At 38.1% G+C, this 57,671-nt stretch carries 42 protein-coding genes (2 of these 42 cut by a window edge); 20 read left to right on the top strand and 22 right to left on the bottom strand.

The window, feature by feature from the left end; translation table 11 throughout:
• From G6N06_RS00495 to G6N06_RS00440, 12 genes are all read left to right on the top strand, one after another.
• Positions 1-91: the end of an acyltransferase gene (locus tag G6N06_RS00495; protein WP_163514096.1), read on the top strand. 545 nt of this gene lie to the left of the window's left edge; the window shows 91 of its 636 coding nt (coding positions 546-636); the start codon falls outside the window, past its left edge; its stop codon occupies positions 89-91.
• A 5-nt stretch (positions 92-96) separates the two neighbouring features.
• Positions 97-1,239 carry a glycosyltransferase family 4 protein gene (locus G6N06_RS00490; protein ID WP_163514095.1) on the top strand — a complete coding sequence of 381 codons (1,143 nt, stop codon included), beginning with the start codon at positions 97-99 and terminating at the stop codon, positions 1,237-1,239.
• Positions 1,240-1,291: 52 nt separating this feature from the next.
• Entirely contained in the window at positions 1,292-2,542 is a 1,251-nt protein-coding gene (locus tag G6N06_RS00485) for a hypothetical protein (RefSeq protein WP_163514094.1), read from the top strand.
• Positions 2,511-3,650 carry a glycosyltransferase family 4 protein gene (locus G6N06_RS00480; protein WP_163514093.1) on the top strand — a complete coding sequence of 380 codons (1,140 nt, stop codon included), beginning with the start codon at positions 2,511-2,513 and terminating at the stop codon, positions 3,648-3,650. Before G6N06_RS00485 ends, G6N06_RS00480 begins: the two co-directional genes overlap by 32 nt.
• Positions 3,651-3,771: 121 nt before the next feature.
• Positions 3,772-4,716 carry a UDP-glucuronic acid decarboxylase family protein gene (locus tag G6N06_RS00475; RefSeq protein ID WP_163514092.1) on the top strand — a complete coding sequence of 315 codons (945 nt, stop codon included), beginning with the start codon at positions 3,772-3,774 and terminating at the stop codon, positions 4,714-4,716.
• 4 nt (positions 4,717-4,720) lie between these two features.
• Positions 4,721-6,430 (top strand): carbamoyltransferase family protein, encoded by a 1,710-nt coding sequence (locus G6N06_RS00470; RefSeq protein WP_163514091.1) that lies wholly within the window; start codon positions 4,721-4,723, stop codon positions 6,428-6,430.
• Between the two features lie 468 nt (positions 6,431-6,898).
• Positions 6,899-7,447 (top strand): WcaF family extracellular polysaccharide biosynthesis acetyltransferase, encoded by a 549-nt coding sequence (locus G6N06_RS00465; RefSeq protein WP_163514090.1) that lies wholly within the window; start codon positions 6,899-6,901, stop codon positions 7,445-7,447.
• Between the two features lie 14 nt (positions 7,448-7,461).
• Positions 7,462-8,226, top strand: coding sequence for a glycosyltransferase family 2 protein (locus tag G6N06_RS00460; protein ID WP_163514089.1), 765 nt, complete (start codon positions 7,462-7,464; stop codon positions 8,224-8,226).
• Positions 8,227-8,413: 187 nt separating this feature from the next.
• Positions 8,414-9,538 (top strand): MraY family glycosyltransferase, encoded by a 1,125-nt coding sequence (locus tag G6N06_RS00455; RefSeq protein WP_163514088.1) that lies wholly within the window; start codon positions 8,414-8,416, stop codon positions 9,536-9,538.
• Positions 9,539-9,621: 83 nt separating this feature from the next.
• Positions 9,622-10,380, top strand: a complete 759-nt coding sequence (locus tag G6N06_RS00450) for a polysaccharide biosynthesis/export family protein (protein WP_163514087.1) — start codon at positions 9,622-9,624, stop codon at positions 10,378-10,380.
• 2 nt (positions 10,381-10,382) lie between these two features.
• Positions 10,383-12,722, top strand: a complete 2,340-nt coding sequence (locus tag G6N06_RS00445; RefSeq protein WP_163514086.1) for a GumC family protein — start codon at positions 10,383-10,385, stop codon at positions 12,720-12,722.
• Positions 12,723-12,820: 98 nt separating this feature from the next.
• A complete protein-coding gene (locus G6N06_RS00440; RefSeq protein ID WP_163514085.1) occupies positions 12,821-13,237 on the top strand; it encodes a CBS domain-containing protein in 417 nt (138 codons plus the stop codon).
• 739 nt (positions 13,238-13,976) lie between these two features.
• Here the strand turns inward: G6N06_RS00440 and rpe are convergent.
• From rpe to rpsO, 8 genes are all read right to left on the bottom strand, one after another.
• Positions 13,977-14,639, bottom strand: coding sequence for a ribulose-phosphate 3-epimerase (gene rpe / locus G6N06_RS00435; protein ID WP_163514084.1), 663 nt, complete (start codon positions 14,637-14,639; stop codon positions 13,977-13,979).
• A 1,308-nt stretch (positions 14,640-15,947) separates the two neighbouring features.
• Positions 15,948-16,811 carry a sigma-70 family RNA polymerase sigma factor gene (locus G6N06_RS00430; protein WP_066433750.1) on the bottom strand — a complete coding sequence of 288 codons (864 nt, stop codon included), beginning with the start codon at positions 16,809-16,811 and terminating at the stop codon, positions 15,948-15,950.
• 258 nt (positions 16,812-17,069) lie between these two features.
• On the bottom strand, positions 17,070-17,444 hold the full coding sequence (locus G6N06_RS00425; protein ID WP_163514083.1) for a hypothetical protein: 375 nt from the start codon (positions 17,442-17,444) through the stop codon (positions 17,070-17,072).
• Between the two features lie 197 nt (positions 17,445-17,641).
• Entirely contained in the window at positions 17,642-18,841 is a 1,200-nt protein-coding gene (locus G6N06_RS00420; RefSeq protein WP_163514082.1) for a glutamate-5-semialdehyde dehydrogenase, read from the bottom strand.
• Positions 18,842-19,121: 280 nt separating this feature from the next.
• Positions 19,122-19,910, bottom strand: coding sequence for a glutamate 5-kinase (proB, locus tag G6N06_RS00415; RefSeq protein ID WP_163514081.1), 789 nt, complete (start codon positions 19,908-19,910; stop codon positions 19,122-19,124).
• A gap of 2 nt (positions 19,911-19,912) precedes the next feature.
• Positions 19,913-20,716 (bottom strand): pyrroline-5-carboxylate reductase, encoded by an 804-nt coding sequence (gene proC / locus G6N06_RS00410; RefSeq protein ID WP_163514080.1) that lies wholly within the window; start codon positions 20,714-20,716, stop codon positions 19,913-19,915.
• A gap of 785 nt (positions 20,717-21,501) precedes the next feature.
• Entirely contained in the window at positions 21,502-23,769 is a 2,268-nt protein-coding gene (locus G6N06_RS00405; protein WP_163514079.1) for a polyribonucleotide nucleotidyltransferase, read from the bottom strand.
• 212 nt (positions 23,770-23,981) lie between these two features.
• Positions 23,982-24,251, bottom strand: a complete 270-nt coding sequence (rpsO, locus tag G6N06_RS00400) for a 30S ribosomal protein S15 (RefSeq protein ID WP_163514078.1) — start codon at positions 24,249-24,251, stop codon at positions 23,982-23,984.
• A gap of 205 nt (positions 24,252-24,456) precedes the next feature.
• Here rpsO and G6N06_RS00395 point away from each other — a divergent pair, with 205 nt between their 5' ends.
• Together G6N06_RS00395 and G6N06_RS00390 are read left to right on the top strand one after the other, a co-directional pair.
• Complete coding sequence (locus G6N06_RS00395; RefSeq protein WP_163514077.1) at positions 24,457-25,554, top strand: sensor histidine kinase; 1,098 nt, start codon at positions 24,457-24,459, stop codon at positions 25,552-25,554.
• Positions 25,555-25,678: 124 nt separating this feature from the next.
• Entirely contained in the window at positions 25,679-26,527 is an 849-nt protein-coding gene (locus G6N06_RS00390; RefSeq protein ID WP_240337920.1) for a hypothetical protein, read from the top strand.
• A gap of 48 nt (positions 26,528-26,575) precedes the next feature.
• Here G6N06_RS00390 and accD read toward each other — a convergent pair whose 3' ends face one another.
• From accD to tamL, 3 genes are all read right to left on the bottom strand, one after another.
• Positions 26,576-27,433 carry an acetyl-CoA carboxylase, carboxyltransferase subunit beta gene (gene accD / locus G6N06_RS00385; RefSeq protein ID WP_163514076.1) on the bottom strand — a complete coding sequence of 286 codons (858 nt, stop codon included), beginning with the start codon at positions 27,431-27,433 and terminating at the stop codon, positions 26,576-26,578.
• A gap of 1,100 nt (positions 27,434-28,533) precedes the next feature.
• On the bottom strand, positions 28,534-29,601 hold the full coding sequence (gene fbaA / locus G6N06_RS00380; protein ID WP_163514075.1) for a class II fructose-bisphosphate aldolase: 1,068 nt from the start codon (positions 29,599-29,601) through the stop codon (positions 28,534-28,536).
• Between the two features lie 211 nt (positions 29,602-29,812).
• Positions 29,813-32,314: a translocation and assembly module lipoprotein TamL gene (gene tamL, locus G6N06_RS00375; RefSeq protein ID WP_240337919.1), complete on the bottom strand. Its 2,502-nt coding sequence runs from the start codon at positions 32,312-32,314 to the stop codon at positions 29,813-29,815.
• Between the two features lie 150 nt (positions 32,315-32,464).
• Here tamL and G6N06_RS00370 point away from each other — a divergent pair, with 150 nt between their 5' ends.
• Positions 32,465-33,190, top strand: coding sequence for an RNA methyltransferase (locus G6N06_RS00370; protein WP_163514073.1), 726 nt, complete (start codon positions 32,465-32,467; stop codon positions 33,188-33,190).
• A 722-nt stretch (positions 33,191-33,912) separates the two neighbouring features.
• Here the strand turns inward: G6N06_RS00370 and porT are convergent.
• Positions 33,913-34,611 carry a type IX secretion/gliding motility protein PorT/SprT gene (gene porT, locus G6N06_RS00365; protein ID WP_163514072.1) on the bottom strand — a complete coding sequence of 233 codons (699 nt, stop codon included), beginning with the start codon at positions 34,609-34,611 and terminating at the stop codon, positions 33,913-33,915.
• Positions 34,612-34,647: 36 nt separating this feature from the next.
• The gene (gene ubiE, locus G6N06_RS00360; protein ID WP_163514071.1) at positions 34,648-35,376 is read right to left on the bottom strand and encodes a bifunctional demethylmenaquinone methyltransferase/2-methoxy-6-polyprenyl-1,4-benzoquinol methylase UbiE; all 729 of its coding nucleotides are present in this window, start codon (positions 35,374-35,376) and stop codon (positions 34,648-34,650) included.
• Between the two features lie 210 nt (positions 35,377-35,586).
• Between ubiE and trkA the strand changes: the two genes are divergently transcribed.
• Together trkA and G6N06_RS00350 are read left to right on the top strand one after the other, a co-directional pair.
• Positions 35,587-36,936: a Trk system potassium transporter TrkA gene (gene trkA, locus G6N06_RS00355; protein ID WP_163514070.1), complete on the top strand. Its 1,350-nt coding sequence runs from the start codon at positions 35,587-35,589 to the stop codon at positions 36,934-36,936.
• 92 nt (positions 36,937-37,028) lie between these two features.
• Entirely contained in the window at positions 37,029-38,522 is a 1,494-nt protein-coding gene (locus G6N06_RS00350; RefSeq protein WP_163514069.1) for a TrkH family potassium uptake protein, read from the top strand.
• Here G6N06_RS00350 and G6N06_RS00345 read toward each other — a convergent pair whose 3' ends face one another.
• The 5 genes from G6N06_RS00345 to G6N06_RS00325 all read right to left on the bottom strand — a co-directional run bounded on the left by G6N06_RS00345 (position 38,523) and on the right by G6N06_RS00325 (position 49,206).
• Positions 38,523-41,213, bottom strand: a complete 2,691-nt coding sequence (locus G6N06_RS00345) for an FIDD domain-containing protein (protein ID WP_163514068.1) — start codon at positions 41,211-41,213, stop codon at positions 38,523-38,525.
• A 425-nt stretch (positions 41,214-41,638) separates the two neighbouring features.
• Complete coding sequence (locus tag G6N06_RS00340; protein ID WP_163514067.1) at positions 41,639-43,195, bottom strand: RagB/SusD family nutrient uptake outer membrane protein; 1,557 nt, start codon at positions 43,193-43,195, stop codon at positions 41,639-41,641.
• Positions 43,196-43,206: 11 nt separating this feature from the next.
• Positions 43,207-46,311 (bottom strand): SusC/RagA family TonB-linked outer membrane protein, encoded by a 3,105-nt coding sequence (locus G6N06_RS00335; protein WP_163514066.1) that lies wholly within the window; start codon positions 46,309-46,311, stop codon positions 43,207-43,209.
• A gap of 596 nt (positions 46,312-46,907) precedes the next feature.
• Positions 46,908-48,092 (bottom strand): pyridoxal phosphate-dependent aminotransferase, encoded by a 1,185-nt coding sequence (locus tag G6N06_RS00330; protein ID WP_163514065.1) that lies wholly within the window; start codon positions 48,090-48,092, stop codon positions 46,908-46,910.
• Between the two features lie 13 nt (positions 48,093-48,105).
• A complete protein-coding gene (locus tag G6N06_RS00325) occupies positions 48,106-49,206 on the bottom strand; it encodes a fatty acid desaturase family protein (protein ID WP_163514064.1) in 1,101 nt (366 codons plus the stop codon).
• Positions 49,207-49,350: 144 nt separating this feature from the next.
• Between G6N06_RS00325 and rsmG the strand changes: the two genes are divergently transcribed.
• On the top strand, positions 49,351-49,980 hold the full coding sequence (gene rsmG / locus G6N06_RS00320) for a 16S rRNA (guanine(527)-N(7))-methyltransferase RsmG (protein WP_163514063.1): 630 nt from the start codon (positions 49,351-49,353) through the stop codon (positions 49,978-49,980).
• A 37-nt stretch (positions 49,981-50,017) separates the two neighbouring features.
• Here the strand turns inward: rsmG and G6N06_RS00315 are convergent, their stop codons facing one another.
• From G6N06_RS00315 to G6N06_RS00300, 4 genes are all read right to left on the bottom strand, one after another.
• On the bottom strand, positions 50,018-51,676 hold the full coding sequence (locus tag G6N06_RS00315; RefSeq protein ID WP_163514062.1) for a T9SS type A sorting domain-containing protein: 1,659 nt from the start codon (positions 51,674-51,676) through the stop codon (positions 50,018-50,020).
• Positions 51,677-51,846: 170 nt separating this feature from the next.
• Complete coding sequence (pruA, locus tag G6N06_RS00310; protein WP_163514061.1) at positions 51,847-53,472, bottom strand: L-glutamate gamma-semialdehyde dehydrogenase; 1,626 nt, start codon at positions 53,470-53,472, stop codon at positions 51,847-51,849.
• 407 nt (positions 53,473-53,879) lie between these two features.
• Positions 53,880-54,266, bottom strand: coding sequence for a Co2+/Mg2+ efflux facilitator ApaG/CorD (gene apaG, locus G6N06_RS00305; protein ID WP_163514060.1), 387 nt, complete (start codon positions 54,264-54,266; stop codon positions 53,880-53,882).
• Between the two features lie 204 nt (positions 54,267-54,470).
• Entirely contained in the window at positions 54,471-55,721 is a 1,251-nt protein-coding gene (locus tag G6N06_RS00300; RefSeq protein ID WP_163514059.1) for a type IX secretion system plug protein, read from the bottom strand.
• Positions 55,722-55,899: 178 nt separating this feature from the next.
• Here G6N06_RS00300 and G6N06_RS00295 point away from each other — a divergent pair, with 178 nt between their 5' ends.
• Both G6N06_RS00295 and G6N06_RS00290 read left to right on the top strand, forming a co-directional pair.
• Complete coding sequence (locus G6N06_RS00295; protein ID WP_163514058.1) at positions 55,900-57,255, top strand: Na(+)-translocating NADH-quinone reductase subunit A; 1,356 nt, start codon at positions 55,900-55,902, stop codon at positions 57,253-57,255.
• Positions 57,256-57,265: 10 nt separating this feature from the next.
• Positions 57,266-57,671, top strand: the start of a protein-coding gene (locus tag G6N06_RS00290) for an NADH:ubiquinone reductase (Na(+)-transporting) subunit B (protein ID WP_163514057.1). 821 nt of this gene lie beyond the right edge of the window; only the first 406 of its 1,227 coding nucleotides appear in the window; its start codon is at positions 57,266-57,268; its stop codon lies off the right edge, out of view.

Genomic DNA, 57,671 nt, shown 5'->3' with positions numbered 1-57,671 from the left:
TTTAGTTCCTGATGGCACATGGATTGGTGTTATGAGTTGTCTAAACAGTACTGATGTATTAACACCCAATTCTGTTTATAAAAAAAAATAAATTTCATGAAGAAAATTTTATATCTCTCACCTGGGTGTTTTGATAAAGGCGGTATCAGTAGATATAACCGGTATCAAATCAGTGCGTTGCGTGAAATAGAAGGAGCAAATAATGTTAAGGTTTTTTCACTGCTGGCGCCACAGGATGGAGGATTTGAAGAACCGTTTGAAGTTTCCTGGCATGCATCGGGTATTTCAAAATTGAGCAAACTAAAATTTCTTATTAAGGTTTTACAAGCTGTTTATTTTTGGAAACCGGACATCATTTGGTTAGGACATGTAAATCTCACCGAGATTTTAGTGCGTTTTAAGCTTTTTGATAAAGCAAAAAGTGTTCTAAACGTTTATGGGCTGGAAGTGTGGAGTGGATTACGCCCTAAAGTGGAAGAGGGGTTTAATAAAGTAGATTATGTTGTTAGTGATTGTCATTTTACAGCAAACTACATTGAGGATGAGGGTATTAGAGCGAAAGCCACGACCGAAGTGATATGGGACTGTGTTGATCTGGAAAAGTTCACGCCGTTAAAACCGAAAATTGAAGATGATTTTTATAAGAGGTATCATCTGCCTAACCCGATAGATTCCCCTTGGATCCTGAGCTTAGGACGTTTGTCTTTCACCGCAGCTCACAAAGGCTATGAACGACTGATTGAAGTATTTTCAAAAGTTGTCAAAACTGATGATAAATCAGTGTTGATTTTTGCTGGAAAAGGTGACATGATTGACCACCTAAAACAGTTAGCAGAAGTGCATCAAGTGTCTCATCGCGTCTATTTTTCAGGAATGGTTCATGAAGACGATTTGCCTAAATTTTATAGAGCGGCCCGTATTTTTTCTTTAGTGTCTGACCGGGGCGTTGGCAGAGGCGAAGGCATTCCTTTAACTCCTTTAGAGGCAATGGCCTGCGGATCTCCTATTATAGTAGGTAACCAAGATGGTTCCCAAGAGGCCATTGTTCTGGAGAAGAATGGCTATTGTATAGATCCTTTTGACTTGGAAAAGCATCATTTATGTATTAAAAGTTTAATTGATGATGAATTTAAATTTGAAGAGATGTCAACAAGTGCCGTAGCCGTCGCGCGAGAACACTTTTCCTATGAGGGGTTTAGAGAAAAACATAAGCAATTTTTGAATAGGATTGATGACTGAATACATTCTTATCATTGCGTTCTTTTTTTTCTGCTATAGGCTGGTTAAGAATATGGGCAAATCCTTCCCCTTATTTGAGTTGACAGCCCTGTTGTATATACTTCAGTACGGTATTGCGCCCATGTTGGAGTATAAATATGGAGACCTAGGAAGTATGGCCGTTCCTAGCGATCAATATTTGCCATTTGCCACGTATGCAAGTCTATCGTTTATCGCTGGCTTATTTGTGTTTAGGCCAAAATTAAAATTAAAGCCTTTACAAATTGATCCTGAAATGGCATCAGCTTTGGGGCGAATCTTTTTTTCAATTGGCCTTCTAAGCAGTCTTGCAATGCTCGTTCTTCCCTATTCTTTAAGATCCATTGTGACATTTTTCATAATATTGAAATGGCCAGGGGTATTTAGTTTAATCTTTTCAGAAAAGAAGATTGATAAATTATTTGTTATTATTGTGTTTTTAGAAATAGCTGTTACTTCGATTCTGAATGCACTGTTAATAGAGTTTATCGTTTTCTCTATTTTTATATTGATGTATATTAGTCTTCGTTACAAAATATCAACTAAGATTAAGATAGCAGTGGCTTTAACGGGCATGCTGTTTTTAACTATTTATCAAGGCATAAAAGCTGAATATAGAGAGTTGGTTTGGGAGCAAGAGATATCTTTTGAAGAAAAAGTAGGTTTGCTTTCAGAATTAATAACATTCAGTTCCATTCAAGAAACATTTAGTGAAGATATTGATAATAATGACTCGGTGTTACAAACGATTAGTAGGTTGAATCAGGGTTTTCAGACGTCAATGGTAATAGGTCATGTTCCCACACATGTGCCTTTTGAAAATGGAACGGCATTGATGGAAGATATAGCTTCTTCAATGGTACCACGGTTTTTGTACCCAGACAAACGTGTCGTTAACGACTATCAACGGTTTAATTATTATACGGGCTATAGATTAAATGCAACTACTTCAATGAGTATTGGTGTCATTGGAGACGTTTATATTAATTTCGGCTTTTATGGGTCGATATTGGCACTTTTTTTATTGGGCATGTTTTTTTCCAGAATCTCACTTTGGTTTTATAATTCCTATATCAGCAATAATATGTTAAACCTGATTTGGTTGCCTTTTTTATTCAGTTATCTCATCAGGCCCGGAAACGAATTTTACATGGTGCTGAATCACTTGATAAAAGGCCTTATTGTATTCTTTATAGTTAGAGGATTCTTGTATAGATATCTTCAGCGGAACTTATTAAATAAACAAAGATCTATTGAAACGTCAGAGAGTTCTAATTACCATTGATTGGTTTTTGCCAGGCACAAAATCAGGAGGTCCAGTGCGATCTTATGCCAATATGATTGATCATTTAAGCCAATTTTATGATTTTTTAATCATCACCAGAGATACGGATTACTGTTCAGAAGAGGTTTATGACACCATCCACTCGGACTCATGGAACCGGTATAACAAACACACGTCAATCTATTATTTTTCTAAGGAAAACTTGACTCGAAATAACCTTGCTAAACTTATAAAGAACACTGAATTTGACATCTTGTATGTCAATGGGATATACAGTTGGTTTTTTTCAATCCTGCCCATTCTGTTGGTAGATAAAAAGCATAAAACTATTGTTTCTGCGCGGGGTATGTTGAATGCTCAAGCATTTACAGTTAAGAAATTTAAAAAGAAGCTGTTTTTAATTTTGGCCAATGCAATTAAGCTTTATAAGAATGTTCACTTTCATGCCACTAATAGAGATGAGGCCATCCAAATTGAATCTCATATAAAATGTTTTAAAGGCATGAATATAGCGCCTAACCTTCCTCGAAAAACGCAAGGTAGCACAAAAGCTAAACAAAAGCATGAAGGGCCTACGCGTTTTGTTAATATCGCAAGAGTGTCAATCGAAAAGGGGACTTTAAAAATGATTAAGGCGATGAGAACAATCACCTCGGAGATCATTATAGAAATTTATGGGCCAATATATGATTCAGAATATTGGAGCAAATGTCAAAACAGTATAAGCGAACTTCCTGAAAATTTAAAAGTGGAATACAAAGGTGTACTTGCAAGTGAAGACGTTCCCAATGCATTGAACGATTATGATTACTTGATCTTGCTTTCAGAAGGAGAAAATTTTGGACATGCCATAATCGAAGCTTTGTCAAGCGGCCTGCCTGTTTTAATTTCTAGTAACACCCCTTGGAAGGATTTGGAATCCAAATCGATTGGTTGGGATGTCAATATCGAAAAAGAAGAGGAGATTATTAATGCGATCAATAAGGCTACACAAATGTCTCCATTGGAGTATTCAAGATGGTCACAGGCAGCCCTTGAATTTGCTGATGAATTCACTCAAAATCCTGAACTCATAGCACAAAATAGAGCCTTGTTTTTGAATTCTTAAAATGAAAAAATGAACCGAGAATGGTAAAACGTTATCGTATAAAAAAATAATCAATAGGGGATTGCACCTGTTTGTCGATAGTGTATACTGTATTGAAAATAAAAAAGATTATAAAACACGTATGAAACGAGTACTTATTACAGGAGGCGCTGGATTTGTCGGTTCCCATTTATGTGAACGATTATTGAAAGAGGGGAATGAAGTGATCTGTTTAGATAACTATTTTACGGGCAGTAAGAAAAACATTGAACATCTCATGGACAATCATTATTTTGAGTTGGTAAGACATGATGTTATCAATCCTTATATGATTGAAGTAGATGAGATTTATAACCTTGCCTGTCCTGCCTCGCCAGTGCATTACCAATACAATCCCATAAAAACAATTAAAACTTCAGTTATGGGCGCCATCAATATGTTGGGATTGGCAAAACGTGTTGGCGCTAAAATATTACAGGCATCCACCAGTGAAGTTTATGGCGATCCAGCAGTGCATCCGCAACCAGAAACCTATTGGGGGAACGTCAATCCTATTGGTTTAAGATCGTGTTATGACGAGGGAAAACGCTGTGCAGAGACTTTGTTTATGGATTACCATATTCAAAACGACGTCAATATTAAGATCATCAGAATCTTTAATACCTATGGGCCAAATATGAATCCAAATGATGGGCGTGTGGTTTCCAACTTTATCATGCAAGCCTTACAAGGAAAAGATATCACTATTTTTGGTGACGGGACACAAACGCGAAGTTTTCAGTACGTAGATGACTTAGTGGAAGGCACCATTAGAATGATGAACAGTCGAGATGGCTTTACAGGGCCTGTAAATATTGGCAATCCTGTAGAATTTACCATGTTGGAGTTGGCAAATAATGTTATTAAATTGACCAATTCAAAATCAAAATTGGTGCATATGCCATTGCCACAGGATGATCCTTTACAGCGCAGGCCGGTCATTGATTTGGCGAAAAAAGAACTGAATGGTTGGGAGCCAAAAGTGCATCTGGAGGAAGGTTTGAAGAAAACAATTACTTATTTTGATAATTTATTAAAACACGTATAATAACATGTATATTTTAGGCATAAACGCATATCATGCAGACAGTTCTGCGGCACTTTTGAGGAATGGAGAAGTTATTTTCGCGACAGAAGAAGAGCGTTTTGAGCGCATTAAACATTGGGCAGGATTACCTTTGAAATCTATTGCGTTTTGTTTGGAAGCGGAAGGCATATCCATTAAAGATGTGGCCGCTATTTGCATTGGGCGTGATCCCAAAGCAAAATTGAAAAATAAAATAAGATACACCCTTAGCAATAGGAAAATTGCGATGGCAATGTTTAAACAACGTTTTTCGAATAGGAATGATTTACAATCTATTGAAGGCCAGATAACAGAGACTTTTGGTTATTGTCCTCCTGTCCAATATATAGAACACCATCGTGCACACTTGGCATCCGCCTTTTTTTCCAGTCCTTTTGATGAAGCTGCAGTTGTTTCAATAGATGGTTCAGGTGATTTTTCGACAGTCATGATTGGGAGAGCCAAAAACAATACCATTGAAGTTTTGGAGTCTCAGGACTTCCCCGTAAGTATAGGTATTTTTTATTCCGCATTTACTCAATTCTTAGGGTTTCCATATTATGGAGATGAGTATAAGGTTATGGGTTTATCGCCCTATGGACAGCCCGTTTTTTTGGAGGAAATGCGCAAAGTTATATGGTCCGGAAAAAAAACGATTTTAGAATGGGACAAAAGTTACTTTGATTTAGAAGGTGGTGTGATTTCGTATGAAAATAATATGCCTATAGTCAGCACTCTATTTAAAAAGGAAAAAATAGAATCTATATTTGGTAAGAAGAAGTCAAAAACAGATGAATTTGAACAGCGTCATAAAAATATAGCGAGTAGTGTTCAAAAGAGAACAGAAGAACTCATATTTGAGATCTTGATACGAGCTTTTGAACTTACTGGATTAGATAAGGTTTGTATTGCTGGTGGGGTTGCACAAAACAGTGTGGCAAATGGTAAGGTTTTGGAACATACGCCATTTAAACAATTGTATATACCAAGTGCTGGGCATGATGCAGGAATATCAATGGGAGCCGCGCAGTATTACTACTTTAATGATTTAAAAAACGAACGTATTGAGCCGTTGTATAATGCGAATTTAGGTATTTCGTTTACCAATGATCAAATAAAAGGAATTTTGGATGAATTGAATTTGGAGGCTACTTACATGGAAGATGAACAGCTTTTTGAATATTTAGCAACACAAATTAGTACCAGTGCGGTTGTTGGATTTTTTGACGGTAGAGCTGAATTTGGACCACGAGCCTTAGGCAGTCGTTCTATTTTGGCAGATCCGAGAAATGAGAAAGCTCAGCAATTACTCAATGAGAAAATAAAAAAGCGCGAATCATTTAGACCATTTGCACCCAGTATTTTAGAAGAGTTTGGATCAACATATTTTGAAAACTATCAGTTCACTCCTTTTATGGAACGTGTATTGCCAATTAAACAGGAAATGAGATCAAAAATCCCTGCCGTAACCCATGTAGATGGTAGTGGAAGATTACAATCAGTGAACAAGGAACTTAGACCACGTTATCATGCATTGATCACCAAGTTTTACGAAAAAACTGGAGTACCAATACTCATTAATACATCTTTCAATGAAAATGAACCTGTAGTAAACCATCCCAAAGAAGCATTGGATTGTTTTTTTAGAACGAATCTTGATGTTCTAGTATTGCAAAACTATGTACTTATAAAATAATATTATAATAATTAAAATAGCAATCAATATTTCTACTTGAAATTTCGAGAGGCTGTTAGAATTAAATTTAAGTGTCTATATCTTAAGAGTCTTAAAATAAGATTTGTGTGTCGTAACTAATAATGAAAAGTAAAACCGCCCTGAATCTTTATGATCTTAATTTGTCCAATAATTTAATGTCGTCCTAAGCAAAAGTGTTGCGTTTCGGTAATTGTTCAGCATTCATGAAAAGGTAAATTCTGCTACCGCCTTTCTTACGACTGAGGTTTAAAAAAACGAACGCTCATACTAACATTAATGAATAAAAATAAAGCCTCAGAGAAAATCTATTAAATTTTCTTGTTCATGCGTCCAATTTTGAGCTTCTTAATACTGTTTTGTAAAGACTGGCGTATTAATAAACCTTAGAATGCGTTGTTGATTTCTATTTTTAATTGATAGTGTAATATTTGTAAATAGCATACAGTTATGATAACAGATTTGTCCTCATATAACAATACATGGTATCATCCAGGTTCTCGATTTAAATGTGTGTTATGGTATTTGATAAATATTTTATTTTTTAGAAGTCCCTTAGTTCCAATATCGTCAATAAAACGGAGTTTACTGCGTTTGTTTGGTGCTAAAATAGGAAGTGGTGTTGTTATAAAACCTAGGGTTAATATTAAATATCCCTGGTTTTTATCTGTTGATGATAATACCTGGATAGGAGAGGATGTTTGGATAGATAATCTAGCCCAGGTGACCATTGGAAAGAATGTCTGTCTTTCACAAGGAGCCATGATTTTATGTGGAAGTCATGATTATACTAAACCAGCATTTGATTTACTTATAGGTCCAATTATTCTTGAGGATGGTGTGTGGATTGGAGCTCAAGCTGTTGTTTCATTGGGTGTTACTTGTCAAAGTCATTCTGTCTTGACATTAAAATCTGTGGCTAACAAAAATTTAAAGCCGTATTATATATATCAAGGAAACCCTGCTAAGGAAATAAGGTTAAGAATTAGAACTGAATAAAACATCGATACTAAATGAAGATTTCTGTTATAACCGCTACATATAATAGTGCCAAAACCTTGGAGGTCTGTATGGACTCCGTGTTGCAACAAACTTATAAGGACATTGAATATATTATCATTGACGGTAACTCTAAAGACGATACCCTCAATTTAATCAATTCAAAAGCAGAAAAACACACTAATATTATCGTTGTTTCTGAACCAGATAAAGGTATTTACGACGCTTTAAACAAAGGGATTTCCAAGGCTTCGGGCGATGTTATTGGGTTTGTGCATTCAGATGACTTTCTTGCAGACCCTACAGTGGTTGCACAAATTGCGGAAGCTTTTAAGTCTGAAACCCTTGATGGTGTCTATGGGAATTTGCATTATGTGCAGTTTGACGATACTTCCAAAATTGTACGCAACTGGGTAAGCCAGCCCTTCTATCCAAAATTATTGACCCGCGGATGGATGCCGGCACATCCTACCTTGTTCTTGAAAAAGGAGGTCTATTCGCAATTTGGACAATTTAATTTGGACTATAAAATTGCTGCCGATTATGATTTTATTCTAAGAGTGTTTAAACAAGAACAGCATCAGTTTAAATATTTGCCCTTGACCATTACTAAAATGAGAGTAGGTGGGGCGAGCAATAGAAGTCTTAAAAACCTTTTTCAAAAAACGAAGGAAGACTTTAATGCCGCCAGTATGAACAAGATTCCCTTTCCGTTAAAAGTCATCCTTTCAAAAAATCTCTCCAAAATTCCGCAATGGCTTTTCAAACATCCAGAATAATTAGTGAAAAGATTTAATGTTTTGAGCTAATCAAATATAACTGAGAGCATTATTTTTGAACCCATATAATTTTAGTGCGAAATTGGATGATTTTATAATTCAAAAGCTTGTGAAAATTAACACTTTACACGTATCTTTGTCAAAATTCCCCCAGGATTTGCGCATTGAAATTTAAACCTATCACATCATGATTCAAGAATTGCTTTCCTATTTTGATCCACTCGATCATGTGGTCATTTGGTTGTTTCTGGCATTCCTCATTGCACTTTTTGTATCTTTTAACACCTTTCCGGCCATCTTTATGATTGCTGTAAAGAAACAACTCATGGACGAGCCTGGTTCACGAAGTGTTCACTCAAAAAGGACACCTACACTAGGTGGTATTGCAATTTTTGTGAGCTTGGTCGTGGTCATTACGACGCTTGGTGGACTATTGAATACTAAGGTGTTATTGCTGCTTTTGGGCGGGATGACCATCTTGTTCTTTTTAGGCCTCAAAGATGACTTACTGGTGCTATCACCTAGAAAAAAATTTTTGGGACAACTTATGGCCGCTTTGGTGTTGATAATTTTTACCGATACTCGTATCATTGGGTTTTCTGGAATTTTTGGGATTACAGTATTGCCCTATTGGTTGTCCGTAGCTTTTACATTGTTTGTGTATATACTGATTATTAATGCTTATAATCTTATCGATGGGGTTGACGGGCTGGCTGGAAGTTTGGCTCTATTTGCCTGTGCTGCTTTTGCTTATGTGTTTTTGAAAACTCAGGATATAAGTATGGCTACTATTGCAGTAGCAACCATAGGCTCTTTAATACCTTTCCTGAGATTAAATTTTGCTAAGAAAAGAAAAATCTTTATGGGCGATACAGGCTCCATGGTGATTGGGTTCTTGCTCTCCTTTTTCGTAGTCCGATTTATTGGTGAAGCTCAGTTGTACCGTGGGTCTATTTTTTTTAATTCTGCTCCTGTATTAGCTTTGGCGATAATGTTTTTTCCACTTTTAGATACGTTCCGCGTTTTTTTTATTCGCCTAATACTTCATAAAAAAAGTCCGTTTCATGCCGATCAAAACCATTTGCACCATGGCTTTCTAAAGATGGGATATTCACATGCTCAAACTACAATGTGTATTGTGATCATCAATGTGGTTTTATTTGTTTTGGCGGTTCTTTTTAAGGAATTTGAAATCCATCTTCAGTTGGTTCTCTTGCTTTTAATTGGAACTATTTTGTATTCTTTGATTTTTTTATACCATTGGGCTTTAAATTCAAAATCTAAATCTGAATTGGCGAAAGAGACGCACTGATTGAGTACATTTTATAAAAAACACCTTACTTTTGCAGATCACTTGTATAAAATCTTATGTTCAAACATTTCAAAATAATTTTAATGAAATACATTCTATTGGGATTAATAGCCCTCTTTTTTTTGAATTCATGTGCCACGAAAAAGGAAATCCTTTATTTTCAGGATTCTAAGGAGTTTGACAATACTGAAATCAATTATAGCAAACCAACTCTTCAGCCAAATGATATCTTGAAAATTACGGTAGGAGCTCTCGTTCCGGAAGCAGCGATTCCATATAACAAAGTATCTCCAGGAATTAGTCAATCTAGCATTGATTTAATGAGGCTTGAAGGTTATTTGGTTTCTGAAAGTAACACCATAAATTTTCCACAATTAGGTATTATCTCTACAAAAGGTAAAACCACGACGCAGCTACAGGAAGAATTGACGAAACTATTGGAGGATGGTGGCCATCTAAAAAATCCAACGGTCAATGTGAGGCTTCTTAATGCAAAAGTTACTGTTTTAGGTGAAGTTAGAACTCCAGGAACTTATAATTTTACGGAGGAAAGTGTCACCTTATTGCAGGCTTTGGGATATGCCGGTGATTTGACTATTAATGGAAAGCGTGAGGATGTGCTATTAATTAGAGAAACAGATGGCGTCTTTAAAACCACACATCTGAATTTAACTTCTGCAGCGCTTTTAAAGAGTCCTTATTACTATATTAACCCCAATGATGTGATAATGGTAAATCCTAATGCCCCTAAAGTTAAAAGCTCTGGTTTTGTAGGTAACGTGGGAACTTTTATTTCAGTGTTTTCTATAGTATTGAGTACGGTGATTTTAATAACAAAATAATAATGAATCAAGAAAGAGTGAATACCCTTACTGGAAAAACTGATCAAGGTGAACTTATAAAGAACGAGGTTAAAAAATATTTACGTTATTGGTTTTGGTTTGTAATTATTGCCCTCATTTCTATTAGCGTTGCCTTTATCTATTTAAGATATACCCCAAACGTTTATAGAACCACTTCCAAAATTCAAATTTTAAATAAAAGCAAAGGGATAGAGATGCCTTCTTCTGCCTTTATTTTTAATCGCTCTACCATTAATTTGGAAAATGAGATGGAAGTCATAAAATCCTTACGCATTAGTGAGCTAGTAGTTAGAAACCTCGATTTGACCATGGCTTTCTATGAAGAAGGGAATGTAAGAACTTCCGAAATAGCGGGATTTCCTTTTAGCCTGACTAAAACAATCCCCAACGATAGTATTAAATCTCACCAATCCTTTAAGATATTGATTAAGGAAAAGGGATTTGAAGTATATCGAGGGAATTCAGAGAAGCCCATAATATTTCCGAATTATAGTTCTTTTAATGTGAGTCATGATCTGCCTTTTGAATTGGAAGCGGGAAGTTTAAAGAGTATTAAAGAAAATAAAGGAAAAACCTATATTTTTAAGCTTTCACCCATTACGGCAGCAGCAAAAAGCTTAAAAGGTAGTTTGGGGGTTTCTGTAATGGGAAGAGATAGTGATCTCTTACAGCTCAGTCTGAGTGGTGAAAGCAAGCAGAAATCAGAGCGAATCCTTAATGAGGTGATTTCGGTATTCAATATGGACGGAATCGTGGACCGTCAAGAGGTATCTAAGAGGACCATTGCGTTTATTGAAGAACGCTTCGAGCTTTTGGCCGGTGAATTGGATTCCATTGAGGGAAATAAACGAGATTATAAACAGAACAACAATTTTTTTAATGTTGAGTCTGATGCAGCTTTGGGAATTTCTCAACGTACAGAGGCAGAGAATGAAGTGTTTGAGATTGAAAGTCAAATTTTGCTCTCAAACATGTTAGCTGAATCTTTGGACGTGCGAAATAATGACTATCAATTGTTGCCGGCCAATATTGGGATTTCGAGTGTTAATACGAATGAGCTTATCAACACATATAATTCGCTGATTTTCGAACGTGATAATTACTTGACCAGCGGTGGGAAAAATAATCCAATGGTGTTATCATTGAATGAAAAGCTGAAAGAGTTGGCAATTAACATCAGTAACTCCATATCGGCTTACAAATCACAATTGGAAGCTACTAAAAATCAACTAATCAAAAGAAATGCTAAATTTTCCTCTCAAGTTTCCGCCATTCCGGCAAAAGAGAAAATCATGCGTTCTATTGAACGACAGCAGGCTATTAAGGAAACTTTATACTTGTTTTTGCTTCAAAAAAGAGAGGAAGCGGGGATTAATTTAGCAATTACAGAACCTTCGATAAAAGTTGTAGAATATGCTATCTCTGGCGGTGCACCAATATCACCAAACAGAAAAAACGTATACCTCTTGGCATTTGCAATCGGTTTACTTGTACCTTTTGGGGTTATTTACGTTAGTATTTTGTTGGATACAAAAGTCCAAGGAAAAAAGGATGTCGAATTAAGGGTTCCTAAAATCCCTGTCTTGGCGGAGCTTCCGAAGATAAAAGATGAGAATTTAGTATTTGCTGATCCTACAGACCGTACAACCCAAGCGGAAGCGTTTAGAATACTGAGTTCAAATGTTAATTATGTTTTACCTCGTGTTTCGGAAGAAGGGAAAGTTATTTATATAACGTCTACAATAAAGGGTGAGGGTAAGACTTATGCTGGAATTAATCTTTCATTGGCCCTTACGAGCTTAAATAAAAAGGTTTTGCTGATTGGTGCCGATTTGCGGAATCCGCAAATCCATCATTATACAATACCACAAATGGATAAGAATGAGCTAGGATTATCCAATTATTTATATGATGATTCTTTTGATTGGCGAAGTGCTTTGATTAAAGGTTTTCCGAAGCATCCAGATCATGATACTTTACTTTCTGGAACCATTCCTCCGAATCCGGCTCATTTGTTGACCAACGGTCGTTTTGAACAACTGTTGAATGATGCCAAAGAAATCTATGATTATATTGTTGTAGATACTGCCCCGACAATCTTGGTAACGGATACTTTGCTAATTTCAGAGCTCGCCGATGTTACTTTGTATATGGTACGTGCAGGAGTTACTGAAAAAAATCTTCTTGATTTTTCTAAAAATTTAGCTGAAACGGGGCGATTAAAAAATATGGCCTACGTGATTAATGGTGTCGGTGAAAGTAGATCTTATGGGTATAGTTACAATTATGGTTACAATTATGGTTATGGTAGCCATGAATAGGAGCATCGGTTTCAGTTTATAGGCAAACCTGATTTTTATCATACTTGTTACAGGTTTTATAGGCTATCTTTATTAGTGATTTATAAAACACAAGAACCATGAAAAATATACCATTGATTTCTTCAATAATGTCCACCAAGATCATTACGCTTAAAAAGGACGATGAACTTGAAACGGCAGAACGTTTGTTTAAACGGCACAAAATCAGACATATCCCTGTGGTAGAAGGTGAATCCATAATAGGTATGTTGAGCTACACCGATTTATTGCGAATTAGTTTTGTGGATGCCGTAGATGATGATGGTGAGATTGAAAGTTTGGTCTACAATATGTTTACCATAGAGCAGGTGATGGCCAAAAATGTGGTCAGTGTGCCTTCTACAGCGAACATTAAAGAGGTTGCCGAGATTTTAGCCAAAAAAGAGTTTCACGCCTTACCGGTTGTTGATGATGACGTGCTCGTGGGGATTGTGACGACTACCGATCTGATTAATTTTTTGATTATGCGGCTTTAAAGAGGATAGAGGGAAGTGCGTAGAGGGCAGTAGACAGGCGTAATGCCCTTATTTAGTTATGATTCATTTTATGAAAAGAGATATTAAGTATTTGGTTTCAGAAAAAGTCTTCTTACCACTAGTTCATGCGAAATTGGTATTAGGTTGTTGGATTTGGATATTTTGGTAGAAATTGTACCGGAATGTATGAAAAATTTAGTCCGTATGTGCTGTTAGGATAGAGGCAGGATAAAGGCAGGATAAAGGCACCTTAAAGCCACAAGTGTTAAATTTAATTAATGGGTTGTGAAATAGCTTCATTGGAATGAACTATAATGTTTCCAACGAAAATAATCGTTTGATTAAAAGTAACCTAATGGCCAAAATACGGGACTAAAGACTCTATGTATGATAGATTCAAAACTAGGCTGATAGTAGTATTGAGCGGTTTAGAATTGTCGGTGATAAACACCAACTAGGGCGGAAAAACCAGTCTATCCATTAAATGGAGTTTGTAATTTCAAGTGTTTTGTTTCAACTTCAATTTCAATTTCCTGCCTTCACAGGAGTTGCCCGCCTCTACAAAAGTTTTCCGACAAAGCTTTGTTTAGGATGGACAGGCGCTGTAACGTCAATTTCATGGTATCCTTGCACAGGCAGAACTGAACTCACACTTCACTAATCGTCAGCCCGCCCGTACCGACGGATTATGCGAATTCCATCATAAAGGAAACGGTACGTTCGGGCAAGTCGTTAATCTTTATGAATTGGCCAAGTCTCTCAAGGCTTTTATAGTTGCCGTTGGATTAGCGCTTCCAAAGACGTGGCTACCAGCCACAAAAGTATCGGCACCTGCTTCAACTAATTTTTGAATATTTTTATCAGTGACGCCACCATCAACTTCAATACGCGTGTCCAAACCTTGGGCATCAATCATCTGACGCAGATTCTTAATGCGTTTATAAGTGACTTCTTCAAATTTCTGACCACCAAAACCAGGATTAATGGACATTAACAAGACCATATAGCATTCTGGAAGGATATCTTCCAAAACTACAAGAGGTGTTGTTATATTCAATACTACACCTGCTTTACAGCCGGCATCTTTGATTTGCCTTAAGGTTCTATGCAAGTGAACGGTAGATTCGTAATGCACCGTGATAATGTCTGCTCCAACTTTCGCGAATTCTTCAATATAGCGCTCTGGTTTCTCAATCATTAAATGCACATCCAATGGTTTTGTGGCATGTTTTTTAATGGCGGAAATGACTGGCATTCCGTAAGAGATGTTAGGTACAAAATGGCCATCCATGACGTCAATATGGAACCAATCCGCATCACTGTGGTTGACCATTTCGATGTCACGTTGGAGGTTGGCAAAATCGGCTGCTAAAATTGAAGGGGCAATGAGTTTTGAAGACATAAAGAGTTGTTGTAAAGTTTTTGCAAAGATAGAGAAAAAAAGTTGGCAGTTGGCAGTCTGCGGTTGACAGTTGGTTCTTCAAATTTTGTTTCAAGTTTCGAGTTTCAGGTTTCTTTGTTCTAAATAACATTGCCTATTTATGCAAAATATAAGGTTTGCCAAAATGTTTTGTATAACTGTATCAGGATTTATTCTTTAACCGGTATAGTTATTTGAGGACGGGTCAGGGATAAAAAGCCGGCATTCTGCAGTCTGCAGTTGGCGGTCTCAGTTTTCTGACAATTTATTTCTTTTGTTTCACATTTTTCCATCTTCAATCATCAACCTTCAATCAACAATCAACAATCAACAATCATCAATCATCAATCATCAATCATCAATCTTCAATCATCAGTCATCAATCATCAATCATCAATCTTCAATCTTCAATCATCAATCATCAATCATCAATCATCAATCATCAGTCATCAATCATCAATCTTCAATCATCAATCATCAGTCATCAATCATCAATCTTCAATCTTCAATCATCAATCATCAGTCATCAATCATCAATCTTCAATCATCAATCATCAGTCATCAATCATCAATCTTCAATCTTCAATCATCAATCATCAGTCATCAATCATCAATCTTCAATCATCAATCATCAGTCATCAATCATCAATCTTCAATCTTCAATCATCAATCATCAGTCATCAATCATCAATCTTCAATCATCAATCATCAGTCATCAATCATCAATCATCAATCATCAATCTTCAATCATCAGTCATCAATCATCAATCTTCAATCATCAATCATCAGTCATCAATCATCAATCTTCAATCTTCAATCATCAATCATCAGTCATCAATCATCAATCATCAATCTTCAATCATCAGTCATCAATCATCAATCATCAATCATCAATCATCAATCATCAATCGTTAACCCCACCTCCGGCTCGTTATCTGCGAAAATCTGCGGAATCTGTGGGAAACTTTTAAATGTAGATAGAGCACTCATCTGAAGTGTTTCTCAATACAGAATAATAAGTAGACCTGTTAGTCTTTTTCTTCTCAAGAAGAGGTTTATAAGTGGGCTAAAAAAAATGAACCCCCGGTAATCAGCCGAGGGTTCTTTCATCAATCAAAAAACGAACAGCTTACTACCTGCGAAAGCAGGTATCTCATTTAAGAGAATATGCTGTTTGTTGTCTTCAAATTCCTCCCGAAGTTTCAGGATTTAAGGCCGATGTTCCAAAATCATCGTTTGGAATTTGCCTGCCTGTCGGCAGACGGGGCGCTTTAAATTTGGATTTAATCTTTATCCAAGATAGGTTTTCAATATTTTGCTTCGTGAGGTATGTTTCAACCTACGAATTGCTTTTTCTTTAATTTGACGGACGCGTTCACGAGTTAAGTCGAATGTTTCACCAATCTCTTCTAAGGTCATAGGGTGTTGATCTCCCAAACCAAAGTACAATCGGATGACATCGGCTTCTCTAGGTGTCAATGTTTCCAACGCACGTTCAATTTCTGTGCGCAACGACTCATGCAACAAATCCTTATCCGGATTTGGAGATTCGCCAGAGCGTAAAACGTCATAGAGGTTGGAATCCTCACCTTCAACCAAAGGCGCATCCATCGATACGTGACGGCCAGAGTTTTTCATGGACTCTTTTACATCATTGATGGTCATGTCCAATTCTTTGGCAATTTCCTCTGCACTTGGCGGACGTTCATGACTTTGCTCCAAAAACGCAAAAGTTTTGTTGATCTTATTGATGGAGCCAATTTTATTCAATGGCAACCGTACAATACGCGATTGCTCAGCTAACGCTTGTAAAATGGATTGACGAATCCACCACACGGCGTAGGAAATAAATTTGAATCCACGTGTTTCATCAAAACGTTGTGCCGCTTTAATAAGGCCTAAGTTACCTTCATTGATTAAATCTGGTAAGGTCAACCCTTGATTTTGATATTGTTTTGCTACCGATACGACAAAACGTAAGTTGGCTTTGGTTAACTTTTCTAAAGCCAGTTGATCTCCAGCTTTGATGCGTTGCGCCAATTCTACTTCCTCATCTGCGGTAATTAAGTCAACTTTTCCAATTTCTTGGAGATACTTGTCTAGCGAAGCCGTTTCCCTGTTGGTTACTTGCTTCGTAATTTTGAGTTGTCTCATTTAAATGTGCCTCTCTAATTTAAAATGGTGAATAATCCTTTCGTAAGTAGTTATACGTAAAAGACGCTCTAAATGTTACAAGAAAGTTGAAATTAATTTTAATCTATAGAAAGCTACACTAAATGATCTCTTTCAAACCATAGGTGGCGGTGAATCGTTTTCAGTTGTTATTTCTATGGAAGGACCATAGGATTGCTTTGGAAGGCCTATCAAAGAAAAAAGACTTTTAGCGCAGCGGCTAAAAGTCTTTTGTTTTAGTTAAAGTTTGATCAATTTTTTATCCGTCAAATTGATGTCTTCCAACATCTCATTCGTGAATTTGTAATGCCCCCGGGTAGTTATGATCTTGAAACGGGAAGCACTCATGGCGCTTAAGGTATTTAAAAACAGCCATTTTGATTTCAATAAGCGTGTTTTATCCGACTTTAAACTCAATTCAAAATAGTGTTTTCTCCCTTCCTTTTCTGCTACAATATCGGGTGTTATGTTGATATCACTCCCTTTTTTGAGGTATGATTTTGGGGTTTCGTAACCCTCCGCGTCTGCTTTGATATTCTCAAAACCAATGTTCTCTAAGTATTCTAAAGAGGTACTTAAAATTTCCGAATATTTTTCTTTATCTGTATGAACCATAGGCAATAAGATAGTTTAATTTTTGACAAATACAAGTTTTTATGATTCTTTAACTTTTTTAGTCGGCAGTCAGCAGTTGACAGTCGACAGTCGACATTGACTCTCACCTCTCACCTCTCACCTCTCACCTCTCACCACTCACCACTAATCCCTCATCCCTAATTCCTCATCCCTCATCCCTCAAAACCCGAAACCACTTAAGCCCTCACATGTCCGTCGCCAAACACATAATACTTATTGGTGACCAATTGCTTTAGCCCCAATGGACCTCTGTGGTGCAGTTTATCGGTGCTGATGGCCAGCTCTGCGCCAACGCCCATTTGTCCGCCGTCAGTGAAGCGTGTGGACGCATTATGGTATACTGCAGCACTATCAACTTGCTCCATGAATTTCTGCGCCAATTTTTTGTCTTCGGTGAGAATGGAGGACGAATGCCCACCAGAGTAGGTGTTGATCATCTCAATAGCAACATCCTCATTTTCAGCTTCTGCAATGACAAGTTTCATGGCCAAAAATTCTTCGTACCAAGTGTCCTCATTTTCGATTTTGGCTTCGTTGGTGAGAATGTTGCCGACCTTTTCATCCACAAGCAATTCCACCTCCAGATTGTGTAAAATGGCCTGAAGATCTTTCAATTTGGTGTCGTAATTTGGAAGCCTTTTATCGATCAGGACCTTATCCAAAGCGTTACATCCCGAAATCTTATCGGTTTTGGCATTGACGATCACCTTGACTGTTTTTTCCCAATCGGCATCCTGGGCAACATATAGGAAGTTGTTTCCTCTGCCGCTGATCAATACTGCACAAGTGGCATGGTCTTTTACAAATTTAATCAAACGTTCGCCACCTCTTGGGACAATCAAATCGATCTTTTCTGTCGGATTCCTTAAGAATTCCTGTGTTTCTTCACGTTGAAGATGCAACAGTTGGATCCAGTCTTTGGAAAGACCGTTGTCTTCCAAAGCTTGGTGCCAACATTTTTCGAGAATAAGGTTACTGTGGAGCGCCTCTTTTCCGCCTTTCAAAAGAATCTTGTTGTTGGCCTTAAAGGCCAATACGGCAGCTTCAATGGTCACATCCGGTCGCGATTCATAAATGATCATGATCGTACCAAATGGGGCGGTTTTATTGGTGATTTGCAAGCCACTGTCCAAAGTCAAATTTGAGATCTCCTGCCCTACAGGATCTTCTTGGGCTTCTACTTCCGAGATGGCCTTGATCATCCCATCAATTTTGGAATCATCAACCACCAAGCGGTCATAAAGGGCTTGATCACTTTTGCCAAAGGCATCCAAGTCTTTTTGATTTGCTTTTAAAATATTGTTTCGCTCCTTATCAATAATAGTCATCATTGATTGTAGCACCTTGTTTTTTATGTTTGTATTTAAAAGTTTCATTATGTTATGTTTTATTTAAATTAATATTATCTGATTAATACTTCTTGCACTTCGTTCAGTGGATATTGAGAAGGTTCTTATGGGCCGATTGGAAATCTTGTTGGGATAAAATTTGTAACCCTTCCGTCTTCAATTCCTTTTATGGAATTGAATCCAAATTCCCTTCATTTCGACAGGCTCAATGGAGGGTGGAGGGAATTCTTCTAAATTTTAAATTCCTAGTCCTACCTCTTAATACTTAATACTTAATACTTAGTACTTAATTCTTAATACTTAGTACTTAATACTTAATACCTTGTTCAGAAACAAACTTCGTCCCAACTTCCTTGTTGTCAATAATATCGACGATCACATTTTCACGTTTCCCGTTGGCTATATAAGTGGGTATGTTTTTTCTGGCCGTCCCTTTGGCAATCTTTAATTTAGAAGCCATTCCGCCGCGGCCTTCGCCTTCTTTTTTGCCGGAAGCCATAACATATTGTTCTACCTCCTGATTAACGGAGACCTCTTTCAATTGTCTGGAGTCTTTATCGTCTGGATGTCCTGTATATAAGCCATTGGTATCCGAGAGAATGATCAATCGGTCCACATCCAATAATTCTGCTACCAAACTTGCCAGTTCATCATTATCGGAAAACATGGACATGGTCAATGAGGTGGCGTCATCTTCATTGGCAATTGGCGTAACCCCTTCTGCAAGGAGACCTTCATAACAGTTGACCATATTTTCACGGTGCTTGCCCGGGTCAAAATCACGTTTGGTGGCCAAGACCTGTGCACAGCGCATCCCATAATCATGAAACAGACTATAATAATGACGCATCATCCGCGGCTGCCCTACTGAAGAGTACACTTGTCTTCTGATGGACGGATCGATGATACTCGTCTCGCCCAAGATTTCCTTTCCGGCAATAGCCGATCCTGAAGAGACCAATATCACTTCGACGCCTCTTTCGTTAAGTACGGATATTTGTCTTACCAATTCCCTTAATACGGGACCTAAAATTCGATTGTCTTTATTGGTCAGTACGTTGGTACCAACTTTTACTACGATTCGTTTCGTTTCCATTTTTATTTTTTTCCCAATTCGACGGCTCGGTCAAATGCCGCATAGGCCGCGTCCTGGATAAGTTGTTTTACATTGTTGTCGTCCATAGAATCTATGGCTGCCTGTGTGGTACCGCCTTTGGATGCCACTTTTTCAATCCATGATTTTGGCGACATATCATTCTGATTAAAGAGTTCAATAGCCCCTTCAAAGGTGTTGCTCACCAAAACCTTGGAATCGTATGCTGAAAAGCCCATTTTTAAGGCGGCGTCCAACATCGATTGCATAAAGTAGAACACATAGGCCGGTCCACTTCCGGAGATTCCTGTAGAGGCATCAATGAATTTCTCTGTATTGACGTGTATTGAGGTCCCTGTGGTATCCAATAGATTTCTCACCATGAGTAACTCTACCCTTGAAACCGATTTTGATGCGGTGTAGGAGGTGACACCTTTTCCAACTTGGGCAGGAAGATTAGGCATGGTCCGTACCACTTTGGATTTTCCCAATTGTTGTTGGATCGTCTCTATAGTAACGCCGGCCATTAACGATACAAATATCTGATCGTCGTTGAGCATAGGTGTCATGATCTTGAATAAATCGGCACTATGATAAGGTTTGACGGCGATAAATACGAGGTCCGATTTTGGCAGACAATCGTCAAGCGTGTCGTAAACATGAAATTGGGATTGTTGTTTTAATGTTTCGATTTTTTTCGGATCCGTGTCAAAAATCCGGAGTTTATGTTTAGTGAGCAAAGGGGAGTTGGCCATGCCTTCCGCATAGGTCAATCCCATATTTCCTGCTCCAATGACTAATACTTTCATTATTTAAGTTATTGATTATCACTATTAATTTCCATTATAGCTGCAAGGACTGTACGGAAGCCCGGATATATACGACCGATTTTCGGGATTCATCAATTTGATAAGTTTGAATGCCATGGGTTATCGAATTCTGAATTATGACATGTAAATCTTACCATATCCTCAATTGTTAAAATTTGGGAAGGTGACAGGATGTCGGGATTTTGCAAGTTTGTCGGGTTTATAACTCAAGTAAGGGTATTAAAAAAACCTCTGAGAGGTTGAATTTGTATTCTAAAAAATCTAAAAAAAATAATCTTCTATTATGGATCATTAGTGTCACGTAAAATATTATAAAAGTCAATAGGCTCATATAAAGGAAAGAACGTTATGAGATTTTTCAAATTAATGTCTTACTTTTTAGAAAGAAATTACAGAGGGGCGAGATCGAGCAATTTTATTTTAAGCGCTGTGTTCTTGTTAATGAGGTACATTCATTTCGATTGCTTTCGGGAGTCATTGCAGCTACTTTGGTTTCTATACACGTTTTAGCTACGAACCTGCCCGTCCAATCAGGCGGGTACATAAATCATTATGCATTTTTACATCTTATTTTCCAGCTAATTCACGGAGCAGATTTTCAGTCTGCCAATATAAAACTATGGATTTCCAATCAATAATGGGTTGTTCTATGAACGAAGCAATCCTGATTTCTTATTGGAAAATTACGATTATCGACATAAAAAAACCTCACAGGTTTTCAAAACCTGTGAGGTTGGTAATATATTAAGAATATAAATCAGAAATTAATCCTCTTTTTTATTTTCTCTTGGTTTACGGTCGTCACGACCTCTATTGTCACGACCTCTATTATCCCGAGATCCGCGATTGTCACGTCCACCGCTTCTGTTATCTCTATTATTGTCTCTTGGTGGTCTTGATACAAAACCTTCAGGTTTTTCCAATAAGGCCTTACGTGAAACTTTTTCCTTACGTGTCTTAGGATCCACTCCGAAGTATTTCACCTCAAAGACATCACCCATTTTGACGACGTCGGTTACGTTTTCTGTACGTTCCCAAGCCAATTCGCTAACGTGTAATAAGACTTCGTTTCCTGGAGCGTCTTCATATTCAACCACGGCACCAAAATCGAGCATCTTGATCACTTTTACCAAGTACGATGAGCCAACGGTTGGTTTGAACATTAACGAATCGATTTTCGCCAATACCGCATCAATACCTTCCTGATTAGTACCTAATATCTCAACGATACCTTCTTCCGTAGTAGGATCTTCATTGATAACAATAGTGGTTTTGGTTTCTTTTTGTAATTCTTGAATGACTTTTCCACCTGGTCCAATCAATGCACCAATGAATTCGTTAGGGATCACACGGGTAACCATTTTTGGAGCGTGGGCCTTAACATCGGCATTTGGTTCTGCAATAGTTTCTACCAATTTGTCAAGAATATGCAAACGACCCTCACGTGCTTGCTTTAATGCCTTCACTAAGATTTCGTAAGACAAGCCTTTAACCTTAATGTCCATTTGGCATGCCGTGATACCATCAGCGGTACCGGTGACCTTAAAGTCCATATCACCTAAGTGATCTTCATCACCCAAAATATCTGAAAGAACTGCATATTTTCCAGAATCTGTATCAGAAATCAAGCCCATGGCAATCCCGGATACAGGTTTCTTTAACTGAACCCCAGCATCCATCAAGGCCATAGTACCAGCGCAAACTGTTGCCATTGAAGACGAACCGTTTGATTCCAAAACTTCTGAAACAACACGTACGGTGTATGGGCACTCATCAGGTACCATTCCTTTTAGGGCACGTTGTGCCAAGTTTCCATGTCCTACTTCACGACGGGAAGTGCCACGTATAGGACGTGCTTCACCGGTTGAAAAAGGAGGGAAGTTATAATGTAAATAGAAGCGCTCTTCACCTTCAAAAGAAGGCATGTCAATTTGGTTGGCCTCTCTTGAAGTTCCCAAAGTCACTGTAGCCAAGGCTTGAGTTTCACCTCGTGTAAAAAGTGCAGAACCATGTGTTGAAGGCAAGTAGTCCACTTCACACCAAATTGGTCTGATCTCATCTGTTTTTCTGCCGTCCAAACGCAAACCTTCGTTCAAGGTAAGGTCACGGATAGCATCCTTTTCGGCTTTATAATAATAGGTGGATATCATACCGCCATAATCCTCTAATTCTTCTTCAGAAAACGTCGCTTTGATTTCTTCCTTAATGGCATCAAAAGCAGCACTTCTTTCATGTTTAGCTGATCCGGCTTTAGCAATAGCATACACTTTATCGTAGGCCATAGCATGGATTTTCTTGGCTAGATCCTCATCCGTTCTTTCAGGTTCGTATTCACGAACTTCTTTTTTTCCAAAGGCCTCAGCCAATTTTACCTGAGCAGCACATTGTACTTTAATGGCTTCGTGAGCAAACTTAATGGCTTCTGCCATTTCTTCTTCTGAGATCTCGTCCATTTCTCCTTCTACCATCATCACTGAATCGGCAGATGCCCCGATCATCATATCGATGTCTGAATCTTCCAATTGAGCACGGGTAGGGTTGATGATGAACTCGCCATTGATACGACCTACTCTTACTTCGGAGATTGGGCATTCAAATGGTATATCAGATAGTTGAATGGCTGCAGAGGCTGCCAATCCGGCCATAGCGTCTGGCATCACATCGTCATCATGCGACATCAACTGAATCATCACTTGGGTTTCAGCGTGATAGTCACTTGGGAATAATGGACGCAATACACGATCTACCAAACGCATGGTCAATACTTCACCATCACTTGGTCGTGCTTCTCTTTTAAAGAAACCGCCAGGATAACGGCCTGCAGCTGCAAATTTCTCTCTATAGTCAACAGTTAACGGTAAAAAGTCAACATCACTTTGCTGGTAATTGGAAACTACAGTACATAATAACATACATTTTCCAGATTGCACAACAACCGAACCATGAGCTTGTTTAGCCAATTTTCCGGTTTCGATGGAGATTGTACGTCCATCACCAAGGTCAATGACCTCTTTAAAAACTTTTGGAATCATAAATTTTTTAATTCAAATTAAACAATGGTCTCCGCCTTACTGGACGGACAGGGTTGTGTTGTTGTGTAGTGTTGTGTGTTGACCAATGAAAAACTTTTTCCGGACCAATTCCGGATTTCGCTTCTTTTAATTTATCCTGCAAGGACTTTAAGGTCTTGTAGGTGTATTAATGTAACAAAAAACCACGCTGAAAGGCGTGGTCTTTATAGTGATTATTTTCTCAATCCTAATTCTTTGACAATGGCACGATATCTTAAGATATCTTTCTTAGTTAAGTAATCGAGCAATGCACGACGCTTACCAACTAATTTTACCAATGAACGCTCTGTATTGTAATCTTTACGATTTTGTTTCAAGTGTTCTGTTAAATGATTGATTCTGTAGGTAAACAAAGCAATTTGCCCTTCTGCAGAACCTGTGTCTTGTGGACCTTTACCGTGTTTTGTAAAGATGGCCTCTTTTTCTTTTTGATCTAAATACATGCTAATATTATTGTAAATGATTGTTATGTACGGACTCGATTTTCGAATCACGGTGCAAAGATAGTGATTAATATCACATGAATAATACTTCAGATGAAAATTTCTTTGATGGCAGAAATAGCGGGAAAACGAGTATAAATAATTGTTAATGGGTTAATGGTATCGGTTGAACTCAGTTATTTTTGATAATAATTGATATTGATACATGCCTACAAACCTAGTTAAAATAAAGGACAGACTTTTTGAAAACATTTTCAATCATGCTCCAAATGGAATTGCCATTGTGGGTTTGGATTATCGCTGGGTGAAGGTCAATCACGGAATGACAAAGATTTTGGGCTATTCTGAAGCGGAATTTTACGCCTTGAAATTTCCTGATATTACACATAAAGATGACATAGAGGTCGATATTGAACAACTGCGGCGATTGTTGAGCGGCGAAACAAATAGTTATCAAATTGAGAAGCGTTATTTCCATAAGGAAGGACATATTGTATGGGTGTTGCTATCGGTTTCTTTACAACTACATTTGGATGGTAGTCCGCTCTACTTTATTACCCAAGTAGTGGACATTACTGATCAAAAAGGAATGTTGTGGGAAATGAATTCCATTACAGAAATTGTGAAGACCCAAAATGAAAAACTAAAGGACTTTGCACATATCGCTACCCATGATATCCGGAGCCATCTGGGCAACCTAGGGATGATCATTGGATTTATGGAAGAGGAGTTAAAAGGTATCAAAAATGATGAGAACTTTAAAATGCTCAAAGAATCGCTGGCTCAGCTCGATGTAACCATCACAAACCTTAATGAGGTCAGAAAAGAAGATTTCTATCTAAAAAGCAACCTAAAACCAAAAGTTTTGAGCGCTTTTGTAGATCGTGCCATCTATAATATCAATGCCATAGCACGCCAAGAGCGATGTGAGATTATCAATGAAGTCGATTCGCAGATTGAAGTATTGGCCCTTGCGGTCTATTTGGATAGTATCATCCTCAATCTTTTGACCAATGCATTAAAATACAGTTCGAAGGAACGTCAATCCTATGTGAAATTACGTACAATTGAGACTGACGATTTTGTCATTTTGGAAGTGATCGACAATGGCTTGGGAATTGATTTGGCTAAACATAAATTTGATTTGTTCCAATTTGAAAAAACCTTCCATCAACGACAGGATGCCCGGGGGATTGGTTTGTTCATTACCAAGAACCATATCGAAAGTATGGGCGGGAAAATAGAGGTTGAAAGCGAAGTGAATGTGGGCTCACGTTTTAAAATCTACTTCAAGAAGGCGTGAAACCCATCGACTTTTACACAATAGATTGTTTTTTGTAAAGGAGATTCCTGTTAAATGTTTCTGTGGATATTAAACCATCTCCATCCATTTGCGTCTTAACATTATATTAACATTAAAAAATATAATGATGAAAAAACTTAATCAACAAACTGTAAAGTGGATGTTGGTCCTTGTGGTTTTTGGGCTGACTTTTACAAACTGCAGTAATGAAGAGACTGATAAGATGACCTCAGAAGAGCAAGGCACTACAGAACTCACAAAATCGTCAGAGATTGATGAAGCAGAAGGTTTTTTGGGCGATTTGATCATCGAGTCTTATGAATATCAGGAGGCGGAAGTATCCGCCAGATTGCCGCAACAGCGATCTATTCCGGATTGTGTGAACATAACAATGGTCATGGATAAGGGCTACCGACAAGTGACCATGGATTTTGGCAACGAAGGTTGTATGGTACGAGACCATCTGCTTAAAGGACAAATTGTGTTTACATACGAAAGAAATCCAGAGGCGCAACAAGTAAGTATCAGTTATGAATTGGTGGATTTTTATCTGGATGCCAAAAACATTCTTGGCAACGAAACCATCATGAAACAACGATCCAACCAGAATGGTAACCCACAATTTACACATACCTTAGACCTGACCTTAATATGGCCTAATGGGGCACAAGCAAGCAGAAAGGGCGAAAAGGTTCGAGAATGGATCGAAGGTTTCGGTAGTGGACTATGGAGTGACAACGTGTTTGAAGTCACCGGTAAGTGGAACACGACGTTTGCCAATGGCAATAGGTATACCTACGACGTAGTCATTCCGTTGCGAAGAGAAGTGATTTGTTATTACTTTGTCAGTGGAAGCGTAGCTGTGCAACGTGCCAATTTTGGCGGTGTATTTGACTATGGTGATGGCAATTGTAATAATCAAGCCACATTTACTTTTAACAATGGAACGGTAGTGGACATAACTTTAAATTGAGTTCCAAACTATAAAAAGAAAGTGAGCCAATTGGCTCACTTTTTTGTTTTATACCCGCAACGGCTGATTGGTAATCAAGTCGATATACTGATTGATTTTATTCTTCAAATCCTTACGCTCCGTAATAAAATCCAAGAAGCCGTGTTCCAATAAAAACTCGGCAGTTTGGAAGTTTTCGGGCAACTCCTGTCCGGTAGTATCTCTTACCACACGCGGTCCGGCAAACCCAATCAAAGCGCCAGGTTCACTGATATTGATATCGCCCAACATGGCAAAAGAGGCGGTTGTACCACCCGTGGTTGGATCTGTACATAAAGAAATATACGGAATACCTGCATCGGCCAATTGAGCGAGTTTGGCCGAAGTTTTGGCCAATTGCATCAACGATAAAGCAGCTTCCTGCATTCTGGCACCACCCGATTTGGAAATGATGACAAAAGGTAATTTTTTCTTTAAGGCATATTCGCCTGCACGTGCAATCTTTTCGCCAACCACGCTACCCATGGAGCCACCAATAAAAGCAAAGTCCATACAGGCCACAACGATGTTTTTTCCTTTGGATTTTCCAACGGCACAGCGCACGGCATCTTTAAGTTTGGTTTTATCTTCAGCGGCCTTTAACCGGTCCGGATAGGGCTTGGTGTCCACAAATTTTAAGGGGTCTTTGGAAGATAAATTGGCATCCAATTCCTTAAATTTGTTGTCGTCAAATAGAATCTGAAAATACTCCTTGCTGCCAATTCTTACGTGGTATCCGTCTTCTGGGCTAACAAAAAAGTTCTTCTCAAGTTCATCAGTATCAATAATTTTACCCGTTGGAGATTTATACCACAAGCCCTTAGGCGTGTCTTTTTTCTCCTCCGTAGTAGTGGTGATTCCTTTTGTTTTTCTTTTAAACCAAGACATATTGATTTATGATTTTAGATTTACGATTTACGATTTTTGAGTTTCAAAAAAGTAATCGAAAGTTAGTTTTATATTAGGCAAAGATATAAAGTATTTACGTTATTTAAATCTTCAAACCTCATTCCTGCGAAGGCAGGAATCTTATTATTATATGCTATCTTATAATTATTTCGAGCTATTCATATAATTATCTCCTAATTATTGGAAAAATTACGTTCCAACAATCTTCTGCAAAACTATAAAGTATTTACGTTATTTAAATCTTCAAACCTCATTCCTGCGCAGGCAGGAATCTTATAATTATTTCGATCTATTTTTATAATTATCTCCTACTTATTGGAAAAATAACGCTCCAACAATCCTCCGTAAAACTATAAAGTATTTACGTTATTTAAATCTTCAAACCTCATTCCTGCGCAGGCAGGAATCTTATAATTATTTCGATCTATTCATATAATTATCTCCTAATTATTGGAAAAATTACGTTCCAACAATCTTCTGCAAAACTATAAAGTATTTACGTTATTTAAATCTTCAAACCTTATTCCTGCGCAGGCAGGAATCTTATAATTATTTCGATCTATTTTTATAATTATCTCCTACTTATTGGAAAAATAACGCTCCAACAATTCTCTGCAAAACTATAAAGTATTTACGTTATTTAAATCTTCAAACCTCATTCCTGCGAAGGCAGGAATCTTATTATTATTTGCTATCTTATAATTATTTCGATCTATTTTTATAATTATCTCCTAATTATTGGAAAATTAACGCTCCAACAATCCTCCGTAAAACTATAAAGTATTTACGTTATTTAAAACCTCAAACCTCATTCCTGCGCAAGCAGGAATCTTATAATTATATGCTATCTTATAATTATTTCGATCTATTTTTATAATTATCTCCTACTTATTGGAAAAATAACGCTCCAACAATTCTCCGCAAAACTATAAAGTATTTACGTTATTTAAATCTTCAAACCTCATTCCTGCGAAGGCAGGAATCTTATTATTATATGCTATTTTATAATTATTTCGAGCTATTCATATAATTATCTCCTACTTATTGGAAAAACGACGCTCCAACAATTCTCCGCAAAACTATAAAGTATTTACGTTATTTAAATCTTCAAACGCCTTTTTCAATCTTTCAACAAAGGTTTCTTCACCTTTTCTCAACCATACACGAGGATCATAGTACTTTTTGTTTGGCGAATCCTCTCCGTCAGGACTTCCAATTTGAGTTTGTAAATAAGCTTCATTTTGCTTGAAATAATCACGAATACCACCCATGAACGCAAATTGCATGTCGGTGTCAATATTCATTTTGATCACCCCATAACCAATAGCTTCTCTTATTTCTTCAACGCTTGATCCTGATCCACCATGGAATACAAAATCGATATGGTTGTGCGGTAGATTATGTTTCTTGGATAAAAATTCCTGAGAATTCTTAAGGATTTTCGGCGTTAATTTGACGTTTCCTGGCTTATAGACCCCATGTACGTTTCCAAAAGCTGCCGCAATGGTAAATTGATCGCTTACCTTGCTTAATTCTTCATAGGCATAAGCCACGTCTGAAGGTTGCGTGTAGAGTTTTGAATCGTCCACATCGGTATTGTCCACCCCATCTTCTTCGCCGCCAGTAATCCCCAATTCAATTTCAAGGGTCATTCCCATTTTGCTCATGCGTTTCAAATAGTCCTTGCAGATTTGGATGTTTTCTTCAAGTGGCTCTTCTGATAGATCGATCATATGTGAACTATAGAGTGGTTTGCCGGTTTCCTTAAAATGTTTTTCACTGGCATCCAATAGTCCATCAATCCAAGGCAATAATTTTTTCGCACAATGGTCCGTGTGCAATATTACCGGAACGCCATAAGCTTCAGCCATGTGGTGTACGTGTTTTGCACCCGCAATTGCACCTGCTATGGCTGCTTTTTGACCGTCATTGCTCAAGCCTTTCCCTGCATTGAAAACAGCACCTCCATTGGAAAACTGGATGATTACCGGAGCGTTTAGCTTTGCTGCAGTTTCCAATACTCCATTGATCGTGTTAGATCCTATGACGTTGACTGCTGGTAATGCGAATTTTTTTTCTTTTGCGAGTTTAAAAATAGCTTGCACCTCTTTGCCGGTAGCAACACCTGGTTTTATGTTGTGACTCATAATGATTTTATTGTTATAATTAGTTTCAAAAATAATGAAATTAAAGCAAAATAAGGGTTTGGCCATATTGTTTTTTGTGAACAATGGATGTGTTTGCCACGATAACCTTGTAGTATATTGGCTTATCTCAAATATCGTCATAAAATGGTCTCAGTGATTTGGTGTAAATCAAATTTTTGGCTGATTGGCGTAATGAGATGGTATCCCTGGCTTAAAATGGATAGTTGATACCAATATTGTAAACGGCATTTCCAAAGTTATAATCCTTAAACCATCGATTTCCTAAGTTGTAGGATGGATCATAGGTTTTAAAGCCGACATCTAAACGAAGTACAAAAAAGCTGAAATCATATCGCAAACCAAAACCTGAACCTACGGCTATATCCTTTAAAGAACTCAAATTGTTGAAGGTCTGGGTTGGATCTGTAACATTGTCAAAAACGTTCCAGATATTGCCAGCGTCCACAAAAAAGGCACCATATAATGATCCAAAAAGATTAAAACGTTGTTCGGCGCTAAAGTGGAGTTTAAAGTTAGCTTCATTGAATTCGTTGGTCGACTTGGTGCTTCCAGGGCCAAGGTTATAGGCCGTCCACGCCCGATTGTCATTAGGGCCGCCACCAAAGAAACTTTTGGAAAACGGAATGTTGTCGGAGTTGCCATAAGGCACGGCAATTCCAACATAACTCCTTACCGCGAAAACATTCTTCTTTCCTAAATCCCAATATTTGACATAATCTACTTCTGCCTTTGAATATTGTGAGTAAGCCACCCCGAAAATATCATAACGTCCATTCGCATTTTTTTTCTCCCCGGTTAATTTTGAAATACTGGCTAGGATATTTCCCGCAAACTCCACACGAAATCGAATGGTGGAGAAGTCGTTGTCAAAAATACTTTCCCGTCGGGTTTTCACGTAGTTGAAACTTGAAGAAATGATAAGGTTGTTTTCGGTCAATCTTGTTTTCCGTTGATCAATATTGCTGACATTTTTGTAATTGGGATCTGTTGGGACCAAGCTGGTGTTGTTGTTTAGAACATCGGCTATAAATTGATCGGCGCCATCGGGAATGGTTAATTCGTCCGTATTTCCAATGTAATTAATGTTTCTTGCAATACTGTTAAGGCTATTATATGAATTCTGGTACACTCCAAAATAGTTATCGGCATTCAGGTTTTTTACGTATTGAGCATTGAAGAGGTCAAGAGTGTTGGTCACTTTTGTATTGGGGTACCAATTGTAGCTCAGATTTCCTGTAAAGGTTTGCTTGTCCAATCCTATATTGCGCTGACTTGTAGCGGCAGCACTAATCCTAGTACTTGGCGACATGTATTTTGGAATGACCTTATCGGTGTTTAATGGAAAAAATAAACGGGGTATGGTAAGCTTGACCGTGGCGCCCACTTCAGTAATATCGAAAAAGGCGTCATTTTTACTTCCGGATTCTCTTGAAGAGCCAATAGCAGCAAGACCTGAAACCTCTAAAGTTTCAGCGCCCCTAAATACATTTCTGATCAGGAGTCCGCCGCTAAAACCTAACCCTATGGTTTGTATATTGCTCTGAGAGACTTCCGCATTGAAATTCAGTCCAAATTTTTTCTTGGGGATCAAATAAATATTAGTGGTCAAGGTCGTGTCTTCAACATGTTCCACATATTCCACATTTGGATATTTAAAAGTCCGTAATTCACTCAAATAACGGTAGGTCCGCGTGCGGTTAATGTCTTTGAAAATATCACCTTTTGTAATGAAAATGGCGTCTGTTAATGCTTTTGCCCTATACTTTGATTTTCCGTAGCTATAAATATTAAAGCCTTTATAATTTATGGTATCGGTTGGGATGAGGTTTTTGTTTTGATAGGTATCATCCGTAAAGATATTGACATCCTTTATTTTGTAAATCTTAAATGGCCTGACCTGAATTGAATCGTCATATCTGATGATCCGATTTTGGATAATTAGATCGGTGTTTACTTTTTTGTTGGTATTAATGGTGTCAATTTCGAAGGTGATATAATCTTGGGCAAAATGATACAATCCAGAGTTCCGTAATTCTGTAGTTAAACGTTCGCGCTCATTGGTCAAGTTCTCTTCCTTAAACTGCTCGCCTTTTACCAACAACGAATTTTTTTTAAGACTTTGATATAACGTATCGATAACGGGAGACGCTATCCTGGTACGGATAGAATCCATAAAATAAGGAGTTCCCGTGGTTATATAATAGTTCATTTTTGCTCTTTGCGCATCTATTGTATCAATTTTGTATGACACATCTGCATTGAACCAACCGTTTTTGTAATAGTAGGTTTTAAGATTGGTGGCTGATTTTTGGGTTTTTAGAAAATCGATGGTGACGGGAGGTTCTCCAGTCTTTTTTAGCCAAGTATTGAAGTCCTTTTTTGAGCTGATGAGCGCTTCATATTGTTTAAGTGAAATGAAGTTTTTGAGAGCGGTTTTTGGTTTTTCGGGGTTCCTATATTTTGCGTTTAAGATGGAATCAATATTTGGTCGTGCCAGATTGTAAATATGGAGTCGTATTGGGATTCCAAACAATGGAAATTTGCCATTTGGTTTTTGAAACAATAAGCTGTTGAGGGCATCCGTGTTATTTTTTTTGTCGTTGACATAAACCGTATTGTCCATGAGCAAATGTTCACCTTTGTGAACACGTTTTACGGCATTACATGAGGATAGCAATATTAATATTGCCATAATAAGTGATATTTTTGCTACCTTAACTTTCAAGTGGAAATTGACATAAGTATTGATGGGCTCAAATTTACTGTTTTTATAGGTGGTAAAACAAACATTACAAAGATCGTTGATAGGAATTAATAACGAAACAAAAGTAAATACATTTTAATGTTGACAAAGAATCAAATCAAATTAATTACGAGTTTGCGACAAAAGAAAAACCGAATGAAATATCGGTTATTTATCGTAGAAGGTAAAAAAACGGTCGATGAATTTTTAAAGTCGTCCTTTGAGCCGCATCATATATACGCTCTGAGCGCTGATTATATCTGTCCTCCAGAAAAATTTAATCTCGTTTCTGAAACTGATCTCAAAAAAATAAGTGCTTTGGCTACACCGCAACATGTTGTGGCTGTTTTTAAAATTCCGGAGGCGAAAAAAGTGACTAATGATACATTGATTCTTGCTTTGGATGCCGTTCGTGATCCGGGAAATTTAGGGACCATTATCAGGTTGTGCGATTGGTTTGGAATTGAACATTTGGTGTGTAGTGAAACGACGGTAGATTGCTTTAACCCGAAGGTAGTTCAGGCGACAATGGGATCTTTGACCCGAGTGAATGTCACATATCTGGACTTGGAAGATTTTTTGAAAAGCTCAAAGCTTCAAAAATTTGGATCATTTATGGATGGCCAAAACATATATAAGGCCACCCTGCCAAAACAAGGTATTTTGATAATGGGCAATGAGGCCAACGGGATTTCTTCTGAAATAGAAACCCTAATTGAGAATAAAATTGGCATTCCGCATTTTAGTAAACATCAAGAGACGGAAAGTTTGAACGTGGCAACGGCTACAGCTATTTTGCTGAGTGAGTTTAAGAGGCGGACGTAGATATTAGGGGTTAGGGATTAGGGATTAGGGATTAGTGCAATCACTCTAACTATAAATCAGTATAACTTTGAACATTAACCCGAATGAAATTGAAGTTGAAGTTGAAATTGAAGTTGAGATAAACATTTAACGAGAAACAAGAGTATAGAGAATAGAAAATAGAGGGATTAGGGAGCAGAGGATAGTGAATAGACGGTTCACTTAAATAACGATTGAAGATTGTTGATTGTTGAATTTTGAATTTTGAATTTTGAAGATGGAATAACGGTCAACTCTAATCAGGGACATTCAATTAGAAAATTAACCCATTAATTTATATCAGTTATCATCTGCGAAAATCCGCGAAATCTGCGGGAAACAAGAAGCTCAAAACAATATGAGGCATTAGGGATTAGTGAAGTATTGACCCATTAATTTATATCAGTTATCATCTGCGAAATCTACGTAATCCGCGGGAACCCATAAACCAAGAACCTGTCCATGCAGTTTTATTTGTTTTTAGTCGACGGTTTTGAAATTATTGCCAAAATGATCTATCGAGAAATCTGTGTAACCCGCCCCTGCCTGATGGGCAACTTGGTGTCTTAAAATAAAAGCTATTGCACAAAGGGATCACAAAGTAGACGCGAAGTTGCACAAGGGAGATAATGTATTTTATAACTACTTATTCTGCGAAAATCTGCGAAAATCTGCGGAAACCGCGGGAAACTCGAAACCCGAATCTACTGAAACGTAAAATTCACAAAAACACCACGTGTTTTCATGTTGGCTATATTGCCTGTCCATGGGCTATCCGGATCTGAATCTCTAACCAATTCATCATTGATGGCAAAAACACCTCTTATGGACGGCGTAAACTTAAACCACTCCAAATAAAAATCAATTCCAAAGCCAACTTCATAAAAGAGCATGCCTTTTTTTGTTCGGAACTGTCCTGAGTTATTGTCATCTGGGTTGTCTTGATTGCTCGATAAATTTAAAGCGGTTGAAAGACCGCCTACGACAAAAGGCTTGAAATTGTTGATGCGTTTCGTACTCGCTTTTAATAATAACGGAAAGTGGATATAGGTGGAATTGACCTCTCGGAACAAATCTGACGGATTGGTGGTGGCAAAATCATATTGCAGATTTCTTTTGGAAATGTACAATCCCGGTTCAAGGCGTAAATTAAAATAATCGTTGATGCGCAAATCTCCAACTAATCCTACATTAAATCCAACACTGGTTTGGACCACGATGTCTTTTAGGTCGGCTTCATACTGAAACTTAAAGTCATAACTGTTAAAACCTAGAAAATAGCCCCAGGTTAAAAGGTCCTTATCAAAATTCTCTTGATTTTTTACTCTTTCCTTGGTAAATAGTTGCGCTGATGCCGAATTGCAGATCAGTAAAAGTAGAATGATGATTCCAGTTTTTTTCATTGTATTGAGATGTCTAGGTCAATTTATTACGGATCACTACTTGGTCGCCCTATAAATGGTGGCCACACCAAAGGTTTGAGGTAAATCCTTAACATTGTTAAACCCAATTTGTCTTAAAATATTGTTTAAGTCTTCACCATAAGGAAAAACAGATGCCGATTCGCTTAAATAAGAATAGGCTACCCGATCTTTTGAAAAGAGTTTTCCGATACTTGGTAAAATATATCGCGTATAGAATTTGTAACCTTGTTTGAAAGGGGTTTTGATGGGCACGGACGTTTCTAAAATCACAAAAGTGCCATTAGGTCTTAAAACACGCAAGATTTCGGAAAGTCCTTTCTCTAAATTTTCAAAATTTCGAACTCCAAAAGCGACAGTGATTGCATCAAAACTATTGTCGTCAAAAGGAAGGTTTTCAGAATCGCCCAGCGTCATTTGTATTTTATTGTTGAGCTTTTTATCGGCAATTTTTTTACGGCCTACTTCAAGCATCCCATCACTAATGTCCAATCCAATAATTTCCTGCGCACTTGTCTGTGCAAGGTTGATGGCTAGGTCACCAGTTCCGGTGGCAATATCAAGGATACGATTAGGTTGTGTTTTTGCAATGATGTCCACAACTTTTTTTCGCCATTTAATATCAATTCCAAATGAAATGACCCGGTTGAGACCATCGTATTCCTTTGAAATAGTATCGAACATTTTGGTCACTTGTTCCTTCTTGTTCGCCTGACTATCCTTATATGGTTTTACTTTTTCTGACATTGCAATATTTTTGGCAAAACTACATATTTTTTCATTGCAATTTTGTCAATATGATGCGAAAAGCTGAAAAATGTTAGCCATGACCAATGATACAGCAGGACATTATACATTGGACTTTTAAATGATAGAAAACCATTATATCCTTTCTAAATTAAATAAGAGACTTGTAAATATCTTATATTTGTATCTCTTTTTGAATAGATGTATTAAATGAAAATAATCATTTCAGGTGCTGGTGAAGTTGGATTTCATTTGGCAAAACTTTTATCCTACGAATCCCAAGAAATCACTTTAATTGATACAAAAAAGGAAAGTTTGGTTTATGCCATTGACCATTTGGATATTAGGGTGATTAAAGGAGATACTACCTCCATTGCAGTCTTAAAGGATGGTAGGGTTGCAAATTCAGATCTGTTTATAGCCGTAACTTCTTCAGAAACTACAAATATTACAGCCTGTGTACTGGCCAAGCAACTTGGCGCTAGACGAACTATTGCGAGAATTTCAAATACAGAATTTATTGAACAGAAAGATGAGGTTGGTTTTTCCAAATTTGGGATTGATGAGTTGATTTCTCCAGAATCTTTGGCCGCGGCAGAGATTGAACTGCTTTTAAATCAGTATGGTTTTGATGACGGCTATGAATTTGAACAGGGCGCATTGACCATGTTGAGCTTAAGGTTGTCCAAAACTGCGGCCTTTGTGGGCAAGACGGTTCAGGAGGCAGCACAAGTGTTTCCCCAGCTTCATTTTGTACCCATCGCCATCCAGCGCTTTGGAACACAATACACGATCATCCCGCGTGGAGATACAGAGTTTAAGGAAGGTGATAAGGTGATTTTCGTGACCTCTAAAGGCGGCAGTGACGAATTGTTTAAGCTTTCTGGTAAAATGAGGCTAGATGTTAAGAATGTGATGATTCTTGGCGGCAGTAAAATTGGCCATAAAACCGCAAGAGATTTGTGCCTTGCCAATTTCAACGTCAAATTGGTTGAAAGCAATAAGGATGTGGCCTTTGAACTGGCTGACGATTTGCCCAAGGTTTTAGTCATCAATGGTGACGGGCGGAATGTGGATCTCTTGGAAGAAGAGAATATTGGCAATATGGATGCTTTTATTGCCGTGACCGGAAATTCAGAAACCAATATCATGTCCTGTCTGGTAGCCAAATCCAAAGGGGTTAAAAAAACCATCGCTTTAGTGGAAAATATGGATTACTATCAGATTTCTGAATCCATCGGGATTGATACATTGATCAATAAAAAACTCCTTGCAGCCAATAATATTTTTAGATATATCCGGAAAGGGGAGGTGGTCGCCATGACCAAACTCAACAATATGAATGCTGAACTTTTGGAATTTGTGGTAAAGAACAGATCTAAAATCACGGAGAAAATGATCAAAGACATCGAATTTCCCCGCTCGGCAATTATTGGTGGCGTCATAAGGCATGGCAAGGGAATAATTCCGCTGGGCGATTTTAAAGTACAGGGTGGCGATAGAGTGGTGGTGTGTTGTCTGCCAAAAGCGATTACTGAGGTTGAGAAATTATTCTTTTAATATATAGGTGGCATATTCAAAAAATGAATGTAAATTCTCAAAACCACCAGGAACAAATAGCTTTGAATCTGTATGAGTTTGCGTAAATAGGTATGAAAATCAACTACGACATCATCTTTTATTTTTTTGGATTGTTATTGTTGTTCAATGGTGGATTTATGCTATTGGCAACTTTAGTCAGTTATATATATGATGATGGGGTTACGGCAAACCTTTTTCTTTCTGGGCTTGCCGTGGTGCTTTTTGGTGTTATTTTAATGGTAGCGACCAAAAAGCACAGCAAGGAAATGAACAAACGTGAAGGCTATATGGTGGTTACGTTTGGCTGGATTGTTATGGCTGTCTCGGGTGCTTTGCCTTATATGGTGACCGAGGTCATTCCGAGTTTTACGAGTGCTTTTTTTGAAACTATGTCCGGTTATACCACTACTGGAGCGACCATAATAAACGATATTGAAGCGGTACCGAAAGGGGTTCTGTTTTGGAGAAGTACGACCCATTGGATTGGTGGGATGGGTATAATTGTCCTGGCAATTGCCATTTTGCCGTTATTGGGTATTGGTGGGATGCAGCTATTTACCGCAGAAGCTCCAGGACCAAGTGCCGATAAATTGCACCCACGTATTACGGATACAGCAAAGCGTTTATGGTTAATTTATTTTGGCTATACCGCGGCGGAGACCCTATTGTTAAAGGCAGCAGGAATGTCGTTTTTTGATGCTATCAACCACGCCATGAGTACCTTGTCAACCGGTGGATTTTCTACGAAAAATGCAAGTGTTGCCTATTGGAATGACCAGCCGCTCATTCAATATATTATTATCACCTTCATGTTCTTGGCCGGGACAAATTTTGTGTTGAGCTATTATGCCTTCAAAGGAAAAGTTCAAAAGGCTTTAAGAGATGAAGAGTTGAATTGGTATTTCCGATTTATTGTTTCTTTTACGATCATTGCCGCATTGATCATCTATTTTAGAGCCGACTTGTCGCTTTCAACACTCGAGCATCCCATGGTTTTAGGAAAGGCGGAAAGTGCTTTTAGACATGCATTATTTCAGGTGGTGACCGTAATTACCACTACAGGATTTATTACTGCAGATTATACCTTATGGACGCCATTTTTAATGGTTTTATTTTTTGGGATCATGTTTTTGGGTGGGTCGGCTGGAAGTACCTCAGGAGGTGTAAAGGTTATGCGTCATCTCATATTGATTAAAAACGGGTTTTTAGAATTTAAGCGTGCCATTCATCCAAATGCCGTTTTACCAGTACGCTATAATTCAAAAGCCATTACAGGCGAGGTTGTTTATAATATTTTGGGATTTTTTATTTTATACATGATTTCTTTTATAGTGGGAGCCTTGGTGTTTTCAATGTTTGAGATTGATTTTAAATCGGCCATTGGACTGTCGGCATCCAGTTTGGGTAATATTGGACCAGCCTTAGGCGATTTTGGTCCAGTAAACAATTTTGCCGCATTACCTCCATTGGCACAGTGGTGGGCTTCTTTTTTAATGCTGATTGGGCGTTTGGAACTGTTTACTGTCCTGATTTTATTGACGCCTTTCTTTTGGAGAAATCGATAATTATAAGATTAGACTAAAATGACCACTTTGTTTGATCGCGTTGTTGTCGAGATCGATCAAGGTTGCAGTGAACCAATAATCTGTGGATCTTAAGACTTCACCTTTGAAGGTGCCATCCCATCCAGAATCGTTGCTTTTTAAATTCATGGTGTGCAAAAGTTTGCCGTACCTATCGTAAATTTCGATGTGTGCTGATCTGTAGAATACAGGTGAAATGCCATGAATTTTCCATATATCGTTGTATCCGTCGCCATTTGGGGTGAAATATTTTGGGAAACCAATAAATGAAATCTCCGTGGCAATTGGTGGTTCGCAATTGTTCATATCCCTTACATAAATAGTGTGAATTCCTGGCTGGACGTTGTAAAACGTATAGGATGTGCTTTGGCCGTAATAGTAGGTGCTGTCCAATGAAAATTCATAGAGGCTATCACCTGTGATGGAAACCGAAATCTCATAATCTCCAGCTTTCACCTCATCAAAAACGGGTGGAGTGATGTCATTGACAACAAACTCTTCTGTTCGTGAACACCATATCCCACGTTGCAGTTTATAAACTGTTACTGAGAAGTTTCCAGGTTCAGTAAGGTGGAATATCCGATTAGTGGATAGGATATCGCCAGAGGCGTTTCTCCATTCCCATCGGTCGTTCGACGTATTCCCATCCAAACTAATAACAGATTGTAAACTTGGATCGCAAATGGTATAACGTTGTTGAATATCTAAAGGTAATTCGGGATTTACAATTAGGTCTATGCTTCCAATTCCGTTGCATCCAGTGTCTGGATTGTCAATTCGTACCCAAATGGTCGTAGTAGCGGTGTTATGATTAGATGGAAGAGGATCAATTTTGGTCTCTGCATCCAAGAATGTGGCATAGAAGGTTAGCAGCGATGAGTTGGCCATTTGAAATTGAGTTCTTATCTCATTTTCTTTTGTAGCTAAATCGAAGGTAGCTTTGCCATTATCAGGAATTTCATCTGAATCTTCACAAGCGTATATTGGACTAAGGTTGGGCAATTCAATATGTAGAGTCTCGATAAAGAAATTACTTGTGGTTTCGCATCCCTCCGGACTAATGATTTTCACAAAAAGCTCTTGCGGGTTGCTTCTGTTTTCATAGGTTTCAGGGTTCTCTATGGCCAAATCGTTATCTAAATCCAGACTAGTCTCATAAAAAAACAGGTCGTAATCTGGGTTTGGATTGTTTATTTTTTCGGTCATGTTGTACAGATTGAAAAAAGAAAAACCATCATGGTCCAAATCACATTGCAGCAGTCGTTCATTGGCATCTATTGAAGGTAATTCATAAGCTTCAACCCTTTTGTAAAGATCTGCCTGAGCATTGTTTATAGTGATGGTGGCTTTTACCATGTACTCGCCAGATGTGCTGTATTGATGGTTAGGCTCCAAGAGTGTCGAAGTATTGCCGTCGCCAAAGTCCCATAAAACTTCTTCGACAGGAGCATAGGTATCCAACGAAAATTCGAATGGTATGTTGGTACATACATTCTCAGTGATTATCCTATTTCTGAAATAAGATTGAATGAAATTTGGTAGCCCTTTGTTAGATCGGCCAGGATTTAAATTGATGGCTAAAGGCTGAAAACCACTGTCACCTTCAAAGTTTTCAGCTTCTGTAATGACTCCAATTAGGTTTAAGGAGGTTAAGGGATTGTCTTGCTCAAAATTTGCCACGTAAATGTTTCCATTTCTGGCTAATTGCAAGCTTCCAAATTCATAAGCTCTGGTATAAGCAATTGTTAATGTTTGATCGATTCCTGTGGTGCTTTCTATGAGATGTTTTCTTAAAAAACTAGTGTTATAAGTGTCTTTGACCGTAAAATACATCAATTTAGAATCTTGTGAAAACTCTATGCCATAAGGCATATAGGTTCCGAAACCTAGAACTGAATTTATAATAGAGTGGTGATTAAATGTGACATTGTCATTGTCAAAATTGTATAAATTAATGTAATTGGAACCATAATCAGCAATGGCAAGATATTGTCCATTCGGTGAAATTTTCATTGCGCCAACTGCAGAGATCGTCCTTCTTTGAGTGGAAACAATAGGCCTTGTAGCCACACCATTTTCTGTAACATTAAATATTATAAAGTCTTGATTTGGAGCACTGGTGATGCCTGAAAGGTTGCCAAAAGCTATAACTCTTATGGTGTTGCTTTCTGCATGGTGTATGGCGGTTAGACGTTCAGTTACGGAAAGAGCAAGCCTTACATTCTTTACTACTACAGTGCCTAAAGGGTGCTGATCTGAGAATTGGACCTCAGAATAAAACAATCCTGGCAGAAATTCTGGAGATGTTGTGGACCTATTTTGTCGTGTTACAAAAATGTAATAAGTATTTGGATCATTTGGTTTGGGGATGATAATTGAAGTTTGGGTGCCATTGATTTCCCCTGCCAATTCGGTGCCATTATCCATCAACCCATGATTCCGGTTCCATACAGATTGTCCATTTGTATAAAATAGCAATTCCCCATTGCTGTCCGAAATGGTTGCGCACCCTGCCGGAGTGTCCATAGCTCCATCTGTCAATATGCTCAGGGAATTATTGCTGAAATTGAGCCCAGCTTGATCACCAAAATACCAATTGTTGGTTTCGTTTTGGCCCATGGACAGAGTGCCATATAGCAATAGCAGGAATAAGCTAACAGTTTTGTTAATCATAGTATGTAACACCTAAGCTGTTGTCGGGTTAAAAAAATATTCTCATATTGAGGGTTAAAGTTGCTAAAGTTAGATAAAATTATAGGATGTTCAGAAACTTTAAAAGCTCCATACTGAAAAACGAATTTGTGAGCGATTGATTTTTTTGTCTGGACCTCCTTAAAGAAATACTGTTCTGGCTGTTTTTCATTTCATTCTTCATTCAAATATTGATTCAGTTTACAATAGATGATTACTGTTTTTAATTCCAGAAAAAGAAATGGAAAGGGAGTTTGTTTCCATAATTCAAATTAATGGGGTGGTTCTTTCCGGAATAAGAATTTGAACAAATAAAAAACCGTCTCGAATTTCGAGACGGTCTTTGTTAGCTATACACATTGTTTTTAATAATCCATAGCTATTATTTATAGACTAACATAAATTATTTATTCCCATCCTGGATTTTGTTGTGCCGCTAAAGTAGGGTTTGCATCGACTTCCATTTGAGGTATTGGCCATAAAAATCTACTATCTGATCCTGGGATGGCATTAACGCCATAAGGTCCAGTGTAAGGAGTGCCTAATACGTAAGCAGTAGCAGGAGGGTTTCCATTAGCTACCTTCATCGGAATACCATCCATTGGCTGTAAGTCATCACCTTGTAATCTGTGAATGTCAGACCAGCGTCTGCCTTCCATTAAGAACTCAATTCTGCGTTCTTTTATGATCGCACCTACCATTGTTGCAGGTGTTGTAAAGGATGATGAAGTATAGGCTTGCGTAGCTGGATTGGCTAGAGCTCTGTTTCTAACCATATTTAGTAAGGTCAGTGACTGAGCTAAATCTGGTGTGGCTTTTCTTGCGTGGGCTTCTGCCATATTTAACAAAACTTCAGCGTATCTAATAACTGGAGCCGCATCTGTATAGTTCACACCATCTCTATATTTGGCAGTATACTTTCTGCCATCTACCGTGAATACCATACCTTCAGGAGATGCAGTGTCTCCTATTTCCACTCTGCGTTTGTCATCTACTAACCAGCTTGGGTCTCTCCAGATAATTGGGCTGATAGCTACTAAACGTCTTCTGTTATATTGAGAAGCCAAAGCAGCATTTACGCCTGGGTTGTTTGTAGAGGCCTGAAGCGTTGAGAAAATAGACTCACTATTGCCGTAGTTGTTATCAAACACTCCAATAGGCTCATCAGTTAATGTGTATACACCATTAAGCTTGTTGCCTTCTACAATCACGTTGTTCCAATCTCTCATGTGAAGGTAAACGCGTGTTTTAAATGCGATGGCTGCACCCTTAGATGCTTTTGTAAGCTGTGTGTTGGTAATCGTGTTTTCCGCATCATTTAAGTCAGTCAAAACTTTCGCATATACTTCAGCAACTGTATTTCTACCTTTAACAATTTCGGAGTCAATTTCAGCTTGTGTGTCAATACCTACTTCTCTGTAAGGAACTCCAAGATGAGATGCATCTGCAGTATAATTATATGGTCTCGCAAAATACATAAGGAGCTCAAAATGAGTAATAGCTCTTAAGAACTTAGCTTGTCCTATATAATCATTTCCTACCTCTGCTGATATGACTCCCTTTTCGATGGCATTGGTAACACCCTCTATCACTAAGTTGGTTCTGTTAATTAGTCTATAACCATCAACCCAGTAATACACATTGTTTGCTGTAGTAGGATCATAAGTTGCTGTGTAGGTCAGTTGATAAAAAGTTGCTGTATTAACAACATCTTCACCTCTGTTATCACCTTGTTGCACAAATGCTGCACCCCATATATAACCTCTTCCAGTACCTGTATACTCACCTATTGCGGCAGCATTATACATACCATTTAGAGAGCTTTCAATTAATGAAGGTGAAGAAAAGGCATCATCAAGAGAAATATTATTGACAGGACTGAGGTCTAAAAGATCTTCCTCTGAGCATGAAACCATTCCGATTCCAATAAGTGCTATTGATAAAAATTTGAATATATTTTTCATTTTATTTAATATTATAAATTAACATTTAAACCAAAAGATATGATTTTGGCTCTAGGAGTTCCATTCAAATCCACACCTCCGGTTTCCATTTCAGGATTTAATCCTTTGTAATCAGAAATGATCAATAAGTTTTGTCCTTGAATAAATAATCTAATGTTGTCAACCTTAACTCTGTCTGTAAACGACTTAGGTATTTGATAGCCTAATATGATATTATCCAAACTGATAAAGTCACCGTCCTCTATAAATCTTGTAGTGGCACTACCAGTCAAGTTAGTAAATGTATTACTGCTTGCCCACAATCTTGGCGTGATGCCATCTCCAGGATTTTCTGGACTTTGCCATCTGCCTAAAATTTCAGTGCTGTTGTTATTTAAGTTTTGGGTAACGAGATCTCTTCTTGTGGAGTTGAAAATCTTGTTGCCACCACTAAAACGGAACATGAACGTTAAATCAAAGTTTCTATAAGTCATTTTGTTAATAAGTGCGCCGTAATATTTTGGTAATGAACTGCCTAAAATGACTTTGTCAGAGTTAGCACTTAACGACGATGCTTGAGACACATCTGCAGGGTTGCTAGGATCAAAAACAGCATAACTTGTGGTGCTTATATTGCCTTGTACCAAAGAGCCGTCAGCTTTGTAATATACAGGATTCCCATTGGCTGGGTTTACACCCCAATATTTAAAACCGTACAGAGAGTTAATTGACTCACCTTCTCTAATAATTAAGTTTTGATTGATGTTCACATCACTAAATGTGCCACCAGGGATATCCTGACCTTCAGGAATACTTAAAACTTCGTTTCTGTCAAGGGTTAAGTTGGCTGTAATGTTCCAGCTGAAATTTTCATTTGAGATAGCTCTGTAGTCAATACCAAACTCCAAGCCCTCGTTGACCATTGCACCAATATTCTTTTTGATTCTACCTCCAGGAACACCTAATGATGCGGGAACTGGAACGTCTAGAATTAAACCGTCAATATCATTTTTGTAGTAGTCAAACGTTAATCTTAGCTTGTTGTTCCATAAGGCGGCGTCCAATCCAAAATCAGTCTTTTTACTGGTTTCCCACAGTAATTGATCATTACCAAATTGGCTAAAAGTAAGGCCATTAAGAGTACCATATTTAGCTGCAGAGGTTAAACCCAAGTAAGGGTAACTTCCAATTTCTGTATTGCCCACTTCAGAGTACGAGCCTCTTAATTTGAATTCGTTGATAGTATTTTTAAGATTGCCAAAGAATTCCTCGTTTGCAATATTCCAACCGGCAGAATATCCTGTAAAGTTATTCCAACGATTTGCTTCGCTCAACTTTGAAATTCCATCACGTCTTATAGAGCCTTGAAGGAAATATTTTTGCTTGTAGTTGTAGTTTACACGTCCAACATAAGAAATAATTCCGTTCTCAGTGATACTACCTCCTGAAGTTTGCGTACCGTAAGCGTTTGTCACAAGATTTTGATTGTAGAATTCATCTAAAATATCAGTTCCCGTTCCAAAAAAGGATTGGTTTTTGGCCTTTTGATATTCTGATACCAAGGTCACACCTAAATTATGGGCATCATTAAATGACTTGTTATAAGACAGAATGTTTTGCATGTTCCAAGTCAACAAATCGGCATTGTTGTTTTGTAATCGTCCATTAGAGCCTCTTCCATCACCATGAGTTGGATCCCAAAATAAGAATCCAGAGGTTAATACATTGTCGGAACTTGCTTGAAATCTATAGTTTAAACCTTCAAATAGGTCTGCGGAAAGAAATGCATTTGCAAGCGTTCTATTTACTTTAGATTCATACTTGTTCTTTGCCAAAACATAGGCAATGTTTGAAATGTTGTCTCCTACAGGATCAGTATTGGTGCCTTGTCCAACAACACTATTGTCAGCTGAAAGGTTATAGCCTGTTGGATGGTCAGCATTATATATAGGGGTGTTTGGTAATTGTCTTGTCGCATTAAAAATGTTTCCGGATAGAGAATTCAATCCCGTATTGAGACCATCGTATTCTGTTCTGGTAACGGCAAGGCTTCCTCCAACAGTTAACCACTTATTTATCTTATGTTCTAAGTTTGATCTCATATTATAACGAGCCATACTGTTGGCTTTAGCCACGCCTTTTTGATTAGCGTAACCCATAGAGAAAAAGTATTTAGTGGATTCGGAGCCACCGTTCAAGGATAGATTGTGATCTGTTTGAAGAGCCCTTGAGTTTAGAACTGCATCTTGCCAATCCGTATTAAACTCATTTCCTATGGCCCATGGAGCCTGGCCTCGATTGGTACGTTTTTCATTTGCAATGATTAAAAACTCAGGAGTCTCTAATAAGTCAAAAGTTTTAATAGCAGAAGCAAAACCAGTAACATTGTTATAGCTAACTTTCATTCCACCTCTTTTACCTCTTTTAGTGGTGATCAAAATAACACCATTTGCAGCGCGTGAGCCGTAGATGGCAGTAGCTGCTCCATCTTTTAAGATTTCATAAGACTCAATATCATTTGGGTTGATATCCGCTAAACCGTTTGTTGAGGCATAACCTCCAATATCACCCGAATAAATTGGCATCCCGTCAACAACAATCAGTGGGAAGGTGCCAGAACCGATAGAAGCAATACCTCTGATTCTGACTCTTGGAGCCTCACCAATAATACCGTTGTTGGAGGTTACCTGGACCCCTGGGGCTCTACCAGCTAGTTGCGATTCAAAACTTGGGGTGACCAAGCCTTGCAAATCAGCACCTGAAACACTGGAAATGGCACCGGTGACTTCGGATTTCTTTTGGACACCGTAACCTACGACGATAACTTCATCCAATACAGATGCGTCTTCCATCAAAGTTACATTCACGGTGTTTGCTGCCCCTACAGTAACTTCTTGGGTTTTTAATCCCACGTAGGTAAATGAAAGAATATCACCTGCTTTTGCGTTTATAGAATATTTACCGTCAAAATCGGTTTGTGTTCCGGTGCTTGTTCCCTTGACCAAAATATTTACTCCAGGCAATGGCAAACCAGATTCATCAGAAACTGTTCCTGATATGGATTTTTGTTGCGCAAATGTAATTTGTGCAACCAACACTAAACAAAGTGTTAGAATTAGACTGAATTTTGTTTTCATTTATAAAATGGTTAGAATTATTGCAGCAAATGAAACGAATAATTACATATAAAGCAATAGGATGTGTTAAATAATTCTAAATATTACGATATAAGTGTTAAAAATTATTAATATCTATAATTCCATATATTCACCTTGTGACGTATGTGACTGATAATTAATCTCTTATAGGCGGTTCTAAATTAAAAATTAACATAATTCAAATTTTGTTAATTGTTTATATGTTTATTCTGTCGAATAAGTCCACTGTGCTGAAAAATTAACGGATATAATGAGTCCTGAGGATTATAACTTTCAGTCTTCTTTATGATTTTAGTGCTTTGATTTTGGTCTTCGTAATTATAATACCATTTAAAACTGTTTCGCTTTTTGTGTTTCGCTTTTAAACGGTTTGGATAAATATTAATGAATCAATTCTTTTTGAAGCGGGAAATAGGATGTTGAAGATTGCATTTTTTATTAAGGAAGGATAGTTGTTGATAAAGATAGTTCCATGTCATGTAAAACAGCTTATCTGACAGTCATCATAGAATAAAATATCATAAAAAAAGCCACTTAACTTTAAGCGGCTTTTATATTATCTGTTTGGCGGGAGTTTAATTCACTGCAGCCTTGATCCGGGACATGGCCTCTTTGATCTGTTCTTGAGAAGCTGCATAAGATAGTCTGATGCAATCAGGATTTCCAAAGGCACCACCGTCCACTGTGGCCACAAGAGCCTCTTCAAGTAAATACAAAGAGAAGTCGGCGGCGTTATTGATGGTTTTCCCTCTCAGGGTCTTCCCGAAATAATAGGAAATGTTTGGGAAAACATAAAAGGCACCTTCTGGGACATTGGTTTTAAAACCTTCGATGTCCTGGAGCAGATCGAGAACTAAATCACGACGAACCTTAAATTCGTCAATCATGAATTGAACCCTTGATGGCGATTCTTCCAAGGCGGTAATTACGGCACGTTGTGCAATACAATTGGCGCCACTAGTGATTTGTCCCTGCATTTTGTTGCAGGCCCGTGCAATTTTTTCAGGACCTCCAATATAGCCAATACGCCATCCGGTCATGGCAAATGCTTTTGAAACGCCGTTAATGGTCACTGTGCGGTCGTACATGTCTTCAAATTGCGCCATGCTTGAATGCTTACCTACAAAATTGATGTGTTCATAAATCTCATCTGACGCTACAATAATATCAGGATATTTTTGCAGTACATCCGCAAGTGCACGCAGTTCTTCCTTGCTATAAACAGAACCACTTGGGTTGCACGGAGAGCTGTACCATAGCATTTTTGTCTTAGGTGTAATTGCGGCTTCCAATTGCTCTGGTGTCATCTTAAAATCGGTTGCAATGGTTGTGGGTACTTCAACAGGGATGCCGTCATTGAGTTTTACCAAATCGGCGTAACTCACCCAGTATGGGCAAGGAATAATGACCTCGTCACCTTTGTTGATCAATACAGCGGCAAGATTGGCAAGCGATTGCTTGGCACCGGTGGAGACTACAATTTGACTGCGATTATAGGTCAAGTCATTGTCGCGTTTGAACTTTTTGATGATAGCATCTTTAAGTTCCACATAACCGTCCACGGGCGTGTAAGAACTGTAGTTGTCATTGATGGCCTGGATGGCAGCCTCTTTAATATAATCTGGTGTATTGAAATCTGGTTCGCCTAGGCTTAAACCAATGATGTCTTTTCCTTCTGCCCTTAATTCTCTGGCTTTAGCCGCCATTTCTAAAGTGGCAGAGGTAGACATGTTTAAAATTCTATCTGAAAGTAAGTTCATGTAAAAATTATGATTAAGCTTGTAGTGTTGGTTTTAGCCCCATTGCTTTTAAATGTCTGAAATGTGCTATAATTGCTTGACGCGTCGTTTCGTACTCTTTGTACGGAAGATTGAATTCGAGGGCAGTCGACTTGACAATTTTAGAGATTTTAGAATAGTGGACATGACTGATATTTGGAAAAATATGATGTTCCACTTGGTGATTTAGACCGCCAGTAAACCAGTTTACAATCTTATTGTTGGTTCCAAAATTGACTGTAGTCAATAATTGATGGATGGCCCAAGTGTTTTTCATCGTGCCATTTTCTGCGGGCAGGGGCATTTCGGCATCTTCCATAACATGTGCCAATTGAAATACCACGCTCAAAATAAGTCCAGCCACATAGTGCATTACAAAGAAGCCAATCAAGACTTTCCACCAGGCAATGTCTGTTAATATCATTGGCAATACAATCCAAATGGACACATAGATTATTTTAGAAATAACCAATTTACTCCATTCCGTTGCTGGGTTGGGGAATTTACCATAGGATAATTTCCGCTTTAAATAGCGTTTCATTTGAAGAAAATCGGTCGTAATGGCCCAGTTTATTGTCAAAAGACCATAAAGCAATACCGAATAATAATGTTGAAATTTATGATGTTTATGCCATTTGGCATGCTGCGAAAATCTTAAGATCCTTCCCGCTTCCAAATCTTCATCATGACCGTGAATGTTCGTGTAAGTGTGATGAAGTACATTATGCTGTACTTTCCAATTGTATACGTTTCCAGCCAAAATGTATATGCTGCTTCCCATTAAACGGTTGATCCATTCTTTGTTTGAAAAAACACCGTGATTGCCATCGTGCATAACGTTCATGCCAACTCCAGCCATCCCAATGCCCATCACAATAGTTAACAGCAACATTGACCAACCCGGTAAATTGAGGGTAAGAATTAAAAAATATGGAGTTAAAAATAAGGTGAACATCACCACTGTTTTTACCCATATCTTCCAGTTTCCAGTTCTTTTAAGGTTGTTGTCTTTGAAGTAATCATTGACGCGTTTGTTAAGTGTTCTAAAAAATTTTGTGGAATCAGTTCTGGAAAATGAAAGGGTTTGCTGTGTCATCGAATTTTAATTTACTATAATAACGGCAATAATTGCGCCATGATATTAATCCTGCAAAGATAATCAATTAATGTTTTGCTCTTGATACGAATATGCTAAAATAATCTGTGTAAAATGACTAATTTTGCCGGAAATTTAAATATAATGCAACTTATAAGAAAGTATTTTCCGGACTTTTCCGAAACTCAATTCAGGCAATTTGAGCAGTTGGAAGATCTTTATAAAGATTGGAATCTTAAGATCAATGTGGTATCGCGTAAGGATATTGACGAATTATATTTACGTCATGTGCTCCATTCCTTGGCCATTGCCAAGTTGATTTCCTTCAAACCAGGATCTCGAGTGATGGACGTTGGTACAGGTGGAGGCTTTCCAGGAATACCTTTGGCCATAATGTTTCCTGAAACTAACTTTCATTTGGTAGATAGTATTGCCAAGAAACTTAAAGTTGTCAATGAGGTTGTGGATTGGTTGGAATTGACCAATGTGAAAACCTCCCACAGTAGAGTGGAAGAGATCAATGAGACCTATGATTTTATTGTAAGTAGAGCCGTAGCGGCCATGCCAACCTTTGTGCATTGGGTCAAAGGGAAAGTATCAAAAAAGCAAAATCACGAACTTAAAAATGGCATCATCTATTTAAAAGGTGGCGATTTGGATGAGGAACTACAAGAGTTTCCAAAGGCTACGGTATATGCGCTTTCCGATTTTTACGAAGAAGCGTTTTTTGAAACAAAAAAATTGGTGCATCTTCCCCTAAAATACAAAGGCTGAATTGAATTCAGCCTTTGGTCTTCTATATATGATGTGATTACTTTACAAGGAGCTTTGTATTAAGGACAAACCCATTCTCGGTTTGAATGTTCAGTAAATATAACCCGGAATCGAGGTTCAAAGGAATGCTTGTGCTTTTAGAAAGTGAGGTTTTTGTCTTTAAAACCAACTTCCCTGTTAGATCCACAATTGAAATCCGTGCATTTGCAAAATCGGTACTACTCAATAAGGTCATGGCGTTAGTAACTGGATTTTGTTGCAGTTTGATGTTATGAGTATTTAAAAAATCCATTGTGCCAAGAGTGCCTTGAAGAATTTCGGTCACTGCAAACGCGACATTCCCATTGGTTAATGTAATGTGGGGTTCGTTATCTTGTGGGATATAGGTGTTGGCAAAAGGTGAGTTGTTGAGGTCTGGATTTGCGTACCAATTAGGCTCATTGTCTATGGCTAACCCACTCAAGGTTGGAATAAAATTAAAATACTGCGAGTTGAAATTATTGAAAAAATCAGTAATTAGTGGATTGGAACCATCATCAAAAGTAAATAAATCGAATTGGCCGCCGGGCGCGCTGTCCAGGCCATCAGACGTAGTTAGTGATTCTGCTGTCGCATTAAAATTGAATAAATCAAACCATATGATTAATTGGCCCTGTCCAACAAAATTGCTTACCTCAACGGATTGACTGGCTACAGGCGCAAAACGGACTGTTACCAGTGCTCTTGTATTGATGTTGCCAATAAGGGGGACAGTAACCTGTCCTGTATTAAAGGTGTGGTTGATGAGCTCCATTCCTGGAGTGCCGGTCATCTGCCCAATTCCGCTACCATTGGTAATGGCGACATTTCTCGTGTTTTGCGGGAAGCCCATAGCGTCGAGTTCATTTTGAAACGCATCTCTAAAATTTGGTGCGCCTTTAGGCGTATGGACGGAGGTATCTTGGTTTATGCCATTGGCATCTACATGACCTAAATAATGATCAATCAGCATTTGTTTGGCGGCAGGACTGTTCAATAGACCGTTCACCAATGGTTCCGCTTCTGTTATTCCAGGATCGCCGTTCACCATATAGTTAAAAAGATACTGTAATCCAATTGGCACATTGGCGCCTCGGTGTGGGGCATCAAATGAGATGTGCAGCCGTGTATCGTGATCCATGGTGTTTTGCTCCATATAGCGTAAGGCATATCTTGAGATGAGCCCGCCCATGCTTGGACCGATGACCACATTTTGTTCAGAACCCAATTTCATGCTGTTCACAGTGTTTATAAGTTCCACAAGGGTAAAGGCGTTGCGTTGAATGTAGTCGGCACCTCCCAAAAGAGTCGTGCCATCGGTAGGGCTTTGGTAGGCGGCTTCAAAATTAAGAACAACGAGGTCAAAGCCTTCATCTCTAATTAAATCGCCCAAATTCAATCCGGTATTGCCATAATTTAATAAGGCATACACCGCTGGGATGTCTCTCGAATCGTTTGGATCAAAGCCATCAATGAGAAAGATGGGTTTGTCCAATACGCCATCTACGTTGTCATAATAGATTTTATACTGAGCCGAACCCAATAAAGGAGCAACTTCATCATATCCTTGATAAGGAATGGTCGCGTCAATAGTCATAACGGGACTTTCACTACCCGGGGTTTGGGCAAATACGAAAGCATTGGTTATCAATAATAGCAGAAAGTAGTTTTTTATCATCTGAGATCTATTTTTTAGTTGACTTAAAGATACAAAGATTTGACTTTCATAGCTAGAACGGAGAAACTATTTATTTCCACCATCGGGTATTGATGCCCTAAAATTTTTAATTAAAGTGAAAAAAAATCCCCAAACGACAGGTTTGAGGATTTTTGTTGAATATGGGCAGCTTATCCTAAAAATGGATAGCGATAATCGGTAGGTGTGACAAAAGTTTCTTTAATCAGTCTCGGAGAGATCCAACGCAGCAAATTTTGCATGCTTCCCGCTTTGTCATTGGTTCCTGATGCTCTTGCACCCCCAAAAGGTTGTTGGCCAACTACGGCACCTGTTGGTTTGTCATTGATATAAAAGTTTCCAGCCGAATTTTGAAGTGCTTTGGTCGCTTCGTCAATGGCATATCTGTCAGTTGCCATAATAGCGCCAGTTAAAGCATATTCACTGGTTTCATCAACTAACTTTAAGGTTTTGCTGAAATCTTTATCATCATATACATAAACAGTCATTACGGGACCGAAAAGCTCCGTACACATCGTTGGGTATTTCGGGTCAGTAGTTTCAATTACCGTTGGTTCTATAAAATACCCTTTGCTCTTGTCGTAATTTCCACCGGCAATGATCGTGGCATTCTTATCTTTTTTGGCTTGGTCAATATAGTTGGCCAATTTGTCAAAAGAAGCTTCATGGATGACGGCGGTAACAAAGTTATCCATGTCTTCAGGAGATCCCATTTTTATGGTCTTTAGATCCTCAATAACATGTTTTTTAACATCGCCCCAGATGCTTTTGGCAATATAGCCCCTTGAAGCAGCGCTACATTTCTGACCTTGAAATTCAAATGCACCCCTAACAATCGCGGTGGCTACTTGTTTGGCATCAGCAGTCTTATGGGCAACTATAAAGTCTTTCCCTCCAGTTTCGCCTACGATTCGTGGATAGGTTTTATAATTTGCAATATTGTTTCCGATTTTTTTCCATAGGTTTTGAAAGACGGAAGTCGAACCCGTATAGTGCAATCCTGAAAAATCAGGACTGGCCATAATCGTGTCGGTGATCATTGCGGCATCACCAAAAACAACGTTAATGACCCCTGGAGGAACGCCAGCTTCTTCAAAGACATCCATAATCACCTTTGCAGAATAAACTTGATGGTTACTTGGTTTCCAAATAACCACATTTCCCATTAGAGCCATACACGACGGCAGATTGCCTGCAATGGCGGTAAAATTAAAAGGAGTTACAGCATAGGTGAAACCTTCTAATGGTCGGTATTCGACCCTGTTCCATGCATCGCTTGTGCTTTGTGGTTGATCCTGGTATATTTCAGTCATAAACTGAACGTTGAACCTCAAGAAATCAATCAGCTCACAAGCCGAATCAATTTCCGCTTGGTGAATGGTTTTTGATTGCGCTATCATGGTGGCCGCATTGATTTTTGCTCTGTAAGGACCAGCAATCAATTCTGCCGCTTTAAGAAAAATTCCTGCGCGATGCTCCCATGGCATTTGTGACCAAGACTTTCTCGCTTCAAGAGCTGTAGCTATAGCGTCCTCTACGTGATTTTTTTCGGCCAAATGATAGGTGCCAACCACATGTTTATGATCATGGGGTGGGGACATGGTTTTGGTGTTTTTAGTTGTGACATATTTGCCATTGATATAAAGAGGCACATCAACTTTGCCTCTGAACATTTTTGAATATTCCGCTATCACTGCCTCTCGTTCCGGAGATCCAGGAGCGTAAGTTTTTACAGGTTCATTGACGGCAACTGGTACCTTGAAAAATCCTTTTCCCATGATTAGATATTGTTATTTTGAATGTTTAAAATTTTATGATGCGAAGTTACAAAATTTTGAATCCATTTTTATGTGATATTGTCCTAAAACCACGTTAAATGTGCCCTCTGTTTTTTGTGCAACCTTATTCTGACCGATGGAACTCAGAAGTAAAGTACGTGTCGTTTGGCTTTATAAAAACTGTTTTAGTTGTTTGTAAACCCAGAGCCAATGTCAGATTTTTAGAAGATATTGACACCAATTTAAAGGGAATGAACGTGGTATGGCTTCAAAAATAGGATCGAATTGTTTTTCGTATACTGATAAATAAAGTGGGCTATTTCTGCTCAGGAGCCTCTGCGCCTGCTAAACTTGCAGGTAAATGCAGATTGAAGAGGTCATGATGACGGTATTATAATTGAAGGAAATTAATTCAAAGCAAATGGAGCGCTTAATTTGAATGACGGAATATAGACTTTGAATTTATTGGTGTTTGTAAAGTTGACCATATTGTAATGCCCCTGCATGGCGCCAAAAGGCGATGAAAGTAGGCACCCAGAGGTATAGGTATGCGATTCTCCTGGTTTTAGCACCGGTTTTTTGCCGATGACCCCTTCGCCTTCGATGATTTCAACATTGTTTAAGGCATCATAAATTTTCCAATGACGAGAATTTAATTGTACCGCACCTTTACTTTGGTTTTCAATGGTCACTTTATATCCAAAAGCGAAATGAACTTTATAGTTTTTATAAAAAGTACCCTCAAACGTGGTCTGAACACTTATCTTAATGCCACTTGTAACCTGCTGGACCATAATATTAAAATATTAAATTGTTTGTTAGATTAATGCTAAAATAGCACAAATAAAAAGACTTTAATAATTTATTTGATTCAAGATTTAACCCAATCCCTATTTTAGCTATAATTTAATGGTATATTTCGTGCTATAATTTTGGAATTCAGATCATAAAAAGGCCTTGTGATTAACTTTAGGTGGTCATTTTTTATGGTAGAAAATCTAATTTGAAATGTTGACAGAAGATCCTTCACCCAAGCCTATCAATCGGTCGTAACGGGCCCCTAGGTCTCTATAATACACCAACACCTTGTAATTGTTTTCGGTTTGGTAGAAGTCTCCACTGATTGCGCCTTCATTCAAGTTGCCGTTTTTATCGGTCATCACATATTTGTAATTGTAAAATCCTTGTTTTAAACGGAAGGCACATTCATATAAGCCAGATTCCGAATTAAAACGAAGCTCGTTGTCGGGTTCAAGAGCGTAATTGTTGAAATTTCCATAAACATAAATAGAGCTGCCGTCTGTCAGTTCGGGATATTGAAGGGCAAAATGGATCATGGTATAATCGGCCTCAATGGACACGTCTCGGGCATCTATGGCAGTAATCAAAAAATTCCCGTTGATATCAGGATTGTAAGTGTAAAGTCGATCTGCTCTTGGAGTATTGACAAATAGGTAGTTGTGATATATCTCTTTTAAATCAATAAACTGCACCCCTACATTGGCTGCCCGCACATCTTTGTTCTCAAAATAGAGATATTCATTGCCACCCCAAAAACTCGTTTCTGAAGTGTATTTATAGATCAACTGATTTCCCAATGTGTATTGCGGTTTTACGTTGGCAATGGCGGTATTGAGGTTGTTGTTCTGGATGATCAGGCTTTTGACGTTTTCCAAGGGATTGTTGAAGTTGATGTTTCTGCTGTTGATAACTATGTCCACCGATTGCTTTTTGTCGATATCCTTAACATCCCTTGAGCGTTTGATGGCCACCCCAACATTGACAAGGTCTTCGTATATCATAAATTTTCTCGAAAACACCAATTCATCATCGTCATTGAATATACTCAAGAGGTAATTGCCTGTCACCAATAAGGCTCTGGTCTGTTCATTGGGAATTCGAAGCATATAATGCGAATAGATTTGATAAGTGTTGAAGGAATTCTTATAGTCTTGAATTCGCTGGTTGTCAAAACCTCTCAAGTATTCAGACTTTACCAAATTGGAAGGCGTCCAATCGTAATTAAAATGCTCAATCACGTAATAAAAATCAGGTTCAGTTCCGGTAAGCACATCAAATTCCAAAAGCAATGGCTCTCCTAGCTTTAGGATAGGCAATTGACTTTCATTGGTGCTGCCTTTAAATCCTATTGTTTTGATATAATTTGGAGGATTGACTTCTACAATTTGGGAAAATACAAAAGTCGTAAAAAAAAACAGTAAAAGAAAATATTTAAGATTTGCACTCATCGACAGCTAATTTGAAAGGTAAAGATAAACAAAAATTATGCCTCTTAATTTACGCAATCGTTAACGTATAATTTTTGTAACATTAATTATGTAAACTGCATAATTAATTTGTAAATTTGCATCGATTTTTACTGTGTAAAATCACATCATTGTAACTATTAACCAATAGACTTATAATATGTCAAACGACATTAAGATTAAAAAGGGTCTCGATATCAAACTAAAGGGTGAAGCTGAAAAAACCATTGAAAAAGCGGTTTTAAGCAACTTTTATACATTGAGACCAGAAGACTTCCACGGTGTTATTCCAAGATTGATTTATAAAGAAGGTGCAAAGGTGAAGGCTGGAGAACCTATCTTTCATGACAAATCCAATGAAGCCGTGAAATTTGTTTCTCCAGTTTCTGGAGAAATTATTGAGATTGCGCGAGGAGAGAAAAGACGCATAGTTGGTATTAAAATTCAAGCAGATAAGGAACAAATCTTCCAAGATTACGGTAAGATGGATGTTAATGCCGTAGATGCTGATACCATAAAAGCACATTTGCTGGCCTCTGGTTGTTGGACATTTATCAAACAACGACCTTATGACATTATCGCGAAAACAGACCAATCGCCCAAAGCAATTTTCATTTCAGGATATGACAGCGCGCCTTTGGCTGCTGATCTTGACTATGTGCTTCAAGGCAAAGAAGCTGAATTGCAAGCAGCTATAACTGCAGTAGGTAAGCTTACCGATGGTAAAGTGCACGTTAGCGTTGGTGCAAAATCAAATTCGCCTTTGGCTGGACTTTCCGGAATTACCTTGCATAAAGTATCAGGACCACACCCATGTGGGAATGTTGGGACGCAGATCAATAAAATTGACCCTGTCAATAAGGGAGAAACCGTCTGGACAATTCACGCGCAAGACTTAGTGATTATTGGAGAGCTGTTGCTTACCGGTAAATTCAATGCTGAGCGTATTGTTGCCCTTGTGGGGTCATCAGTTAAGAAGCCACGTTATTTTGTCACTAAAATAGCGAGCGAAGTAGCCACTATGATTTATGACAATGGCGTAGATCAGAACGGAAACGATCGCATCATTTCCGGAAACGTGTTGAGTGGGAAACAAATTGGCCCTGATGGTTATTTGGGTTATTATAATAATATCCTAACGATTATTCCTGAAGGAGATGACTATGAGCTTTTTGGTTGGAACAAGCCAATTTTTGATAAAATATCTACTTCTAGAGCCTTGACTTTTTCTTGGCTGACTCCAAATAAGGTGTATGATTTGGATACCAACATGAATGGAGAGCACCGTAATTTTGTGCTTACTGGTAACTACGAAGAGGTCTTTCCATTGGATATATATCCGTTACAAATCTTAAAATCTTGTATGTATCAAGATTTGGATGAAATGGAAGCTTTAGGGATGTATGAAGTAGCTCCTGAAGATTTTGCCTTAACAGAATTTATATGTGTGTCAAAACAACCACATCAGAAAATTATTAGAGAGGGCTTGGATTTAATGATAGAAGAAATCGGTTAATATAGAGACAATGGGTTTAAAACAGAACTTACATAATTTAAAAGAAAAATATAAAGGGACTAAGATCGCACCTGCCTTTAATGCCTTGCATACTTTTCTATATACGCCTAATGATACCGCACGTGGCGGCACGCATATTAAAGCAGCAGATGATTTAAAGCGCACCATGAACACGGTCATTATGGCATTGATTCCGTGTTTGATTTTCGGAATGTTTAATGCAGGGTATCAACATTATTTGGCTGTAGGAGAGATCCAAGCAGTTACTAATGGATTCTTTAGCAGTGAATTTTGGAACTTACAGAACTTTGTTTTAGGTTTTTGGAAAATTCTTCCTTTATTGATCATCTCCTATGGTGTTGGATTGGGGATTGAATTTTTATTTGCCGTTATTAAAGGTCATGAGGTTGAAGAGG

It is taken from the genome of Gelidibacter japonicus, assembly GCF_010725055.1.
In the GTDB taxonomy this organism is placed as follows: domain Bacteria; phylum Bacteroidota; class Bacteroidia; order Flavobacteriales; family Flavobacteriaceae; genus Gelidibacter; species Gelidibacter japonicus.
This window is presented reverse-complemented; position numbering and strand designations above follow the sequence as displayed.

What these genes read in the sequence shown, in the direction of transcription:
- G6N06_RS00470 (WP_163514091.1), top strand. Translation starts at nt 4,721, where the DNA reads ATGTATATTTTAGGCATAAACGCATATCATGCAGACAGTTCTGCGGCA.
- G6N06_RS00465 (WP_163514090.1), top strand. Translation starts at nt 6,899, where the DNA reads ATGATAACAGATTTGTCCTCATATAACAATACATGGTATCATCCAGGT.
- G6N06_RS00330 (WP_163514065.1), bottom strand. Translation starts at nt 48,092, where the DNA reads ATGAACTTACTTTCAGATAGAATTTTAAACATGTCTACCTCTGCCACT.
- G6N06_RS00490 (WP_163514095.1), top strand. Translation starts at nt 97, where the DNA reads ATGAAGAAAATTTTATATCTCTCACCTGGGTGTTTTGATAAAGGCGGT.
- G6N06_RS00345 (WP_163514068.1), bottom strand. Translation starts at nt 41,213, where the DNA reads ATGATTAACAAAACTGTTAGCTTATTCCTGCTATTGCTATATGGCACT.
- rsmG (WP_163514063.1), top strand. Translation starts at nt 49,351, where the DNA reads ATGCAACTTATAAGAAAGTATTTTCCGGACTTTTCCGAAACTCAATTC.
- G6N06_RS00350 (WP_163514069.1), top strand. Translation starts at nt 37,029, where the DNA reads ATGAAAATCAACTACGACATCATCTTTTATTTTTTTGGATTGTTATTG.
- G6N06_RS00425 (WP_163514083.1), bottom strand. Translation starts at nt 17,444, where the DNA reads ATGGTTCATACAGATAAAGAAAAATATTCGGAAATTTTAAGTACCTCT.
- G6N06_RS00450 (WP_163514087.1), top strand. Translation starts at nt 9,622, where the DNA reads ATGAAATACATTCTATTGGGATTAATAGCCCTCTTTTTTTTGAATTCA.
- G6N06_RS00295 (WP_163514058.1), top strand. Translation starts at nt 55,900, where the DNA reads ATGTCAAACGACATTAAGATTAAAAAGGGTCTCGATATCAAACTAAAG.
- G6N06_RS00475 (WP_163514092.1), top strand. Translation starts at nt 3,772, where the DNA reads ATGAAACGAGTACTTATTACAGGAGGCGCTGGATTTGTCGGTTCCCAT.
- G6N06_RS00340 (WP_163514067.1), bottom strand. Translation starts at nt 43,195, where the DNA reads ATGAAAAATATATTCAAATTTTTATCAATAGCACTTATTGGAATCGGA.
- rpsO (WP_163514078.1), bottom strand. Translation starts at nt 24,251, where the DNA reads ATGTATTTAGATCAAAAAGAAAAAGAGGCCATCTTTACAAAACACGGT.
- G6N06_RS00370 (WP_163514073.1), top strand. Translation starts at nt 32,465, where the DNA reads ATGTTGACAAAGAATCAAATCAAATTAATTACGAGTTTGCGACAAAAG.
- G6N06_RS00390 (WP_240337920.1), top strand. Translation starts at nt 25,679, where the DNA reads ATGATGAAAAAACTTAATCAACAAACTGTAAAGTGGATGTTGGTCCTT.
- G6N06_RS00430 (WP_066433750.1), bottom strand. Translation starts at nt 16,811, where the DNA reads ATGAGACAACTCAAAATTACGAAGCAAGTAACCAACAGGGAAACGGCT.
- G6N06_RS00395 (WP_163514077.1), top strand. Translation starts at nt 24,457, where the DNA reads ATGCCTACAAACCTAGTTAAAATAAAGGACAGACTTTTTGAAAACATT.
- G6N06_RS00455 (WP_163514088.1), top strand. Translation starts at nt 8,414, where the DNA reads ATGATTCAAGAATTGCTTTCCTATTTTGATCCACTCGATCATGTGGTC.
- accD (WP_163514076.1), bottom strand. Translation starts at nt 27,433, where the DNA reads ATGTCTTGGTTTAAAAGAAAAACAAAAGGAATCACCACTACTACGGAG.
- G6N06_RS00405 (WP_163514079.1), bottom strand. Translation starts at nt 23,769, where the DNA reads ATGATTCCAAAAGTTTTTAAAGAGGTCATTGACCTTGGTGATGGACGT.
- G6N06_RS00445 (WP_163514086.1), top strand. Translation starts at nt 10,383, where the DNA reads ATGAATCAAGAAAGAGTGAATACCCTTACTGGAAAAACTGATCAAGGT.
- fbaA (WP_163514075.1), bottom strand. Translation starts at nt 29,601, where the DNA reads ATGAGTCACAACATAAAACCAGGTGTTGCTACCGGCAAAGAGGTGCAA.
- apaG (WP_163514060.1), bottom strand. Translation starts at nt 54,266, where the DNA reads ATGGTCCAGCAGGTTACAAGTGGCATTAAGATAAGTGTTCAGACCACG.
- proC (WP_163514080.1), bottom strand. Translation starts at nt 20,716, where the DNA reads ATGAAAGTATTAGTCATTGGAGCAGGAAATATGGGATTGACCTATGCG.
- G6N06_RS00420 (WP_163514082.1), bottom strand. Translation starts at nt 18,841, where the DNA reads ATGAAACTTTTAAATACAAACATAAAAAACAAGGTGCTACAATCAATG.
- G6N06_RS00325 (WP_163514064.1), bottom strand. Translation starts at nt 49,206, where the DNA reads ATGACACAGCAAACCCTTTCATTTTCCAGAACTGATTCCACAAAATTT.
- trkA (WP_163514070.1), top strand. Translation starts at nt 35,587, where the DNA reads ATGAAAATAATCATTTCAGGTGCTGGTGAAGTTGGATTTCATTTGGCA.
- rpe (WP_163514084.1), bottom strand. Translation starts at nt 14,639, where the DNA reads ATGTCTTCAAAACTCATTGCCCCTTCAATTTTAGCAGCCGATTTTGCC.
- G6N06_RS00335 (WP_163514066.1), bottom strand. Translation starts at nt 46,311, where the DNA reads ATGAAAACAAAATTCAGTCTAATTCTAACACTTTGTTTAGTGTTGGTT.
- G6N06_RS00485 (WP_163514094.1), top strand. Translation starts at nt 1,292, where the DNA reads ATGGGCAAATCCTTCCCCTTATTTGAGTTGACAGCCCTGTTGTATATA.
- porT (WP_163514072.1), bottom strand. Translation starts at nt 34,611, where the DNA reads ATGAAAAAAACTGGAATCATCATTCTACTTTTACTGATCTGCAATTCG.
- pruA (WP_163514061.1), bottom strand. Translation starts at nt 53,472, where the DNA reads ATGGGAAAAGGATTTTTCAAGGTACCAGTTGCCGTCAATGAACCTGTA.
- G6N06_RS00300 (WP_163514059.1), bottom strand. Translation starts at nt 55,721, where the DNA reads ATGAGTGCAAATCTTAAATATTTTCTTTTACTGTTTTTTTTTACGACT.
- G6N06_RS00440 (WP_163514085.1), top strand. Translation starts at nt 12,821, where the DNA reads ATGAAAAATATACCATTGATTTCTTCAATAATGTCCACCAAGATCATT.
- G6N06_RS00460 (WP_163514089.1), top strand. Translation starts at nt 7,462, where the DNA reads ATGAAGATTTCTGTTATAACCGCTACATATAATAGTGCCAAAACCTTG.
- G6N06_RS00315 (WP_163514062.1), bottom strand. Translation starts at nt 51,676, where the DNA reads ATGATAAAAAACTACTTTCTGCTATTATTGATAACCAATGCTTTCGTA.
- proB (WP_163514081.1), bottom strand. Translation starts at nt 19,910, where the DNA reads ATGGAAACGAAACGAATCGTAGTAAAAGTTGGTACCAACGTACTGACC.
- tamL (WP_240337919.1), bottom strand. Translation starts at nt 32,314, where the DNA reads ATGGCAATATTAATATTGCTATCCTCATGTAATGCCGTAAAACGTGTT.
- ubiE (WP_163514071.1), bottom strand. Translation starts at nt 35,376, where the DNA reads ATGTCAGAAAAAGTAAAACCATATAAGGATAGTCAGGCGAACAAGAAG.